Below are 57185 nucleotides of genomic sequence, written 5' to 3'. Positions count from 1 at the left end.
CACTCACAAGAGTGAAGGCGTTGGTGATGCTGAAGCGCATCGCAGTGACTGGCGTGAAACAGCGTAGGCGAACACACGGGCGTCTGTCCGCCGAATGAGAACGTAGGCTTCCCTTCATGGCTATGAAGCGTTCGGGCGAGGGCCCCAGCAGGGGCCGGCAGGCCGCCAGGTTCCTCGGTGTCAGCGTGCTCTCCGGAGCCGTTCTTGCGGGCCTGGCCCTGCCCGCCGTCGGCGCCTTCGGCCTCGCGGCGAAGGGCTCGGTGGAGGGGTTCGACGAGATCCCCGCGAGCCTCAAGACCCCTCCGCTCAGTCAGCGCACCACCATCCTCGACGCCCAGGGCGGCGAGATCGCGAAGGTGTACTCCCGTGACCGCACGGTCGTCCCGCTGAACGACATCTCGCCCTACATGCAGAAGGCGATCGTCGCCATCGAGGACGCGCGCTTCTACGAGCACGGCGCGGTCGACCTCAAGGGCGTCCTCCGCGCGCTCAACAAGAACGCGCAGACGGGCGGCGTCTCCGAGGGTGCCTCGACCCTCACCCAGCAGTACGTCAAGAACATCTTCATCGAGGAGGCCGGCGACGACCCCGACAAGGTCGCCGTCGCCACCCAGCAGACCCTCGGCCGCAAGGTCAAGGAGCTGAAGTACGCCATCCAGGTCGAGAAGGAACTCGGCAAGAAGCGGATCCTCAACAACTACCTGAACATCACCTTCTTCGGGCAGCAGTCCTACGGCGTGGAGGCCGCCTCCCAGCGCTACTTCAGCAAGCCCGCCAAGGAACTCTCCCTGGACGAGGCCGCCCTGCTGGCCGGCATCGTGCAGTCGCCGAGCCGCTACGACCCGGTCAACGCCCCCAAGGAGGCGACCAAGCGGCGCAACACCGTCCTCCAGCGGATGGCCGAGCTCAAGGACATCACCCCGGCCGAGGCCGCCGCCGCGCAGGCCAAGCCGCTCCAGCTGAAGGTCACCCGCCCCAAGAGCGGCTGCATCACCGCCGTCGACGGCGCCGGCTTCTTCTGCGACTACGTCCGCGAGACCTTCCTCCAGGACCCCGCCTTCGGCAAGACGAAGGAGGAGCGCGCCAAGCGCTGGAACGAGGGCGGCTTGACGATCCGTACGACGCTGGACCCGCAGACCCAGAAGTCCGTGCAGAAGTCGATCAGCGATCACGTCTACCAGAACGATCAGGTGGCCACCGCGGTATCGATCGTCGAGCCCGGCACCGGCAAGGTGCTCGGCATGGGGCAGTCCCGGCCGTACGGCTTCGGGGAGAACCAGACGCAGATCAACCTCTCCGCCGACCACGCGCAGGGCGGGTCGAACTACGGCTTCCAGACCGGTTCCACCTTCAAGCCGATCCTCGCGGCGGCCGCCCTGGAGGAAGGCATCTCGCCCAACAAGGTCTACTCCGCGCCGTATCAGATGCCCTACCCCGATTCCGTCGAGACCTGTGACGGCACCTGGCGCAACAGCGAGGGCGCGATGGTCAACAACGAGAACCGGAGCGAGGTCGGCCCGTACGGCATGCGGGAGGCGACCGCGAAGTCGGTCAACACCTACTTCATCCAGATGATCGGCGACACCGGCACCTGCGCGGTGACCAAGATGGCGTCGAAGCTGGGCCTCAAGCCCGCCTCCGGCAAGAAGATGGACCAGGTGCCGTCGATCGCGCTGGGCACCCAGGGCATGTCCCCGCTGAAGATGGCCGCCGCCTACGCGGCCTTCGCCAACGGCGGCAAGTACTGCACCCCCGTCCTGATCAACTCGGCCACCGACCCGAACGGCAAGAGCCTCAACGTCCCCAGGACGCAGTGCTCGCGCGCCATGTCCGAGGAGACGGCCAACACCGTCAACACCCTCCTCAAGGGCGTGGTCGAGGACGGCACCGGCAAGCAGGCCGGACTGGACGGGCGTGACAGCGCGGGCAAGACCGGTACGACGGACAGCCGGCACGCCGCCTGGTTCGTCGGCTACACCCCGAACATGGCCGGTGCGGTGTGGGTCGGCGGTCCCGGCAAGGACGTCGAGATGGAGAACATCAGCATCGGCGGCGTCTACCACGACAAGGTCTACGGCGGTGACACCCCGGGCCCGATCTGGCGCGACGCCATGAGCGGCGCCCTGGACGGCAAGCCCGCGCCGACGTTCGACTCCGTGGGCACCATCAGTGACGCCGGTTCCCAGGGCCGCGACAACGCCGACGCCACCGGCAACGGCAGCACCGGCGCGAACGCCGACGCCACCCCGGGCCACGGGCGCGGCAAGCGGACCCCGCCGGGCGGCAAGGGCCACTGAGCCCCGCGCGGAACACACAGGGGCGCCCGGACCGTCATGGTCCGGGCGCCCCTGTCGTGTGCGCGGGCGGTGGCGTACCGGCTCAGCCGGCGAGCAGGCGCTTGACCTCGGCGGCCACGCGACCGCCCTCGGCGCGGCCGGCCACCTTCGGGTTCACGATCTTCATGACGGCACCCATGGCGCGCGGACCCTCCGCGCCGCCGGCCTTGGCCTCCGCCACGGCGTCCGTGACGATCGCGGTCAGCTCCTCGTCCGACAGCTGCTTGGGCAGGTACTCCGCGAGCACCTCGCCCTCCGCGCGCTCGCGCTCCGCGGAGTCGGCGCGGCCGCCCTTGTCGAACGCATCGGCGGCCTCGCGGCGCTTCTTCGCCTCGCGCGCGATCACCTTCTGCACCTCGTCGTCGGAGAGCTCGCGGGCGGTCTTGCCCGCGGTCTCCTCGTAGGCGATCGCGGAGAGGGTGAGGCGGAGCGTGGAGGAGCGCAGTTCGTCACGCGCCTTGATGGCGTTCGTGAGGTCGTCGTGAAGCCTGGACTTGAGCGTGGTCATGCCGCAATCTTCGCACCCGGCCACGGCGGACGCCCCGCATTAACGGCCGGACGGCGGCGACGGGGCGATCCGGGGGCCGGTGCGGGGGCCCGTGCGGGGCCTTACGGAGCTGGCACGGGAGCTTGCGGGGGCCGGTAGCCGGCAGGGGACCTTGTGCGGGACCTCGCGAGGCCCGGTCCGGGCCTGGCACGGGGCCCGGTGCGCGACCCAGTGCACGACCTGGCGCGGGGCCTGGCGTGGGGCCCGGCGCGGGGCAACTCCCGTACGGGGCCGGGAGGTCGGCCTCGCGGGGTTATCCACAGGGGTGGACCGGGCCGAACACAACAGGGGCGGCGTCTGCGACCATGGACCGCATGCGCGCTCGTTATGGAGTACCCCTGGGAATCACCGCCGTCGGCGCGGCGGGCCTCGCCTACGCCGCCGGCTTCGAGGTCCGTTCCTTCCGGCTGCGACGGGTCACCGTGCCCGTGCTGCCGCCGGGGATGCGGCCACTGCGGGTGCTCCAGGTCTCCGACATCCACATGGTCGGCGGCCAGCGCAAGAAGCAGCGCTGGCTCCAGTCGCTGGCCGGCCTCCGCCCCGACTTCGTGATCAACACCGGTGACAACCTCTCCGACCCGGAGGGCGTCCCGGAGACGCTCGACGCGCTCGGCCCGCTGATGGAGTTCCCGGGCGCCTATGTCTTCGGGTCCAACGACTACTACGGCCCGAAGCTCCGCAACCCCGCCCGCTATCTGCTGGAGAAGGCCAGCGGGCGCCACGGGCTGAACGGCAACGCCCCGGCCGTCGGCGCGATCCACAACCCCTGGGAGGAGCTGCGCGACGGCTTCGACTCGGCGGGCTGGGTCAACCTCACCAACACCCGCGGCAGCCTCAAGATCGACGGCTACGACATCGCGCTCACCGGCCTCGACGACCCGCACATCAAGCGCGACCGCTACGCGGAGGTGACCGGCGGCCCCCGCGAGGACGCCGATTTCTCCCTGGCCGTCGTCCACGCCCCCTATCTGCGGGTGCTCGACGCCTTCACCGCCGACCGGTATCCCCTGATCCTCGCCGGGCACACCCACGGCGGCCAGCTCTGCATCCCCTTCTACGGCGCGCTGGTCACCAACTGCGACATCGACACCCAGCGGGTCAAGGGCCTCTCCACCCACCGGGCCGGCGGTCACAACTCCTATCTCCACGTCTCCGCGGGCTGCGGCACCAACCGCTACACCCCGGTCCGCTTCGCCTGCCCCCCCGAGGTCACCCTCCTCACCCTCACCTCCCGCGACCGCGACTGATCCAGGAAGGTTTCCGGAAGCCGCCCGTACCGTGGAGGGATGATCGACCCGACTTCCTCCACCACCCGGCTCGGGCGGCCCGGCGCGGCGGGCGTCCCCGCCTCGGCGGTCGTCCCTACCGGCCGCCGCCCCTTCGCGGCGGCTTTCCGCGCGCTCGTGGCCCTCGCCGCGTTCACAGGCATCGTGCTGGACATGATCGACTCGACGGACCTGGGCCGGCTGTTCAGCTACTTCACGGTCCAGTCCAACCTCCTCGTGGCCGTCGCCTTCGCCTGGTCCGCCCACCGCGCCTGGACCGCCCGCCCGCCCCTCTCCCCACGGCTCACGGGTGGCGCGCTGCTGTACATAGCGATCACCGGCCTCGTCTTCCACTTCGTGTTGTCGAACGACTCCAGCGGCTTCTCCATGACCAGCGAGCGCACGCCCCTCGAATCGGTCGCCAACCAGCTCCTGCACACCGTGACCCCCCTCGCGGCCGCCTTCGACTGGCTCCTGCTCACCGCACCCGGCGGCTTCCTCCTGCGCCACGCCTGGCAGTGGCTGGCCTACCCCTTCCTCTACTTCCCCTTCGCCCTGGCCCGCGGCGCCCTCCTCGACCCCGGCACGGAGGGCCGCTACCCGTACCCCTTCCTGGACGTCGACCTCCACGGCTACGCGGGCGTCCTCGGCAACGCGGTCGTCTTCGGGCTGGCCTTCTACGTCCTGGCCCTCGCCCTCGTCCTCCTCGACCGCATACGCCCCCACCTGCGCACCCCCCGAAACCGGATTTCACCTCTGGGCTCCGGTCCGCTAAAGTAGAGCTCGTTGCGCCGGGGACCTGCGAAAACGGGTTCTGGAGCAGCGATCGGGGTGTAGCGCAGCTTGGCAGCGCGCTTCGTTCGGGACGAAGAGGTCGTGGGTTCAAATCCCGCCACCCCGACAGGTGAAACACCAGGTCAAGGGCCTGATCCACTGAGTGGATCAGGCCCTTGATTCGTTTCCGGAGATCGTTTGGGAGAAATCTGGGAGAAGATCTTGGTCGGCTTCTCCCAGCCCACGATCGTCGGGCAGGTGGGACGGACCCCGCCCGTAGCGGCACGCCTCTGTGCGTTCGTAAACTCCAGCAGCCAACTCAACCCGACTGAGGACAGCTCGTGGACCACACCCTGACCGCCGACGACGCCGACAGCACCAGCTCGGAGCCGTCGGGGCGCCCTTGTGTGATCTGCAGCACGACGATGGAGTACTGGCGCCCGCGCAGCCAGAAGTACTGCTCCGACCCATGCCGCGCTGCCGCTGCCAAGAAGCAGCGGGCTGAGCGTCCGAAGGACGCACCGAAGACACGTTGCCCCAAGCCAGCGCTTACGCCGGGGACCCCGCCCGTGCCCGACCTGGCCAGGACCCGCGAGGTGGCGGGCGATTCGTACTGGAGCCCCATCCTCGCCGCAGCTGAACGCGCCACCGGCGGTGAGCCGTGCCGGGTCTGCGCCGAGCCCATATCCGCCAAGGCGCACTGGTCCTTCCGGGACCGCCATGTCTGTTCCGACCGGTGCAACAGCACGCTCAAGCGCCGTACGAAGACCAGGATCGGACGCGGCGAAATCGACCTCGCCTCCATCCCCGGCATGGGCACCCGCGCCGCGGCGAAGGAAGAACAGCGCGCCCGTTTCGGCCAAGAGCGCCAGCCGAGCGTCTTCCGCACCCGAGCCGCTGACGCAGACTTCCCGTACGAGTTCTACGGGCTGGGCCCCATCCCTGGTGATGTCGTGGAGCGGCACGGCTCGATCACCACGTACGCCACTGCCACCTCCGTGGGCGCAGACTGGCTGGTGGACCTAGTGCGTGCCAATTCCGAAGATGACGTGGAGCCGATCCTCGCCATCCACGAGCAGACCGGCGCGCTCCTCGCTTACACAGGCCGCACGCTGTGGTGGACCAGCGTGCCGGGCCAGGAGCATCCCCTCGTCCAGCAGCAGTCGTTCCAGGGCGACGACGGGCGGCGGTGGGTGTGGCAGAACGAGCTCATCCGCGACGTGGACCAGAACGGTACGACTTACGACTGGGAAGCCTGGGTATGTGTGGCCGAACGCATTCCGCCTCTCTGGACGCCTGCGTACACCGCCCGCTCCGAGAAGCAGCGGCGCTCCACCCGCGCCCGCAACAGCTACCAGGCCCGTATGCGCGGCTACGGCGTACTCAACGCCGACGCAACCCAGGTGGATCCACAGGACATCTACGAGCGCGACCAGTGGACGTGCCAGGTGTGCCGCAAGGCCATCAACCCGGCCGTCGAATGGCCCGATCCGTGGTCGGCGACCCTGGACCACATCAAGCCGGTATCACTGGCCGGCGAGCACGTACCGGAGAACCTCCAGGCCGCCCACTGGGTCTGCAACATCCGCAAGGGAGATGCCTGGGGGCCAGGGGAGGCCCACACCAAAGCCGGTGTCAGGGGGACGTTTTAGGGCCAGGGCTGACGCGACATGAGGTGTATAAGTAACCGGCATGAACCGTTTCTGATCCGCACGCCCAAGAGGGGGGACCCGCATGTTCGGTAGTGGAAGGACCCTGAACGACTTCAAAGTCGGAGACAAGGTCACGGTCAGATCGCCAAGCGACAGGCCCCTGTACCACCATGGGTCACACGGGACCGTCGTCACCATAGGCACCAAACGGGTCCACGTGAAGATGGACAAGGCTGCGTTCGAGAGCCATGACGGAGAGGTGGCTAATTTCCTGCCCGGTGACCTGGACCCTGGCCATGTCGGCACACCTCGAAACTCGGACCGCTTCAACGACGCCTTCACCACCCTGAAGCTGGCGACCGGAACGGATCTCGTGGCCGTGGCGCTGGAGGCTGGCATCATCACTGTCGAGCAAGCCGAGCAGATCAAGGCTGTATGGGCCAGCCACCTGCAGGGCTGACGATCCACGGCTTTGCCAGCCATTTTTCTCGCATCGCACCCCGAGTGGGTGTCTGCCTTCCTGACAACCACAGATGAGCAGTGCGGGACACCCGCAGCCCGCTGAAGCGCTTGGCCATGCGGCCAAAGCGGACCGCGACAACCATGCGGAACCTGCACACAGCCGCGCACGCCCCCCCACCTGCGACCATCGGCAAGGGAGACGTCTGGGGCCCGCGGAGGCGGGGCCCAGGGGAGGCCCGACCCTCCGCAGAGGAGGACCGGGCCTGATGTTTCCTGGCCGGGCAGCGAGGTCAGGCGGCCCTGGCCAGCAGCAGCCGGTCGAGCACGGCGACCGGTGACCTCGGGCTCATCGCGCGGCGGGCGTCGAGGGCTGCCTCCCACTGCTCGGTGAGACCGAGCATGAGGCGTCGGCGCATGCCGGGGGTGACGTGGGCGTAGCGTGCGGAGACCGAGCCGTCGAGGTGGCCCATGCGCTCGTCCATGAGGACCTTCTCCGTGCCCAGGTCCTCCATCATCGTGCGGTGCGTGTGACGGAGGCCATGGGGCGTGAGGCCCTTGGCGATCGGGAGCCAGCAGGCATCCGCGCGATCGGTGGCGCCCCGTCCCCGTGCCGGGACGCCGGGCCACGGCTCGCCGAGGATGGGCACGGGCCGGGCCTCCTGCGGAGCCTTCTTCGGGTAACCAGCCGGAGGCGGCCGGAGTGAACAGCCAGGTCGCAAAACCGTTCCTGCGCCAGTGGGATGCGTGCCCCGACACAGCGCCACCCCGCACGAACCCGAGGTCGGCGACGGCCTTCTCGACCCGCACCCGCGTGGCGTCGGCGACACGGTGGGGGTGATTGAGGACGTTGGACACCGTCCCCGTGGAGACCCCGGCCAGCCGGGCGACGTCGACGAGCTTGGCGCCGTGGTGGCCGCCGGTCCGCGCTGCCCCCTGGCCATGGAAGACGTACGTCTTGCCGTGGCAGGGGCAGGGTGTCGGCTTCGTGTGGGCGATGTGGTCGAAGACCAGGGCTGAGAGCCAGTCCATCGCGTCGATGGTGCGGTAGCTGTCGTCCTTGGGCGGGCAGCGCACCAGCTCGCCGGTGTCCAGCTCGTACAGCTGCCATTCGACGCGGATCGCCCCGGGGCGAACGAACTCCGTTTCCAGGCCGACGATTTCGCCCCAGCGCTTTCCCGTGTATCCCTTGAGGACGACGGCGACGAACTCGTCGTCGCGGCCGGAGAGCAGGGAGGCTCGCTCGGCGGTCAGCAGGATGCCAAGCGCGTCGGTGACGACCTTCTCCGGGCCGCGGTTGCGGGAGCGGCCAGCGCGTTTGCCGCGCCCGCGCCGCCGGGCAGCCGGGTTGGACGTGATCAGGCCCTCGTCGATCGCGTCCTCGAAGATCAGGTGGAGGGTCGAGCGCCAGGTCTTGACGCTGGAGGCCGCGTACACGGCCTTCTCCTTCTTCTCCCAGGCATCGACGTCCGTGCGCAGGATGCCTGCGAGCGCCTTGTCCTCGAACTCGGGGAGCAGGTGCTCCTCGATGTGGCGCTTGTAGTTCTGCATGGTCGAGGCGGCCAGGTCCTGGGCCTCGTACCAGCGGCTGGCGTACTCGCCGAAGGTCTCCTGACCGAGCCCCGGGTCGCGCCACTGGCCACGGCGGACCGTCACCTCTTCCGCGTCTGCGGCCTGCTTGGCCTCGCGCTTGGTGGCGAACTTGATCGCGGCGCCCGTGGAATCGGCGACGGTACCGTACTTGCCGTCCTCGATCTTGTACCGGCCACGCCAGTAGCCGCCGCGCTTCTCTGCGTACCCCACAGGGTTCCCTCCCTTCTGTTGTGTGGGGTGCGTTAAGCGGCGGTTCCGAACTGGGACCTGGTCATCCGGCGAGGCGGCCGGGCCTTGAGGCGGACCGTGGGCACGGCTGTCTCGGTGCGCTCTCGCATCGCAGGCTTTCGGGCCGGCACAGCAGTGGCAGTGGGCCGCTGAGGATTCCGGGCCGGGCGTTCTTCGTGCATGCGCACGATCTCGGCCAGGTGATCGGGCGAGAAGCGGTAGGCCCGGCCGACGCGGGTGAACGGGATGAGTCGCCGGCGGGCGCGGTCCTTGACCCACCAGGCGGAGCAGCCGAGGACGGCGGCGACTTCCTCGGGGAGGTAGAGGCGCGGCAGGGCAGCGTCGGGGTGCGGAGCCGGCGTGGAGGCAGGGGGTATCGCGGGTCGGTTCAAGGGGTGAGTCCTCTTCTGGCGGACGTGGGTGCGGCAACACCGGCCCGCCGGTTGATCGCTAGGGATGAGGGAGAGGTGTCCCGTGCTGGGGGTTTGCGGGCCCAGGACGGGAGAAGGAGCCGAGCTACGTCTCGTCGGCGGAGCCGGCGTCGCGGCTCTCGCCGGGCGGCGGGCCGTACGTCTCCAGCAGGTGCTTGGCGGACGCCTCGGCGATGGCGTTGGACACCATCACATCGGCCTCCTCGCGGACGTCGGGGTGCTCGGCGAGATAGGCGTCGAGGTCATCCCGCGCCTTGATGAAGGCGGCGTTGGCGCGCTGGGTCTCGCGGAACGCGTCCACGACGGCATCGACGAGTTCCATGGCACGGGCCTGGGCGGCCAGCTGCGGGGGGCCGACGAGGTTACGCAGGTCGAGGCCGAAGACCTCGGCGAAGCCGATGGCCTCGTCCAGGTTGATGCGGCGCTTGCCGTTCTCGATGCGCCAGACCGCGGACGGGTTCATCTCGAAGCCGGCCTCGTTCAGGCGGTCGGACAGTGCGTTGGTGCTCCACCCGCGCGCCTCGCGCTCCAGCTTGATGCGCACAGCGACGTTCGCCTCACCGCTGAGCAGCACGCCCTGCGGGGAGTCGTCGTCTGCCACGCCCACCACCTCCTTCCGTTAGTAGCGGTCCACTGCAATTTGCAGCGACCCCTAAACCATACCACGACTACTGCGTGATGCAGAACGCTTCTGCAATCGGCAATCTATGTGGCATAGTGGTGGTCCCACCAGCACAGGCCGAGGAGCACGCCACGAAGCGCAGCAGATAGAAAAAGCCCCCGACTGATGCCGGGGGCCAAGCGCAAACCTCTCAACCGCCATCCCTAGCGATCGACCCGCGAGGCCGGGATTGCCGTCCCATATGGCCCGCGAGCAGAGGAGCTGATGCCCAGTATGACTGATGCCCAGCCGAACACGCCATCCCTTCGCGACGACGCCACCTTGTCGCGGCCGCCAGCCCACATACCTGGCCAACTGGCCATCCCCGCCGCAGCACCTGCGGCCGGCGACCCTGAAAGTGCTGCCTCGCCAGCACCGCTGCCCGAAGGAGGGCGGATCCTGGCCGACCTGCGGGCGCAGATCAAGCGGTACGTGGTGATGCCGAGCGAGGAGGCCCTCACCGCAGTAACGCTGTGGGTGGCGGCCACGCACCTGCAGCCGGCCTGGCAGCACGCGCCCCGCCTGGCGGTGGTGGGCCCGGCGAAACGATGCGGCAAGTCGCGGCTGCTGGACGTGGTGACCGAGACCGTCCACAACCATCTGATCACGGTCAACGCCAGCCCTGCGGCGATCTTCCGCTCGATCACCGACGAGGACCCGCCGACCCTCCTGGTCGACGAGGCCGACACTCTCTTCGGCACCGCGAAGGCCGCGGAGAAGAACGAGGACCTGCGCGGCCTGCTGAACGCCGGACACCAACGTAACCGGCCCACCCTGCGGGTCTCCGGGCCCGAGCACAAGCCGCAGGCGTTCCCCACCTTCGCCATGGCCGCGCTCGCCGGCATCGGCGACCTGCCCGACACGATCATGGACCGGTCGGTGGTCATCCGGATGCGCCGCCGCAGGCCGGGCGAGACGGTCGCCGCCTTCCGCACCGGCCGGGACACTCCCGCCCTGCACGCCATACGGGCACGACTCGCCTCTTGGCTGCGACCGCTGTACGCCCAGGCCATGGACATGGAGCCGGCCCTGCCGGTCGAGGACCGCGCGGCCGACACCTGGGAACCGCTGGTGATCATCGCCGACCTCGCCGGAGGCGAGTGGCCCGCGCTCGCGCGCACCGCCTGCAGCACCATGACCGACTACGAGGCCGGGCAGGACGAGGAGGGCGGCCTGCGCACCCGCATCCTCGTTGACATCCGCCGCGCCTTCGCCGCCGAAAGCGAACCGGCCGTGCTGCGAACGAGCCGCCTGCTGGAGTACCTCAACGCGGACAAGGAAGCGCCGTGGGCCGAGTACGGCGCCAACGGCCTCACCCCGCGCGGCCTGCAGCTGCTACTGAAGGACTACGGCATCAGCTCGGCCAACCGCCGCTTCCCCGACGGCACCCAGGCCAAGGGCTTCGCGCGCAACCAGTTCCTCGACGCCTGGTCCCGCTACTGCCCCGAGCCCGCCCAGGCAGTCGCGGAGACTCTCCCCGGCACCGGAGCCTGACCCGACTCGACTCGTCACACTCGTCCCCGCCCAGGTCAGCGCGGGGACGAGTGCCAAACCCGCAACGAGTCGACCCGACATCACCACGCCACCCGTACCTGCCCTGACCAGGCACGCAACGAGTGGTACGAGACACCGCACCCCACGACGGCCACCCCTCCCCCGCACTCGTGGCCGCCGCCGAGCCCACCCGGAGTGCACCCGCTTGCCTTCCTCCACCGCCGCAGCCACCGCTGCCCTGCCCGGCACCACCGCCATCCGCGCCGGCATCGCCCTCCTCGGCACGACCGGCTTCGCCCTCTCCTACGACGCCCTGCGGCAGATGGCCCTCGCCATCCACATCCGTGGACCGCTCACCTACGCCTTCCCCCTCGTGATCGACGGCTTCATCGCGATCGGCATCGGCGCCTTGCTCATCCTGCGCACCGCCCCGCTGCGCTCGCGCCTGTACGTGTGGACACTCGTCGGACTGGCGACCCTCACGAGCATCTGGGCCAACGCCCTGCACGCCGTCCGCCTCAACCAGCAGACCCGCCCAGGCGGACTGCACCTCGACGACTACACCGTCGGCGCCCTGTCGGCCATCGCCCCGCTCGCCCTGGCCGGCGCGGTCCACCTCTACCTCGTCATCCGGCGCCACCCCACACCCCGCGCCCAGGAGACCGACGCCGCCGAGGAGGCTGACGCCGCAAGGGGCCCCCACGCCACCGGCCACGGCCACAACGGCACCCACCGCACCCAGCCGCCCGCTCCTGTCGAAGGCGACCCCGCCCCGCCGGAAGAGGCACAGACCACGCTCGATGTGGCCGACCGCTCCGGCGACGTGGCGCCGGGCACCGCCAAGGTGCCGCAGGCTCCGGAGCCGCCCTCCGGACCGGAAGGCCAGGAGCCGGGCGCCACATTCGACGAACTTCTCGCCATCGCCCGCACCGCACCGCCGGGACGCAAAGGCCGCGCGTCACGCCGCCACATCGAGGCGGCCATCCGAGCCGCAGGGCACCGCATCGGCAAGGACCGCCTGACCCAGATCAAGGACCGCCTCCAGGCCGAACTCGACCAGGCCGCCCACCAGCTGCAGAGCGAACTCGACAGAGAGCCCGTCGGCGCTCACTGAGCCTGCAGCCCGCGTCCGTCCCCGTGTCGAACGACGCGCTGCACCCGTCCGCGCGCAGGCCGGCGCGGGGACGGACGCCCGGTCACCCCAGCACCACGGCCCGCCAGCAACTCCACGGAGAACCGTTCCATGCACGACCCGCACAACGAACTCGCCACCCACCAGCAGGAGATGACCACCACCGCCACCAGCGCAGCAAGGTATGACGTTGGACCGTCCAAGGGCCGGTCCAACGCGAACACCTCCGCCCCGGGGGTGGCGGAGGGCCTCGGGCACCAGGGGGTGCCCGAGGAGGAGACACCCACCGACGCAGCCGACCAGTCGCCCACCGGCTCCGCCGCCGAAGCCACACTGCGTCGCATCGCTCGCCGCCGCACCCGCAAAGACGTCCAGCGCAAAGAGCGTGTCGACGTCCGCTACAGCGTCGACGAGAAGACCCGGATCGTCACCCGCGCCGATGAAATGGGCATCACCGGCGCCCACCTCGTCGGCGCCGTCATCATGGCCTACCTCGACGGCGACCTCACCGTGGAGCTGGCCGGGCAGCGCACCCAGCTCGACGGCTACCTCGACAAGCTCGACGCCCTGCGAGCCGAGGTCGCCCGCATCGGCAACAACGTCAACCAGATCGCCCACCGCCTCAACGCCGGAGGCGATCCCCACCCTGTGGACACCGCCGTCCTCACCCAGACCGAGCGCACCCTGAACATGGTCCGCACCGCTATCGGCGACATCGCGCAGACCATGAACGACGCCGTCTCCGCGAAGGCGGCCCGGTGATCGCCAAGATCAGCAGCGGCAAGGACACCGCCGGCCTGATCCGGTACCTGTTCGACACCAAGAAGGCCAAGGACCACACAGACCCGCACCTGGTCGCCTCCTGGGACGGCTTCGCACCCGACCCCGGCCGCGCCGACGACTTCGACGCCACAAAGAAACGCCTCGTGGCCGACCTCGACCTGCGGGTCAAGCAAGCCCGCCGACTGGGCCGTGCGCCCGAGCGGCACACATGGCACTGCTCCGTACGTGCCGCCCCGGGCGACCGGCACCTCACCGACGCCGAGTGGGCCGACATCGCGCGCCGCATTGTGGCGGCCACCGGCATCGCACCCGAAGGCGACCCCGACGGGTGCCGGTGGGTCGCCGTCCGCCACGCCGACGACCACATCCACATCGCCGCCACCAAGGTCCGCGGTGACCTGCGCACCGCCCGCCACTGGAACGACTACCTGAAGGCCGACAAGGAACTCGCGGCCATCGAGAAGGAATACGGACTGAAGCAGGTCGTGCGCGGCGACCGCACCGCCGCCAAGCGCCCCACCCGCGCCGAGATGGAAAAGGCCCGCCGCGCCGGCACGACCAAGACCTCCCGTGAGCGCCTGCGCACCACCGTCCGCCAGCTGGTCTCCATCGCCACCACCCCCGAGGAGTTCCTCCACCTGCTCGACGGCATCGAAGGCGTGCTGGTCGATGTCCAGCGCTTCCCCTCCGGCGACGTGCGCGGGTACAAGGTCGCCGTGGAAGGCGACACCAACACCGCCGGCGAGCCGATCTGGTTCTCCGGCGCCAAGCTCGCCCCAGACCTGTCCTTCCCCAAAATCGCCGAGCGCCTCACCGCCATCGACACCACGCCCGCTACCGAGCCGGGCAGCCGGCGCAGGCCCGACCCCTGGCACCAGGCCACCGCCGCAGCCGAGCGCATCCCCCACCGCCTCCACCACGGCGACGACGAAGCCGCCCAGGCCCACATCGCGGCCTTCGGCGAGGCCATCGACGCCCTGCCACTGCTCGCCCCCAACCACCTGCGGCCACACCTACAGCAGGCCGCCACCGCCTTCGAACGCGCCACCCGCTCCCGCATCCGCGCCCAGCAGGATCAGGCCCGCGCCCTGCGCGGCGCCATCCGGGCCCTGCGCACCGCGCCGGTCACCGGGGACGGTTCCGGGCTGGCGATGTTCCTCGACATCGCCGTCCTGGCCGTCGTCGCCACCGCCCGCTGGCACCAGGCCCGCCAGCACGACCAGCAGGTCGCCGCCGCCCACCAGACCCTGCTCCACCTCCAGGCCGCCTACCAACAGGCCGCCGCCGGGCCGCTGGCCGCCTTGGCCCAGCGCACGCCACCGGCCCGCACCAGGGAACGGCACGCCCAGCGCATCCTCGCCACAGTGCCTGACCGTGCCCAGCAGGTCCTCGACGACCCGGCCTGGCCGGCACTGGCCGCTGCCCTGACCGAAGCCGAGAACGCCGGCCACGACCCCGAATAGCTCCTCCAACACGCCGTCCGCCAGCGCACCCTGGACGACGCCCGCTCCACCGCCAGCACCCTCACCTGGCGCATCCAACGCCTCGCCGCCCGGCAAGCCCCAAGCGCCCGAGCACGAGCCGCCCAAGTTCGAACTACCGCCACAGCAGGGCCGACGCGGACCGTCCCTTCCCCGACAGGGCCGTCGCCGCAGCCTGGCCCCACCGCACAACCGACCCGGCGACGCTGAACCCGAGGGGCAAGAGGCGGGGTGCGCGAGGCTCACCACCAGCACGCGTTCGCCACACCGCGTTGATCAACGCCGCCGACTGGTCTCAGGTCTCAGCCTGCACGAGGGAGAGGTGGAGGGCGAAGACGCCGAGCGCTTCCTTCTCGGGCGGGTAGATGTTGCGGATCGCGGTGACGAGCTCGTCGTGGCTCATGTCCGGCCCGCCGATCGCGGCGGTGTCCTCGGCGTCAAGCATCGCGGCGAAAGATCCGTACTCCTTCACCGCGTCGACGCGGGTCGTCAGGCTGTCGTCGCCGCAGGTGAACCGAAGGATGTCGCCGACAGCGATCTTGCGGATTTTGGGGTAACCGACGCGGACCTCGATGGTCTTGCCGCCGGAGGCGACCAGGTCGAAGTACGGCTTGCGGATGGTGAGGGCGTGCTCGCCGGGCTGCGGCTGGGTGGTGGTCATCGCGGCATCCATCACTTTCTGGAAGAGGGAACTGAGGCCAGAGCCGGCCGTGCAGCCGCGTCGACAGCCGCCAGGCGTTCACGGAGACCTTCGACTGCAGCCTGGCGAGGGTAGCGGCGGGTCAGGAAGGTAGTGAGGTCGCCCGCCCGGTGGCGAACGGAGTCGACGACGCGGGCGGAGTCGAGGGCTTGGTGGCCGAGGACGACGGCGTCGTCGGGGTCGCCAAGCTGGGCATGCGCCAGGGCCAGGTCGATACGGGCGATGGCCTCCCGGCTCGGGGACCTCGATGCCTCGGGGGCCGCCTCGTACGTTGCCAGCGCCTGTTCCGCGTGCTGCCGGGCCTGGTCCGCCTGGCCGAGCCAGATGCACGAGGTTGCCGGATACGAGGTGAGGGCATAGTCGGCCAGCGGCAGCACGTCCATGCCGAAGCGCCGGGGTGAGCGGGGTGGCAGGAGCCGATGGGCGTCCTCGGCGGCGTGGAAGGCGGCGGCGAAGCCCTCCGCGTCGCCGTCCGCAGCCGCTGCGCGGGCGGCCTGGGCATGGAGCCGCACGGTCAGCGGATGTCCGGTCGGGGCCTCGGCAAGGCCCTTGAGGGCGGCGTCACGGGCCCTGCCGGGCCGTTGTTCGTACAGGTTGATGGAGGCGGCGGCATCCATTGCCCATGCACACAGCTGGCCGTGCCCGGCCTGCTGGCCGTGGACAAAGGCGTCGGTGGCGAACGCCAGGCCAGTACGGGCGTCCCCGAGGTCGTGGGCGAGCCAGGCCAAGAGCTCGGACAGCCATCCGGCGAACGCCAGCAGTTCGCGTTCCTGGCGGTGTGTGCGCTTGGCGTTCAGCAGGACGTCGACCTTGCGCCGGTAGTCCATCACCGCGTCGAAGACCAGCTTGGGCGGCCTGAGCGAGTAGGCGTGGTTGAACTCGGTGACCGCAAGGTCGAGGTGGTCGAGGGTGCCGGAGCCGAGCGAGGTGGCCTCGGCCTGCCGGGTGAACTCCATGGCTTCGGCGGCGGCTTGTTCCAGGATCTGGGCTGCGGCTGCCGGGGCCGCGAAGGCCAGTCCGGCGAGTTTCACTGCGTCGCGACGCTTCGTCTCCGCCACCTCCGCCCCGTTGACTGGGCTGGTTCCCCTGGCACTTGCCGGTTCCGTCGGGAGTGTCGCATTCACCGTCGCCCCGCTCCAAAGTGGATCAGCTGGAGGGGGCGAGTAGTCACGGGCGAAGCCCAACAGCACGGGGTTAGTGGCGAACAGCCGGCACAGCAGGTCCTGGTAGTCGGGGCTGGGCAGGACGCCGGCCTCCCAGTCCTTCCAGGAGCGTTCGGACAACCCGACCTTGGCCAGGTTCTCGGCTTCGACGAGCCGATGAGCTGCCGCCACAGCTTGGACGACGGTCCAGCCCATCGCCAAGCGACGGCATTTGAGGAGCCGGTGGCCGCAGTGGGCCTCGATCTCTGCGGCAATGGCCGCGACGAGACCCGGTGGCGCGGGATCGGGAGATCCGGCACGGCCGAGGGCCCGTTCGCGCAGGGCCCGGCCGCAGGAGACGTCGTGGACCGGTTGAGATCTCTTCGCCGTCTCGGCTCTCACGGGCCGCCTCCCCGGGGGCACGCGGGCGCGCCGGTTGCGCCGCTGGTGCTGACGAAGATTGCTTGCCTGTCCCACACAGCGGTCAAACCTCTGTTCCAGGGCGGCCCGGCCGCCCGTCATGGGCGACGTCACCGCCCACGCAGGGCGGATGCCTCTCACTACCTGCAAGGACGTCGTCGGACCACTCTGAACCTCGGCGCCGCGTCCGGCCGACGGGACCCATCACCTCCGGCTGGCTCCTTGCTGGTGAACCACGGGCATCCGGCCGGACGTGTCGCGCCTTCCAACCCTGTCCCCACCGCCTCGGCCTGCTCGGGCGGCACATCGAGAGGGAATCCATGGAAGACGAAGCACGACCGACGCACGTCCTGGCGGGGCAGGTCGCCCAGCTGGAGCGGCTGGACGCCTCGCTGATCGAGCGGCTGCGGCACGAGGCCCTGACCGCCCCGGCCTCCTGGAAGGCCGAATACGGCGACTACCAGTCCGGTGGCTGGTGGACGACCTCGCTGATGAACGCCTCCGGCGACGCCGGCGACGTGCGGATCGGCGACTGCACCGCCCGCTCCACCACCCTGCTCCAGCACATGCCGGTCACCGCCGGCCTGCTGGCCGACCTCGGCCTCTCCTACATGTGGGTACGGCTGGCGCGGCTGGAGGCCAACGCGTTCCTCTGGGAACACCGCGACTACGACGAACTCGACCAGGTCGAACGCCACCGCCTCCACATCCCGCTGCACACAAACTCCTCGGCGTTCCTCGTCACCGGCGGGACCAAGGTCCACATGGCCGGCGGACGCATCTGGCGGCTGACCCCGACGTACGCGCACGGGGTCTGCAACCTGCTCGGACCGGACCGGATCCATCTGATCGCCGACGTCTACGCCGACGAGGCGTACGACCGCCTGGCCGGATGTGCCGATGCGCCGGTATCCGCCGAGCGGCTGCCGACTGCGACGGACGCGGTGCTGACGGAGCGGTTCGCCGCGGCCCGGCGCCTGGCCGACCTCGGTTACATCGACGCGGCCGAGCAGCTCCTGCTCCGGCTGTTCTACTGCGTCGCCCTGCCCGAGGGCACCGTCTACGACCTGATCGCCGACCTCCACACCGGCCGAGGCGATGCCGAGTCCTGCCGCCGCTGGACCGTGGCGAAGTCCAAGCTCCTCGCGTTCGCGGCCCCCTGACGCACGCCCCCCTTCAACACGCCAACCCGGCACGGAAGGAATGCGCATGCCCACCGCTCTGCCCACGGCGCCGGCCGAACTGCAACTGGTCGAACTCGCCGAAGCCAACCGTCCCGCCCAGCTGCCGCTGCTGACCCGCATCTGCGAGATGCTGGCCGCTTCACCGGCCGTCACACACCTGCTGGTACGCGGCTCGCTCGCGTCCGGCACCGCCGACCGCCTCTCGGACGTGGACTTCGTAGTCGGGATCCACGACCGCGACCTGCCCCCCTTCACCCAGTCCCTGGACGACCTGATGACGGTCGCGGGCGGAGCCCTGCTGCCCGGCTGGCGCGACACCATCGTCGCGGACCTGGGCGGCATCGGCTTCGTCTTCCTCGTTCAGCACGAGGGCAAGCTGCAGCAGGTCGACCTCTACCTCTGCCCGGCCTCGCAGATCAGCCTCCTGCGGCGGAAGGTCGCCGGGAAACTGCTGCTCGAACGTCCGCCGGCCGAGATCACCACCGCCCAGATCACGCAGGCCCGGACCCACATCACCGAGACGCTGTCCCGCCCGAGGTCGTGCACCGAGCTGCTGATCGAACATCTGGTGCTGGCGGTGCTGTTGCACAAGCGCATCCGGCGCGGGCAGCGGTTCGTCGCCTACGCCGAGTGGCACATGCTGCACACCGCGACGAAGGACCTGATCAAGGCCGCGCTCGCGCCGGCGTCGAGTTTCTGGGGCTGGTACCAGCTGCGGGAGGAGATCGCGATCACCCCGATCGGCCGGTCCTGCCTGGCCGAGCTGGACGCGGCCATCACCTGCCCGGCCGTCCCGACAACCGACGACGTGAACGCCGCCCTGGACCGGGTGATCCAGCTGACCCAGCGGGCCTGCCCGAACGCCCTCGACGGCCTCACGGACGCGATCACCGCCTACCGCACCTACCTGGAGCTGGCGTGAAGCGCCAGGGCCGCCGCCCCGTCCCGGCCACAGGCCGGGACGGGGCCCGCGGCCGGCAGACGACGGCAGTGTTCTTCGGCGGCGTCGTCCCCGCCTCGCCGGACGAGGAACGCCTGGCCGAAGAGGTCGGCATGGCCCTGGCCGGGGCCGGCTTCACCCTCCTGCACGGCGGCTACAACGGTCTGATGGAAGCCGCTGCCCGCGGAGCCGCCTCCAAGGGCGGTGCGGTCACCGCGGTCACCCTGGCGGACAAGCACGGGGAATGGGGCGCCTTCAACCCGTACGTCACCGCCGACGTCCGCCTGCCCGACATCGGCACCCGCCTCAACCACTACCTCGACCACGCGGACCTGGTGGTCGCGATGGGTGGCGGCGTCGGCACCCTGCACGAGCTGACGGCCGCGATCTACTACGCGGGCAACATCCGCCCCGTCCCCATTTGGATCACCGGCCCCACCGCGCTCGGGCTCCTGGCCTACCTCCGACGAGAGAAGTGGCTGTTCGAGACCGAGACCCGCCCCCTGGGCTTCCTCCGCCCCATCGCTTCGGCTGCCGCGTTCGCCGTGCAGCTTCACGACCTGATCCCGCTGGGGAAGGCAGAGGCATGACCACCAGTAGGACCTCCCTGCCGGCCCGGCTCGCCGCCACGGCGTGCGTCGTCGACGCCTTCGCGCTCGAGGACGGGCAGGTGCTGGACTCGTACTTCGACGAGTACCGCCTGGCCGCCGACCCGCAGTTGCTGCACGACGTCGCCGACGCCATGTCCGCTCTCGTTCCCGAAGGCGCCCAGGTACTGGCCGGCGTCGAGCTCGGCGGCGTCCCTCTGGTCGTCGCCTTGTCGGCGGCCACCGGTCTGCCGGCCGCGTTCCTACGGCGGACGCCAAAACGCTACGGCTCCAAGCAGCAGGTCGAAGGCGCCGCTGTCGTCGGACGGCGTGTCGTCCTGGTCGACGACGTGGTTCGCTCCGGCGGCCAGCTCCTGGCCATGGCCCGGATGCTGAGGGTCACCGGAGCGCACGTCGCCGACGCACTGTGCGTGCTTGAGCGCCCGCTGGGCGGACGGCTGCTCCTGAACGAGCACGGCGTCACCCTCGGTTCGCTTCTGGGCGAGAGCGACCTGACCACAAGTGCCGGGGCAGCCTCATGAAGCCGGCGGTGCTGTTCGACATGGACGGAGTGCTCCTGGACAGCAAGGCCGCGATGCTGGCCACGCTGGCAGGTGTCGCGACCGCCGCCCTTGGCCGCCGCATCACGATTGCCGACCTGCCGCCGGACGCAGTGACGACCCCGCGCGTCGAAGTGCTGGCCAGGCTCGGAGTCCCCAACCCGGACGAGCTCTGCGAGGTCTGGTGGAACCCGGCCCTGGCCACTGCCGCCGGTACCGCTCTGTTCCCCGGCGTCGTCGAGGGAATCACCGCGCTACGGGACGCCGGCGCCGCCACCGGCCTGGTCACCCTCCAGACCCGGGACCGGCTGCCCTGGCTGCTGCCACCAGACGTCCTCGCGCTGCTGGACACCGCCGTCTGCCAGGAGGACGCCGAACCCAAGCCCGCCCCTGACGGCATCCTGCTGGCCCTAGCCCGGCTGGGCTCCAGCCCGAAGGCGGCCCTGTTCGTCGGCGACACCCTCACCGACCACACTGCGGCCTTCGAAGCCGGTGTCGCCTTCGCGGGCGCCGGCTGGGGATACGCCGGTGCCCGTGCACTCACCGCCACCGGCGCCCGGGTCGTCCTGACCCACCCCTCGCAGATCGGCGCCACCCTGCTGGACCTGATCCCCGGCAGCCGGCCCCCACGACAAGTGACCATGACATCGCATTAAGCGATCTTGACGTCCGACCCGCTACAGTCGGTGGTGCAGCAGACCATGCCTTCTGTCATGGCGGTCTACTGCACCACCTGCATGATCAACGGATCTGGAGTCATGGTTTACACCGTGGGGGCGCGAGCTATCTGCGTCGAGCTGGAGAACTGAGAACCCTCTCAGTCCCTGTTCTCGGCCCGGCTCGGCGTGTGATCTTCCCCCACCTTTCATGACTCTCCCGTGAGGCCAAGCCGCCATGCGCTCGACGCAGATCCGCAAGACCTTCACCGACTTCTTCACCTCCCGCGGCCACCAGCTCGTCCCGTCCAGCCCGCTGGTCCCGGACGATCCCACCCTGTTGCTGGCCAACGCCGGGATGAACCAGTTCAAGCCGTACTTCCTCGGCGAGACCACCCCGCCCTTCCCGCGCGCCACCAGCATCCAGAAATGCGCGCGGACCTCGGACATCGACAACGTCGGCCGCACCAACCGGCACGCCACGTTCTTCGAGATGATGGGCAACTTCTCCTTCGGCGACTACTTCAAGGAAGACGCCATCGCCTTCGCCTGGGAACTCCTCACCCAGGGTTACGGGCTGGAGAAGGACAAGCTCTGGATCACCGTCTACGAGGACGACGACGAGGCCGAGCACATCTGGCGCCGCATCGGCGTCCCCGCCAGTCGCATCCAACGGCTCGGCATGGAGGACAACTACTGGTCCATGGGCGTCCCCGGACCCTGCGGGCCCTGCTCTGAGGTCAACTACGACCGCGGCCCCACCTTCGGCAAGGAAGGCGGCCCCGCCATCGACGGCGAACGCTACGTCGAGATCTGGAACCTGGTCTTCATGCAGTTCCAGCGCGGCGAGGGCGACAAGAAGGGCAACTTCCCCATCCTCGGCGAGCTCGCCCGCAAGGGCGTCGACACCGGCCTCGGCTTGGACCGGCTCGCCGCGATCCTTCAGGACGCGCAGAACGTCTGCACCACCGACCTGCTGTTGCCTACCATGCACACCGTCCAGGACCTCGCCGGCCACGCAATGCCCGACGAGGGCGAGGAGAAGGTGTCCTTCCAGGTCGTCACCGAGCACGCCCGCTCCATCGCCTTCCTCATCGCCGACGGCGTCCTGCCCGCGAAGGACGGCCGCGGCTACATCCTGCGGCGCCTGATGCGCCGAGCGATCCGCCACGCCCGCCGCCTCGGCATCGACGGCCCCGTCCTGCCCGCCACGACCGCCAGCGTCATCGGCAACCTCGGGACCGTCTGGCCCGAGTTGACGAGCCAGGCCGCACTGATCGAGCAGGTCGTCACCGCCGAGGAGGAGTCCTTCACCCGTACCCTCGCCCAGGGCACCCGCCTGCTGGACGCCGCGATCTCCCACACCCAGGGAAGTGGCTCGGCCGCCCTGCCCGGCGAGACCGCCTTCGAGCTCGCCGACGCCTACGGCTTTCCGCTCGAGCTGACCGTCGAGGCCGCCCGCGAGGCCGGCCTGACCGTCGACGAGGAGCGGTTCGCCGCGCTGCTGGACGAGCAGAAGAAGCGTGCGAAGGCTGGCGGCAAGGCCAAGACCGCCGAAGCCCTGCGCAAGATGGACACCTACCGCGAACTGGCTGCCAGCCTGCCGCGCACCGAGTTCCTCGGCTACGAGCACCTCACCGCCGAAGCCACCGTCACCGGCTTGATCTCCGGCGGCACCGTCGTCCCGGCCGCCGGAGCCGGCAGCGAGGTGGAACTGGTGCTGGACCGCTCACCTTTCTACGCCCAGGCCGGCGGGCAGATCGGCGACACCGGCACCCTGATCATGGCCGACGGCACCGTTCTGGAGATCACGGACACCCGCTACGGGCTGGAAGGCTTCCGCGTCCACGCCGCCCGCGTCCTAGAGGGTGAGCTCCGTACCGGCACGAGCGGCGAAGCGGTCGTGGATGCCGAACGCCGGGCCGGCCTCATGCGCTCGCACTCGGCCACCCACATTCTGCACGCCGTCGTCATGACCACCCTCGGCGATCACGCCCGCCAGCAAGGCTCCCTCGTCGAGCCCGACCGGCTCCGCTTCGACTTCGCCCACTTCGCCGCCCTCGCCCCCGAGCAGCTCACCGCCATCGAAGCGGCCGTCAACGGGCACGTCCTCGACGACCCGGAAGTGCGGGCCTGGCACGCCGACCGGGCCGAGGCCGAAGCCGCCGGGGCCATCGCGCTGTTCGGAGAGAAGTACGGCGAGCGCGTCCGCATCGTCGACATCGGCGACTTCTCCCGCGAGCTGTGCGGCGGCACCCACGTCGCCCACGGCTCCCAGGTCGGCACCTTCCGCCTGCTCTCCGAGTCCTCGATCGGCTCCAACCTCCGCCGCGTCGAAGCCCTCACCGGCCACGGCACCCTCCGCCACCTCGACACCGAACGGCGGCTGCTGAACGAGCTCGCCGGCCTGCTCGGCACCCGCCCCACCGAGGCCCCCGCGGCTCTGCGCAAGCGACTGGACGTTCTTGCCGCCGCCCAGGAGAAGCTGTCCCAGCTCCGGGCCGAAGAACTGCGGCACCAGGCCGGGCACCTCGCTGACCAGGCCCAGCCGACCGGTCATGGGCAGTTGGTCGTCCAGCGCGTCACCGGCGTCGTCCCGGAGGAACTCCGTGGTCTGGTCGCCGACACCCTCGCCCGGCTCGGCCAGAGCCCGGCCACCGTGATCCTGGGCACCGAACACGAGGGCAAGGCCCTCCTCGCCGCCGCGATCTCGCCGGACCTCCACCAGGCCGGCACCCACGCCAGCCAGCTCCTCGCCGAGGCCGCACACAGCGTCGGCGGCGGCTCCGGCGGCAGCGGCCCGCTGGCCAGCGCCGGAGGACGCCGCCCGCAGGCTCTCCCCCAGGCGCTGGACATCGCCGCCCAAGCAGCGACCCGCCTGCTCGACGACCAGTGAGCGCAGAGTGGTGGGGGACCTGCTGACAAGTCCCCCACCAACAACGCCATCCGCAACAGGTCCGAAAATCGTCCGCTACCGGGGTTCACGACTCTCGACAATGCCTCTCGCTCGACGTACCTCTGTGGTGGCGAGAGGCGATCGCCCTCCACGAGAATGCACGGCAGATCGTTCCCGCATCGAAGGATGCCCGCCCATGACCACCAGCCGCTGCGATCACTGCGACCTGATCATCGGAGCCGGCTGCGCGTGTTCGCCGCAACCGCCACAGCGCAAGATCGCCGCCCATCCCGACTGGGGGAACTGGGACCCGAACACCATCCTGATCTCGCCGACCCAGTACGCCCACATCCCCGGCTGCACGCATCTGTCCGAGAGCGAGATCAAAGCCCCGAGATGGGGCTGGACCACCGTTGCCACAGGCACGTGGTCAAGGATCTCCTCCAGCCAGCCCGTGCGAGCCACCGCGGGCAACACGGACCGCGTGGCAACCCGCCGCTGCCAGACGTGCAACGAATCCGCCTGACGCGCTCCGCCTATCCCGGCATCGGAGCGCCGTGCGGGCGGGTGGCTGTGATGCACAGCACACTGCACCCTCCGGGCGGCGCCTATCGGCGGTACCGCAGCGCCTGCGACTCGCAACCGCCCCTCGCTGTCGGCGGCGGCCGGTACCTTTGCAGTGAGTGTTGTGGTCCGCGTTTGACATCGCGGACCGATCGAGCTGTATGGGAGTGGTCGCGGGTGACGAGTGGGCGTCTGACCCTGTCGTGGGTCGGCAGGGACGAGGCCCTGCGGAACACGGCGGACGGCGGATACGAGTGGGTTTCGCGGCAAGACCCGCGGGTCACCGAAGTCCGGCTATTGCAGGAAACCGGAAAGGCCGGCGATGTCACCGGCACGGCAGCGGACAACCTCCTCATTCACGGCGACAGCTATGACGCCTTGCACGCCCTGATCCGTAATCCGGAGTACGCTGATCACTACCGCGGCAAGGTGAAGCTCGTCTACATCGATCCGCCGTTCAACACGGGCCAAGCTTTCCAGCACTACGACGACGCGCTCGAGCATTCTGTCTGGCTCACGATGATGCGTGACCGACTTTTGCTTATCCGTGACCTTCTTGCCCCTGGCGGATCGGTCTGGGTACATCTGGACGATGCTGAGATGGCGTACTGCCGCGTTCTCATGGACGAGGTCTTCGGACGTGGCAACTTCGTCGGGACTGTCGTCTGGCAGAAGATCCACGCTCGCAACAACTCGGCCCAGCATCTCTCCTCGGTGCATGACTACCTCCTCGTCTACGCCCGCTCCAAGGGCGATCTTGTGCTCAACAAGATCGATCGCACCGAGCTGAGCGATCAGGAGTTCTGGAATCCGGACAACGACCCTCGTGGCCCCTGGCGTAGGTCGGACCTCACGGCTTCCCACGCATACGAGGACGGCCGCTATGAGGTGGTCGGTCCACACGGTGATGTGTTTTCCCCGCGAGGCAACCGTTGGTGGTCGTGCTCAAGGGAAACATTCGACGCACTGCGTAAGGACAACCGGCTCTGGTGGGGGAAGACGGGGCGCACCTTCCCGTTCCGAAAGAGGTTCCAGTCGGAACTGGGTGGCCTCGTGCCTACCACCTTCTGGACGCACGACGAGGTCGGCGATAACCGTCAGGCGAAGGCCGAGGTGACCAAGCTCTTCGACCGGTCGCGGATCTTCTCGACCCCGAAGCCTGAGGCTCTCTTGAAGCGCGTGATCCAGATCGCCACTGACCCGGGCGACGTTGTCGTCGACGTGTTCGCCGGCTCGGGCACCACCGCTGCCGTAGCGCACAAGATGGAACGCCGTTGGGTGACTGCCGAGATCCTCGAAGAGACGGCTGAGACCTTCACCCGTCCCCGTTTGGAGAAGGTCGTCGCCGGCGATGACCCGGGGGGCATCACGAAGACCGTTGGATGGGAAGGCGGAGGCGGCTTCAGGATCCTCAAGGCATCGCCGTCCGCGTTCGAGATCGCCGATGGCCGAGTCTTCCTCGCGGATTGGGTCAAGGGCGAAGACTTTGCTGCCGTCGTCGCAGCCCAGTTGGGCTTCATGTACGACAGCGCGGACGGTGGACCGTTCTGCGGAACGAAGGGACGTGCTCGGCTGGCCGTTGTCGACGGCGTCGTGGACGAGGTCGTGGCCCGAGGCGTTATTGGGCATTTGGACGAGGGAGAACGAGCAGTGATCGTCGGCAGGGGCGTCACGCCCGAAGCTGAGAGTCTCGTTGCGGAGCTGAGCCGGGGGTCCAAGGTGCTTAAGGCGCCTCGCGACCTGGTGCGTCGCGGGAAGGCTGTGCGATGACCTGGATTGACTACGACGCCTCGCTCGTGGACGACATCGCGGCGAGGTTGGACCTTCGGGCACCCAATGCGTCGGCCGTTCGTGCGGTTGCCGAAGCCATCGCGGACGGGGACGGCCGCGAAGTGGTGTGCGACCTGGCGACCGGCGTCGGTAAGACGTACATCCTTGCCGGCCTGGTGGACTACCTGGCTGCGCAGGGAGTTCGGAATATCCTGGTCGTCACGCCCGGCACGACGATCCAAGACAAGACGGTCGCCAACTTCACTCCTGGGCATGCGAAGTTCGTGAACGGTAGTGACGCAGAGCCGCTGGTGATCACCTCGGAGAACTTCTCCCGAGGGCAGGTGGGTGACGCCCTGCACGACGACACGGTCACGAAGCTGTTCGTCTTCAACGTGCAGCAGTTGATCCGACCCAGCGACAAGACGTCCAGGCGGGTCCGGGCCCGAGACGAGTTCATCGGCACGGGTCTCTACCAGCACCTTCAGCAGGTAGAGGACCTCGTCGTCATTGCGGACGAGCACCACGTCTACAGCTCAAGAGCCAAGTCGTTCAACCAGGCCATCGAGGACCTGGGCGCGCGGGCAGTCGTCGGACTTACCGCAACACCTGCTCCAGGTGTCGAGCCGATCTTCCAGTACTCCCTCGCCGAGGCCATTGCCGACGGCTTCGTGAAGATCCCTGTGATCGTCTACCGCCCGGATGGCCGGAAGGACGAGAGCACGGTCCTCGCCGACGCTTGCCACCTGCTGCGGATAAAGGACGCCGCATGGACTGCCTGGGCAGAAGCACAGGGCAGGACCCCCGTGCACCCTGTGCTGTTCGTGGTATGCCGTGACATCCCTGACGCCGAGCGTGTCGCGAACAGGCTGACAGCCGACGACATGTTTCCCGACGAGGGACAGGTGCTCACCATCACCTCGCAGTCGAGCGACACCGCACTGCGGGCCCTGGCTGAGGTGGAAGAGGCCGACTCGCCGGTGCGCGTCGTGGTCTCGGTGAACAAGCTGAAGGAAGGCTGGGACGTCAAGAACATTGGGGTCATCGTCGGCCTGCGCGCTCTCGCGTCGGAGACCCTGACGGAACAGGTCCTCGGCCGAGGGCTGCGGTTGCCTTACGGGCGCCGGGTTGGTACCCCCATGGTGGACACGGTTGACCTCGTTGCCCACGAGTCCTACCGGCAGTTGCTGGCCAACAAGGACGCGCTGCTGCAACAGGTTTTGCCCGCTGATGGCGGTGACCTGGACAAGGACCGTCCGCAGCCGGCCCCTGTTGCGAACCAGCCGAGCAGCGGCGACGAGCAGCAGATCCTTACCTTTACGTCCCGTCCGCGTGTCATCGGTGACGACTTGGTGGACGGATCTCCGTTGCTGCATGTCGAGTCGTTTGACGCTGTCATGGCCCAAGGCAAGCGTGACACGAAGGCCGTCGCAACGCTTCGCGCCAAGGTCCCCGGTGCGCCGACGATCCGCTTCCCCAGGCGTGAGCGGGAGATTCTTCCTGTTCGTTTCTCCTTCAGCTACATCGACAACACGGCCGCGCGGTCTGAGGGCGCCGCGTACAAGCATGAGTTCAAGGTCCCGTTGGTGCGGCAGGCGGTCGACGCCCAGCGTGGCATGGACAGCAAGGTGGACACGTTCGTGACGGCAGCCGAATCGGTTGACGCCACCCAGAAGTTCATTTCAATCTCCGAGCTCCGCAACGATCTCTTTGGGCGGATCTGGAACAGCGGTTACGTGGAGGAGACGCTTGCCGAATCCCGAGCGGCCGAACGCGTTGTCCGCGAGTTCCTGGCGGGAGCCGGCGTCACTGCGGAAGACCAGGAGCACGAGTGGGGTGAACTGCGTGCCGCCCAGGCAGCCACCGCCCTCGGTAAGTTGGTCAAGACTGCCTACGACACCCGTAAGCTCCAGCCCTCTTACGCCTTCCGACCGGTAGACGTCCCGACTGTGCCCCCGCCGCCCATGCCCTCGAACGTCGTCAGTAAGTGGGCGGATTTCCGTAAGGACCTTTGGTACGAGGGCTGGGAGCACTCGGTCGAACCGGTTGCCTCCTTCGACGCCGGCAGCACCGAGTACGCCCTGGCGCACCTGTTCGACGCGAGCCCCAGCGTCCAGTGGTGGCTGCGCAACTACGACCCGGGCCCCATCTGGATCGAGCGGGACAACGGGAAGAAGTACTATCCGGACTTCATCGTCCTCGACGCCGAGGGAACGTACTGGGTCGTGGAGGGCAAGGCCAACGACCGAGCGAATGATCCCGAGGTGCTGGAGAAGCGGCGAGCCGCTGAGGATTGGGCGCGTTTCGTCCGGGACTATGGCGAGTTCGGCACGTGGCGGTACGTCTTCGCGACCGAGAAGATCATCAAGGATGCCAAGGGGTCGTGGGAGTCCCTGATTGCACTTGCCAAGCCGGAATGATCAACCGTGTTGCGGCGATCAAGGTCAGGCACCTCCGGTTTGGGGAAGCGGAATTCTGCGACCCCATCCGGCACCATCCAGGATGATCTTATGGGGGCCGTCGTAACGCGCATATCTCGGGTTCGAATTCCGGCGGCTACTCCGAAAGATGCCAGGTCGCGCAGTCCGTGACTTGGCCCTTTCTCTACTCCTTCGCCCTGTCCGAGGGCCGGGTCTACGACCTGTTCGCTGGCCTCCACACCGCGCTCGGTGACAGCGAGGTGAGCAAGCGCTGGACTGCCACGAAGACCGGGCTTCTCGCCCTCGCCTCCTGACGCCGCTCGCCCCTGCCTGCACTCCCGGAAGGGCTGGAGGGAAGGCCGACAGTGCCGGAGGTGAGCGAGCGGCGGGCCACCAGGTGGGTGGCCCGCGGTGGAAGCGGACAACAGCTCGCAGATGCGGTCAGCAGAGGCAACTGGGTGCCGCCAGTTGGCGTCGGCCAGTTCCACGACGGCAGATCGCTCGGAGCCGGAAACAGAACGGTGGAGACATGCTGTCCTCGCCTTAACTTCGTCGTCAGGTCCACAACGCACGCCTGCCCGCCACCCCGCAGGTCACCGGCCTCACGCAGGACGAGCTACGGCAGCTGGCCTCCGAGACCCTCGCCCAGTTGCCCGCCGCTCCCTCGATCGTGGTTCTGGCCCTGGAGCACTCCGGCAAGGCCCTGCTCGTCGCGTCCGTCTCGCCTCATCTGCTCAGCCGCGGCGTCCAAGCCGCACAGGTCATCACCCGCGCCGCGCGGACGGTCGACGGAGGAGGCGGCGGCACAGAGCCCTCGCAAGCGCAGGCGGACGCCGCCCCGAACACCTCAACCAGGCCCTCACTACCCTGTCGAGGACGCCAGCGCCCTGCTCGGTGGCCGATAACGTCAGGCGATGCCGACCCGCTCAGCCCCTACTGGCAAGCCGGCGATCCCCGATAGAGACACGAGGAGGGAACGTGGATCATCTCTTTGCCGTTGCAGGTCAGCTGGCAACACCGATTTCACCGACCGGGCTGGCCACGGAAGGGCTCCTGGAACGGCAGCACCTACAGGAGTGGGTGATCGACAACCCTCATGTCCTTGGTGAGTCGGTACTCGTGATCACCGCGGAGTTCGACCGGTGGGCCGACACGGAGGGAGTGCCGGCACGGGACCGTCTGGACGTCCTGGGGCTCGACGCCACCGGTCGCCTCGTGGTGGTTGAGCTGAAGCGGGGAACGGCCGACCGGGACGTACATCTCCAGTCGATCACCTACGCTGCCTTGGTGTCCCGGTTTGACCTTGACACCTTGGCGCAGGCGCACCGCGACTTCCTGGCGGGCAGGGGGCAGGCCGTCGAACTCGAAATGTGCAGGCAACGCCTCCTCGACCATGTGGACGGGGACTGGAGTCCGGAGCTGCTCCAGCGTCCCCGGCAGGTGATCATCGCCGCTGACTTCCCCAAGCAAGTGACCCACACCGTTGTGTGGTTGTCGGAGATGAACCTCGACATCGACCTGGTTCAGGTGGGCCTGTGGAAGGTGGAAGGCCACCTCGTCGTGGGCTTCACCAAGATCTATCCGACGCCGGAAGTGGAGGAGTTCACACTCGCTCCGGCCCGGGTCGAGGCCAAGGTCGCTGCCCAGAAGCTGGAGGAGCGCTCCCGGGCCCGCAAGGCCGCGCACGTCCTGGTCGCCGCTGGCCTTCTGCCGGATGGGACCCGACTGCGGCTGACGCCGAGGCACGGCGCGCCGCAGTCCATTCGCGAGGCCATCCTTGCCTGGGCAGGTGAGGATGCGCGTCGCGCAACGGCCGTCTGGAACAACAACACCGCCAAACCGCTGACCTGGGGCGCCGACGGCAAGCCGTACACGCCGACCGGGCTGGCCAACCACATCTTCAAGAGTGTTACCGGCCGTACACCCGACGGGATACGGGGCACGACCTGGTGGGACGTCGACACCGCTGACACCCCAAGCACAGTTGATCCCGTGGAATGGGAAGCGTTGGCAGGCGCCAGCCTCGCGGACCTGGCCAAGCAGTTCAGCGGAGCCCGCAAGGACTGGACGAGTCTCCACACCCTGCTTAGCGCCATCCCGTCCGGGCGGTGGACCACCTACGGCGACGTAGCGTCTGTCATAGGCAGTCACGCCGTGCCGGTCGGCACCCATCTGGCCACTTGCGGGCAGTGCCCCAACGCGTGGCGAGTCCTCACCGCCGCTGGGCGCGTCAGCAAGGGCTTCCAGTGGACCGACCAGAGGCGCACGGACACACCCGCGGATATCCTCGCGGCCGAAGGGATCCAATTCAACGGCGGAGTCGCCGCTTCGGAAGCCCGCCTGCCGCTGCAGACACTTCAGCGTCTGCTCGACGGCTGACTGTGGCGCTTCCTCCGAGACGGAACAGCGCCGGAGAGGGGCCACCGCCCGGCTGGCAGCCTCAGACAGGGACTCTTGATACGAGGGGGACATGAACCAGTTCGAACTGCGCCGCGTGGAGCAGCAGCTCCGCGAAGCACTGCGAGACACCGCGCTGAGTTGGGTGCTCGATGACGTCGACGCGGCAATCGCCGCTGGAGTGCCTGAGGAGAAGATCCTCCGACGCCGTGCTCAGCGCCGCGGTGACGACACATATGCCGCTAGCCCGATCTCGGTGGCGGCCCGATACGAGGTCGTGGACCGCAGCGAACTTGGCCACGTCGAGTTCGAGGCATCGCGCAAGCGAGGGACGCTGGTCATCGCCACGCGAGCCATGACTGACGAAGAACGTGTCCAGCTCCTCCTGGATGCCGTGAGGCGAGTGCTCGTCGAGCTGCCCGAGATAGAGCTGGAGTCGCTGAAGACACTCCGAGCCGAGTCCGAGGGCGACGCCGGCAGCCGGAGCATCGCCGAGGCAGTCGTATTCGAACCAGACGAAAGCGCTCGATCGCGCCGTAGCCGAACGGAGTTCCGGGCTGATCGGATGCCTGCACAGCGGCGTGCGCGCGTTAGCCAGCTGCTGGCCGATGTGGCGAGGGATGTGCGCAGTTGAATACTGTCGATCACCTGGTCAGCGAGATCAAAAGCCTTCTTGCTGCAGGGGCCGTCTCGTACGACTCCGCTTCAAAACCGAACGACGTCTACGAGGGCTTCATCTTCTCGTTGATCGTCGCCACTGCGAGTCGGCATGGCGCAACTGTCACCTACGAAGATGTCTACGGGGCGAAGGCCAGCAGTCTGGTCTTCCGGACAGGACCTGGTCACCTGTATAGCGACAGCCAGCCTTTTACCCATGCCGTAATCGAATTCGACGGTGCTCCTGCCCTTGAAGTCCACCTCGGTGTGTACGTGACCGGTGCGTCGGGCGTTCTGCATGAGTGCGACGTGCTGGTCCTGCCGGCCGAGGAAGCCGCCTTGAGCCGGGCACAGGGCATCGCACCACGAGGGAGTCAGTGCGTCCTCATCGTTGAGTGCAAGTACTACACCTCCAACCTCGGCATCGGTCTCGCGCGGAACTTCGAGGGACTGCGCGCCGATATCCGCACCCAGAACGAGCTCTTCGTCTCCAACACCAGATCATCGAGCATCGTGCGGTACCTCGATGCCCGAAAGAGGGGATTCGAGCCCGATGTGGTCCCCAACTCACCACAGGCGGGCTACCTCCAGGCGGAAGTCAGGAAGACCTTCAAGAGCTACCTGAGCAAACACACACCCTCAACGGTGATCTGACACCGCTGGCCAAACGCCGCAGCGACAAGAACTCTGCACGAGTGGGCAGTGTCACACCGGACACCCGGCGACCGGGCCGACCCCACGTCGTGCAAATTCGCCTACGCAAGGCGGTGCGGAAGTGCGCCTGCCTTGCCACCGCACCGCCGCTTGGGAGAATTCCGGGAGATGATCTTCCCCCAGAGGCACCGCGACACCACCCGAGACCAACCGCCACCAACGCCTTGACCTGCACGGATACCTTCCACAACAGGCGGCAGGCATGATCGAACCTCATTCGGGACGAAGAGGTCGTGGGTTCAAATCCCGCCACCCCGACAGCCGAAACAGCACTTCAGGCCCGGTTTCCGTTTCAACGGAGACCGGGCCTGAAGTGTTTTTGGGCGCCTGGAGGGCCGGCGGGGAGTGAGCGGGGACCGATCAAGGACGTCGGCTCTCCCGCCAAGCCGAGCCGCTACCGGCCAGCCCTCAGCAGCCCATCGAGAACCCCGGCAGGTGATCTGGGCCACCTTACGGCTCGCACGTCCAACGCCTCCTTCGCGTAGGCACGTCAGGCACCAGCGGTGGCTCAGCCCTCGGGGAGCAGCTCGGGCATCCCATCCACCAGTACGACGACCCCGACCACCTCTCCGGCCTCCGAACGGCCGACCCAGACGGGATGGGTGCCGTCCCCCGTCGTCGCGAAGGCCGCCAGCTCGGCGCCGGAGGCCTGGTCCCGGGTACGCAGCAGGTACGTGGAGTCGGTGATGTCCTCGTACGCGTCCGGGTCTCCCTGGACCAGCCCTCTTTCGAAGAGCGTGAGGAGCGGCTCCCAGGCACCGGCGTCAGCGAAGCACCCCGTGGCACCGTCGGTGTCGAAGCCGAAGATCCCGTTCTCCCGGAGCAGGCGGGGGTCGTCGCCGGGCCGGCGGGCCATCTCCCAGGTCGCAGCGGGAGCGTCGCTGACGAGCACGCGGACGGCCGTGGTGTCCGTGCGTGTGACTTCGCTCTGCTCCCACTCGCAGTGGTAGGTGTGGCGGGCCTGCGCCTCCTCCAGTACGTACTCCCCCGGCGGGACGGGGACCGTGATGTGCGGCCCGTCGCCGTTGTCGCTGTCCGGACCGGATACGGCCAGCAGTCCACTGGGCACACGCAGGGTTCCGATCCGGCGGGGCTCCACGACCGTCATCTCGGGGTGATGTCCGTCGCTCACGCGCGCCCCGGGCCGGAACAGCTCACCGATCGGTCCGGGCTGCGCGGGACGGGGCGGACGCCAGCAGGTGGCGGGCGCGAGACCGGTACCGCCGTCGGCTACCACGGCCGCCTCGGTGATCTCGAACACCGGCGGCTCCGTCAGCCCGTGGAACCGGGCCGAGAACAGCGGCCATTCCCCGAAGACGGGCCGGTCCGTCCAGCGGTCGTGGCGAACCCCAGGCACGGTGACGCGGGAGCCCCCGCGCTTGCCCTGGGGCTCCTCCGTGCGCCGGCCCCTCCCGTCCGGGAAGAGCTCCACGGTGACACGCGGGCACGCCTCGTCGAATTCCGCCATCTCCGGGCCGGTGTAGTGCCAGCCGACGGTGCAGCGGTGCAGTAGCCGCGCCGGGTCGTCCAGCAACCGCATGTCGAGGTGGTGGGTAGCGCGGCCCTGGGCGTCGTAGACCCACAGCCCGACATGGTGGTCCCGCCAGGAAACGAGCCGGACCTCCAGAGGAGACTCCCGGCCCGCCATCCGGTAGACCACGACGTACGGAAGCCCGGCGGCATCCCGCTCACGGGCCTCCTCGACGGATATCGGCCACCAGGGCGCGCGTCTCCAGGTCCCACGCCCGCGCGTACCCCACCTCGACCACCATTGCCGCTCCCCGCTCGTGTACGTGCCGAGCTGGAACATAGCCGCTGCCTCTGACAACGGCCTTATCGGGCTGAAGACGTGTCGGAGCGGGGGCCGCGGTCTGAAACTCACCTGCTGTTCCGGTCCTGCGCCGCCATGACCTCATCGCCGTGCTCGAAGGCCCAGGCACCGAACGCGTCGATCGGGCCGAGCAATGTCCTGCCCAGAGCGGTGAGTTCGTACTCGACACGGGGCGGAGCCTCGGCAAAGGCGTGTCGTTCCACCAGACCGTTGAACTCCAGCCGCCGCAGCGTCTCGGTCAAAACCTTGGGACTGATGCCGCCGATGCGCTCGCGGAGCTCGCCTGGGCGCATGGGACCGTCCCGCAGCACCCAGAGCAGTACGGCGTTCCAGGTGTTGGAGAGAAGGTCGAAGGCGAGGCGGGCTCGGCAATCGGCGAGGTAGGCGTCGGTCGTCACGTACCGAATGGTGCCTGACGGGTTTCCTACTGTCGTCACAGAAGCGGTTGAAGCAAGCGCCGAGAGGGTGGAGCGATGAAGATCGGTGTGCTGGGGACGGGGAACATGGCGGATGCGCTGGCCACGCACTGGGTGCGGGCCGGGCATGAGGTGTTCGTCGGAGGCCGCGACGAACGGAAGGCCCAACGGCTCGCGACACGCATCCGGGGCGGTGCGGGGCACGGGAGTCTGCACGCGGCGGCGCGCTTCGGCGAGGTGGTGCTGGCCGCGCTGCCGTACGGCGCGGGGGCGGACGTCGTCAAGGAGCTCCACGCGGCGCTGAGCGGGAAGGCCTTGCTCGACTGTGCCAATCCGGTCGGGCCCGGCTTCCGGCTGCTGACGGAAGGCGGCCCCTCGGCGGCGGCCCGGCTTTCCGCGGCGGCACCGGATGCGCGGGTCGTCAAGGCGTTCAACCTCTGCCACGAGGACGTGTGGCGGATGACCCCGCCGGTCTTCGACGGTCAGCCTCTCGCCGTTCCGGTCTGCGGGGACGACGAGGCCGCGCTCACAAAGGTGTACGAGCTGGTGCGGGATGTGGGCTGCGAGCCGGTGGCCGCAGGCGGGCTGGAACGCGCCGGACTGCTGGAGGCGACCGCCGCGCTGTTCATCGGGCTGTGGGTGGCGGAGCAGGTGGACGTACGGGCGATCGCGCCGCCGTTGGCATATGCGACGGGCCCAAGCGCCGACAGTGTGTGAGACGTACCGGGCATTGCGTCAGGAGTTCCGAGAAGCACCGGCGCCTCTGTTCATCAGGCGCGCTCGGATTCCCCTCCGCCTTGGGGCGATCGTCGTCTGTCCTGGTCCGGTGCCGGGCACCCTGACGGTCTCGTGCGCCCAGCACCGTCACCACGTTGACGAGCCGCCCCGCCTCCCCCTCACCCCCGCCTCCACCCCCCTTCGATCTCCTCCAGAGACCGCCCCGCCGTCTCCGGCACGCTTTTCGCGACGTACCACGCGCCCGTCGCCGAGAGGGCCGCGAAGAGGGGGAAGACCGAGTTGCCCAGGGCGTCCAGGGTGTCCGGGAAGGTCAGGGAGAAGAGGAAGTTGGCGAGGTACTGCGTGAAGGTCACCACGCCCATGCCGAGCGCTCGGGCGCGCAGGGGCAGGGCTTCGGGGCAGTAGAGCCAGAAGACCGGGCCCAGGCCGAAACCGAAGGCGAAGGTGTAGAGGAAGACACACGCCACGGCGAGCATGGTGGCGCTCGGGAAGAGGGCGAGCACGACCATGGGTGGCGCCTGCGCCGCCAGGGAGAGGGTCAACAAGCGGACGCGGCCGACGCGTTCGATGAAGGGCAGCGCGAGAGCGGTCGACAGGACGAGCGCGGCGCCGACGCCGTAGTTCGCCAGCGTGCCGGCCTCGGCTTCGCCGCCCCCGGCGGCGTGGCGGAAGATGACCGGCGCATAGTACACCACCGCGTTGATCCCGGTGAAGACCTGGAAGAAGGTCAGCGTCAGGATGATGCGGAGGGCGGGGCGGTAGGTGGTCAGCAACTCACGTGGGCCCGCGCGCTGTTCGGCCAGCGAGGCGCGGATCTCGGCCACTTCGGCGTCGGCGGCGTCGCCGCTGGGGCGCAGTCGGCGCAGCACGCGCCGGGCCTCGGTCTCGCGGCCGCGCGTCATCAGCCAGCGCGGTCCGGCGGGGCTCACCACCATGCCGGCCAGGAAGACGAGGGCGGGCAGCGCGCCGAGCCCCAGCATCCAGCGCCAGGCGCCGGACGCCGAGAGCACGTCGTCGACGGAGTAGGCGAGCAGGATGCCGATGTTGACGGCGAGCTGGTAGAGGGCGGTGATCCGGCCGCGCAGCTGCTTCGGTGCGAGTTCGCTGAGGTGGATCAGGCCGAACATGTTCGCCAGGCCGACGGCGAAGCCGAGTACGAACCGGGAGGCCATCAGCGTGGCGGCGTCCGGCGCGAGGCCGCAGCCGGCTGAGCCGGCGAGGAAGACGACACCGGCCACGATCAGCAGCTGCCGTCTGTCCCAGCGCCGCGCGGCCAGCGCGCCGCCGACGATTGCCGGCAGCGCGCCGAGCAGGATCAGGCTGGTGACCAGGCCCTGCTCGGTGGAGCTGAGCCCGAAGCGCGCGGCGAGAGGGTCCAGCGCGCCGGAGATCGCCCCGGAGTCGTAGCCGTAGAGCATCCCGGACAGTGCCCCGAGCGCGGCCACCAGGTGCACCCGCCTCGGCATCGCGCCGCCCCGCCCGGCCTCCCGGGCCACCGCTCCCTCACCGAGCCTGATCCGTGCCACGGGACCTCCTCGGTCTCATGGGGACGCGTCCATGGGGCCATTGGGGCAGATCCGGCGGGAATTTCCCAGACGGCGTCAGGTTCCGGCAGCCGGCCCGCCCCGGTGGCTCACCCGCTCCCGTCCAGGTACGGACCACCGGTAACCCGGGGGACTACTGCGAAGGAACTACTCACCTCCCACCCCAGGGTGAGGCCCCCGGCACGGCCCGCGCGAAAGGATTCGAACGTAAGTCGCCGCGGGCCCGGCGGGCAATCGCCGGGGCCGAAAAGGAAGGACGAAGGTCGTTGGCTGTGGACAGCGGGAGAACGGAAGGGGCGGTGAATTCCATGAACGTCATGAAAAACGGGGGATGTTCAAGGGATGCACAAGCCGACACCGTTGTGGTGATCCGCGAGCTGTCCAAGGAGTACGACGGCAAGAGAGTGGTCAGCGACGTCACCCTGGAGATCCACCGGGGTGAGATATTCGGCTTGCTGGGACCGAACGGTGCCGGCAAGACGACGACGCTGGAATGCCTGACGGGCCTTCGCCGCCCGACGTCCGGATCGGTCGAGGTGCTCGGCCAGGATCCGGCGCAGGGGGCGGAGGAACTGCGCCGGCTGGTCTCGGTGCAGCCTCAGGAAGCCAATCTCTTCCCGCAGTTGACCGTGCGGGAGACCGTCGAACTCTGGGCCTCTTTCTATCCTTCCCCCGACGACATCGACGGTGTGCTTGAGCGCGTCGGCCTGACGGAATCAGCCTTCCGCCGGGTCAAGGCGCTGTCCGGGGGACAAGCACGCCGGCTCCTGCTCGCCGTCGCGGTCGTCGGCCGTCCCGACGTCCTCGTGCTGGACGAGCCGGCGGCGGGGCTCGACCCGCAGGCCAAGGAGCTGTTGTGGGCGGTGGTGCGGCAGCACCGGCGTAACGGGGGGACGGTGCTGCTCACCACCCACGACATGAACGAGGCGACCGAGCTGTGCGACCGCGTGGCCGTGCTCGTGGACGGCCGGGTGGCCGCCTGTGACACACCGGCGCGGCTCGTTTCGGAGCTGACGACCACGAGCGCGGTCACCTTCACCACCGACGCCGGGACCGACCTCGACGAGATCCGCGCCGTACCCGGTGTGACCTCGCTGGAGGCGCGTCCCGACGGGGCCGGGAAAGTGGCCGTCCGGGTCCGGACGACCGAGAGCGACGAGACCTTGCGGCGCATCGCCGCGGAGCCGAAGTGGGCGGCGTCGGAACTGGCGATCACCCGGGGCGGCATGGACGAGGTGTTCCGCACGCTCGCCACGAAAAGCCGGCAGGCCGAGGAGAAGAGCGAATGATTCCCACACTCACTCCCGCCTTCAAGCAATTGGTCAAGGCCAACAGCCGGGAGCTCTTCCGGGACGGCAAGACCATCTTCTTCGTCCTGCTCTTCCCGCTGCTCTTCGTCGCCATGTTCATCGGTATCGGCATGCTCAATACGGGCGGCTCGTACAAGATGGCCGTGACGCCGGCGAAGAACCAGCAGGAAATCGTCCGTGAGCTGTCGCACTCCACCGGGTTCAAGGCCGAGCCGTGGCACAGGAAAAGCCTTCCGGAGAACGGTGACCTCGCCGGTTACGACGCGATCGTCTATCCCTCGGGATCGTCGGACGGCCATGCGCTCGTGGTCGTCGACTCCTCCAAGTTCGGTGCGCTGAAAGGCATCCGGTCGGCGCTGGGGCACAGCGGGATCTCCGCCTCGAAGGTGGATTTCCGGACCCCGGACGGCGGAAAGCCCTTCGACCCGATCAAGATTTCCCTGCCGACCGCGCTGCTGATGGCGCTGATGTCGATGGCCTTCTTCGGCACGGCGACCCCGCTGATCGCGCTGCGGGCCCGCGGCACCCTGCGGCTGCTGGGCACCACGCCGCTGCGCAGGCGGACCTTCGTGCTGGCCCAGGCGCCGGTGCGGCTGGCTCTGGTCGCGGTGCAGCTGGTGGTGCTGGGGGCGATCGCGATCGGGCTCGGCTTCCTGTCGGCGGTGGACGCCGTAAGGGTGCTCGGCACGGGTCTCCTCGGCGCGGCGATGCTCTTCGCCTTCGGGTATCTGGTGGCCGCCCGCATGCGCAACGCCGAGGTGGCCAACGGTCTGCTGGCCGTGCTGATGCCGCTGGTCCTCTTCGCCAGCGGGCTTTTCCTCCCCCTGGACCTCCTGCCCTCCGTGGTGCGGGACGCCTCCAAGGCGCTGCCGACCACCTATCTGGTGGATGCGCTGACCCATGACTTGACCGGTGCCCCTTCCACGTACGGCCTCACCCTCGACTGGCTGGTCCTGGTGGCCGGGGCGGTGCTCTTCGGCGGGCTCGCCGCCCGTCTCTTCAGCTGGGACCAGGGAGAAGAACGATGACCACATCCTCGCTACAGTCCGGCCTGGGCCGGCTCACCGACCTGGACGCCCTGGTGGGGCCCTACGGTCTGGTCAACCGCACACAGCGGCTGCCCAACCACCCGGGTGACGCCCGCTTCCCGATCTTCACCGCCTCGCTCGGCGACATCGCCCACGTGTCGGAGAACGTCGCCGTCTCGGTACGGGGACAGGGCGCGCGCGGTGACATGGACGGCGCGGGCGGCGCACCGGCCCCCGAGCGGGCCGCCCGGCTGAGCGTGGCCGAGGCGCTGGAGCGCTACTCCACCTGCGTCGAGCAGCCCGAGTGGACCATCTGGGCCACCGCCGAGGAGCTCGGTGAAGAGGCCCTGGACCTGCGGAAGTTCCCGCGCTGTTCGCCGACGGAGCTCGCGCACCCCAAGGCGCTGACCGTCGACATCGACACCAGGGCGCCGATGCGCTGGGTGCGGGGCTGGTCGCTCACGCGGCGCGTACCGAAGTGGGTGCCCGCGGTCCAGACGTGGATGCACATCTCACCGCTCTCCGCGGGCGAACGCGCCTGGAACCCCATCTCCACCGGCTGCGCCACGCACACGGACCTCGGCCAGGCACTCGTCAACGCGCTGTGCGAGGTGGTGGAGCGGGACGCGATCGCGCTGACCTGGTACCAGAAACTCGCCCTGCCGCGCATCGAGTTCGACCAGGTGCCGGACGCGCTGGCGCCGTTCCTGGAGAAGTCCCGCAGGAGCCTGGTCGACACGGTCTTCTTCGACGCCACCACCGACCTGGGCATCCCGACGGTCTACTCGATCGACCTGTCCCCGGACAACGAGGTGCTGGGGCAGATGGTGATGTGCAACACCAGCCTCGACCCCGCCGATTCGGTCGCGAAGATCGTCCGGGAGTCCGCGTCCTCCCGCATCGCCATGCAGGCGCAGCGGGAGATGCCGGAGTCCGTCGACGACTTCCAGCACGTCTTCCACGGGGCGTCGTACATGGGCCGGCCGGACCGGCGGTCCGACTTCGACTTCCTCCTGGACAGCCCGGCGCGCCGGGCCTTCAGCGAGATGCCGACCATGACCACCGGGGAGAGCGGACGCGACCTCGCGCTGCTCGTCGACCTGCTCGACCGCGCGGGCTACGAGGCGGTCGCCGTGGAGTGCACGACGGACGAGGCGCGCGACGTCGGCTTCCGCGTGGTGCGGGTGCTCGTACCCGAGCTGATGCCGCTCGCCTTCACCCACCGGGCCCGCTATCTGGCCCACCCGCGGCTCTACGACGCGCCGCGCCGGATGGGCTACCCGGTGCGCCAGGAGGCGGAGATCAACCCGCTGCCGCAGCCGTTCGCCTGAGCACGGCCGCCAAGACCTGACACGTTTCGGAGAAATGGACATCCATGACCAAGGTGCATGTGCTCGCAGTCGGTGACTTCGGTGTCGCCGTCGCGGAGCGGCTCCGCCGGGAACACGACGGCGTCGTGGTCACCACGGACCGGGACGGCCATCAGCGGTTCCCCGCCGGCTGGCCGCGCGCGGACGTCCGCGTCCTGGTCTCCTGGCGCGAGGTCCCGCACCTGGCGGACGTGCTCGACGCCCGGTCGGCCGACTGGCGGACCCCGTGGTTCCCCATCGTGGCCGAGCACCCGCGGCTGCGGATCGGCCCGCTGGTCGTGCCGGGCGCCGGTGCCTGCTACCGCTGCTTCGGCAAGCGCCGCAAGCAGCACGAGCGGGACAGCGCGATCACCGCCGCCCTGCACGCGCACTACGACGCCGAGCCGGCCGCCGGGCCGGAGGGCTTCCTCCCGCAGCACGTGGCGCTGGCCGCGGGCTCGGCGCTCGACCTGCTGCACCGCCTGGAGGACGACGGCGGACGGCGGGACGCGGGGACCGTACGCCACTGGCACCTGCTGGAACAGCTCATCACCAGCGCGCGGGTCGTCGGCGTCCACCACTGTGACCGCTGCCGGACCCGCGCGGGGGCGGGCCCGGAGGGTTCCAGCTGGCAGGACCTGGCCGACGACCTGGCGCCGTGGCTGCCCGCCACGGAGCCGTCCGCGCCGGGCGCGGCCACCGAGGTGGCCGCGCCCTCGATCCCCGCCCGTCAGTGAGGTAATGGCATGGCCAACAGCAAACTCATCTCAGCCCAGGACATGCGCCGCGCCGTCGCGACGGATCCGCAGTTCACCGCGCCGGTCCGGCCCGCGCTCTGCCGGGGCCTGGTGCTGCTCCCCATCGAGGGCGGGCTGCTCGTCGAGGGCTCCCCCAGCCGCCAGATCCTGCGGGGCACGGCCACCCGGGACCTCATACCCAAGCTGCTGCCGCTCCTGGACGGCACCCGCGACCAGACGGAGATCGCCGAGGCCGCCGGGGTGCCGGTGGAGCACGTGGCCCAGGTCGTCGCGCTGCTGTACACCTGCGGGCTGCTGGAGGAGGGCGACCTCTCCGGCACCCACCCGGCCGACGGCGCCGAGGCGGGGAGCGGCGCGGCGCACGCCGCCCGCTACTGGTCGCGCAGCCTCGACTCCACGCGCGTCAACCGCAACACCGCCGAGGTGCTGGACCGGCTGCGCGAGACGCGCGTGGTGATCACCGGTGACGCCGACTTCGGCGCCGAGGTGGCCGAACTGCTGGTCGCTGCGGGCATGGAACGGGCGGCGCGGGTGGACGCCTCGCTGCTCCCGCCGGACGACGCCGATCTGGTGATCGCGCTCACCGAGGACTCGTCGACGAGCCTGCACGGCATCGCCGCCTGGTGCGCGGAGCATGACGTTCCGCTGATCCCGGCCCGGTTGACCGACGGGATGCTCGACGTGGGCCCGTACATCGACACGAAGTTCACCGTCTCGTTCGCGGACGCGGAGCGGCAGCGGGTCACGGCACCGGCTCCGGCCGAGCGGTCCTACGTGCCGGCCGTCGCGGTCCGGCGCGCCCTCGCCGCTTCCCTCGTCGCCAACCAGGTGACCACGGTCGTCGGCAGGGTGGGCTCCGCGCCGGTGCTGCGCGGGCTGCTGCGGGCCGATCTGGCCGAGTGGACCCAGACCGTCCATGTCGTCGCCCAGGTGCCGGACGTCACGGACGCGCGATCGACACTGACCGAGGCGGGCGTGCCGCTCGCCCTGGCCTTCGAGGCGTCGGTCGGCTTCCCGCCGCGCAAACTGCTCAACCCGCGTGACCACCAGGCGCATTACAAGCCGGGCAACATCGCGCTCCAGCACGACAGCAAGCGCTGGCCGAGCGCGCGCACGCTGGAGCTGCCCCGCGAAGGCGCCTTCCCGTACACGCCGTTGGGCCTGGACGCCCCGGAACCGGCGGCGGGCGTCGACCTCGCGCGGCTGTCGTCGGTGCTGCTGCGGGGTGCCGGGCTGCGCGACGAGACGGAGCCCACCCGCCAGGTGCAGCGGTGGAACCCCACCGGCGGCAACCTCGGTTCGGTGCAACTGCACGTCGTCACCCAGGGCGTGGCCGGGCTGGAGGACGGCACGTGGGGCTATCTCACGCACTCCCACCGCCTGGCCCGCCTCTCGGCCGCCACGGACGCGGGAACGGGCCACACGGGGCAGCCCGTGGCCGTCGTGCTCACCGGGGCGCTGGCCCGGGTCGCCTCCAAGTACTCGGGGTTCGCCTGGCGCGTCGTCCACCTCGATGCGGGCGTGGCCGTCGCGCAGATGAGCCACGTGGCCCGCTCCCTGGGCCTCGACGCGCGGCCCCTCGACCGCTGGGACGACCTCCACCTGGCCGACCTGCTCGACCTCGACCTCGACGCCGAACCCGTCACCGGTGTCCTGCTGCTGCGGCCCTCCGCCGCGAAGGAGTCCTGATCATGGAGACGACACGCGTCCATGAGCCGAACGGCCGCCGGGTCGCCCTGCTGCCCGACCACGGCGACGTGCTCAGGGAGCTCCAGTCCCGCAGCCGCCTGACCGCCGAGGACCTGCTGGACGCCGCCCCGGCCGCCGACCCCGCGCTCCGCGAGCCGCTGGCTCCGGCGGGCGCGCGGGGGATCGCCGCCGTGAGCGCCCCGCCGGCCCAGGTGGCACTGGAGACCGCGCTGCGCCGCCGCAAGTCCGTACGGGCCTACGACGGCGAGCCGGTGCCGGTCGAGCTGCTCGCCTCGGTCGTGCGGCAGGCGGCGGACTTCGACCGGTCGGCCTGGCCGGACCACGAGGCCGGTGCGGGGCTGGAGTTCCTGGTCGCGGCCCGGTCGGTGGCCGGTCTGCCGCAGGGGCTCTACCTCCACTCCGCCGACCGGGGCGACTTCACCCCGCTCGCCGAACTGCCGGACGGCGAGGCCGCGGCCGATCTCGTCCTCCAGCTCGAGTACGCGGACGCGCCCGCCATCGTGATCGTGTGCGGCCCGCTGGCGGCGTCGCTCGACCGGCACGGTGAGCACGGGCACCGGCTGCTGCTGACCCGGGCCGGTGCGGCCGCTCAGACGGCCTGGCTGGCCGCTCTCTCCCATGGCCTCTCCGGCAGCATTTTCGCCGGGTTCCTGGCGGCGGCGCTCAAGCCGCTCGTTCCGGTGGACGGTTATCGGAACGTGCAGTTGCTGGCGTTCTCGCTGGGGTACGAGGCGCGCTGACGCGCGGTTCCGTGCTCTTCCCCGGCCCCGGCCCTGCCCGCTGCGTCTGATGTGCGGGTCCGTTGGCGCCTGCGGCGCTTTGTTCCCCTACCCCGCCCCTTCCCGAAACTGGGGCTCTGCCCCAGACCCCGAGCTGCGCCCAGGTTCGCCGCCTGCGGCGGGAGCGGCCTGCGGCCGCGTCCTCAACGCCGGACGGGCTGGTTGTTGCCCGGAACAGGCCTTCATGTCGCCCTCCGGCGGGAGGGGGTGGGGCCGGAGGGTGGGGTTCTGGAACGCGGTGCGACTTCACGGCACCCAAAACGCCCAAGGGCGCCCGCACCGCGTTCCAGGTCCCCAGCCCGGAGGCCCCACCCCCGGCACCCACAACCACAGCCCGGCCGGCGATTGAGGCCACGCCCGCAGGGCGTCCCGCCGCAGGCGCACACAACCCGCACCCACCACCCCGAGGCCACCCCGCCGGCCCCAAAGACTCCGTGCGAAACCAACCGCACGGCACACCCGAAGGAGCAACAACATGTCCACCCACAACACCGAGCCCATGACCCTCGACCTCTTCGCCGAGGACACCTCCCTCGTCGTCGACACCCTGCCCAACGAGGCCGCTCTCGCCTCCGTCGCCACGGTCGGCTCCCTGGGCTGCCTGACCTGCCCGGGCTCGACCTTCATGACCAGCGGTACCGCCAGCTCGCAGGGCTGATCCGGACCGCGGGAAACAACCGAGACAACCGACCTCCTGAAAGGAGCACTCCATGCGTGAGATCGACCAGATCGATCTGTTCGCCGAGGACGCCGCCGGCCTGACGGCGGAGGTCCTCGACGACGCGGCCCTGCTGGGGACGTGGGGTTCATTCGGCACGTTCACCAGCTTCGCCTGCCCGGCGTCGAGCGCGGCGACCAGCGCCAGCGCCTCGTCCGCCGGCTGACCCAACGCCCTCAGAGAGAAGTTCAGAGAGAAGGACGTCACGATGAACGACCAGATCCAGGTCGACCTCTTCGCCGAGGACTTCGGCGCCCTCCAGGTCGAGCAGCTGAACGAGACCGTGCTGCTCGGCACGTGGACCTCGACCAGCACCGTCGGCTCGGCGGGTTCGACCGCCTCCACGGCGAGCACCGCTTCCTGCACCAGCTGAGGCCCCGCGCCTTCCGGAAAGGATCTTCACCATGCTCCGCACCGACTCGGTGATCACCGACGCGTTCGCGATCGACCTCAGCGTCGAGGACATGACCGTCGAGCAGCTCGACGACGCGGCCCTGCTGGGCACCGCCGGCAGCTTCGGCACGGGCGCCTGCGCCAGCTGCCCGGCCGCCTGCTTCACCAGCGCCGGTTCGTTCTCCTCGGCGGGCTGATCACTCAGGCCGCCGCACCGCTCATGAGCTGAGGCCATGAGCAACGCCGCCGGGTCGGCAATGTGCAAGATTGCCGACCCGGCGGCGCCACCCGCCAGTATTCCCCAGGAGGTCAGCCGTGCGACTCCCCGCAGCGGCCACCACCCGTACGAAAGCCGCGGCCGGTGACGCGGGTGCGCAGCCGCCCGAGGTGGTCGAGGACCCCAAGGACACAGCCTGGCTCGACACCGCGCCGCTCGCCCTGAAGGATTCCATCGAGCAGATGGACGGCATCGACGGCCGCCCCCTGCTCTTCGACACGGAGACCGGGCAGTACGTCGCCCTGTCCCGCGCCGGAACGGTCATCCTGACCCTCCTCGACGACGCCCCCACCGCCCGTGAGGTGGTCCGCCGGGTGACGGCCTCCTCCTCCGCGGACCCGGAGCGCATCGAGACCTCCGTGGTGCGGTTCCTCGGGGAGCTGCGGCAGGCGGGCGTGCTGACCCTCGCGCCCCAGGGGCAGAACCGCCGGCAGCGGCTGATGAAGCACTCGCTGCGCCAGCGCATGCCCAGGTTCGCGCTCACCCGCTCCGTGCACGTCCTCCTGGAGCCCGTCGCCCGGCTGCTGCGGAGGCTGCCGGTCGCGGCGGTCGTCACCTGCTGGCTGCTGCTGGTGGCCGCGGGCGCGGGCGCGGTCTGCGTGGCCCTCGCGGAGCGCGGTGTCCCGCACCTGTCCTCCTGGGCGTGGCTGGCCATGCTGCTGCTCGCCGCGCAGATCGCCGTCCACGAGCTCGGGCACGCCCTGGTGTGCCAGTACCTCCGGGTGCCCGTGCGCGAAGCGGGCATCACGCTGATGCTCTACGTCATGCCGGTTGCGTACGTCGACCGGACGGACGCCTACCGGGTGCGCAGCCGTGCCCCCCGGGTGCTCATCGCCCTGGCCGGGCCGCTCAGCGACGCCATCTGGGCGGGCGTGACCGCCGTGGTGCTGCTGTCCACGCACGGCGCGGTGGCCGATGTGGCCGGCGCGCTGCTCTACTCCCAGCTCTTCCTGATGATGATCAACCTCAATCCCCTGCTGCCGTCGGACGGTTACCAGGCACTGGAGTCGGCCATGGGTTCCGTCAACCTGCGCGGCCGCTCGTTCGCCTATCTGACGCACCTGGTGACCCGCGTGCCCCTGCCCAGCCACCTGCTCACCGCCTCCCGCGCGAAGCGGGCCGGCTATCTGACCTTCGGCGGACTGTGCCTGGCGTACGGGGTGTTCATGGTGGGCGCGGTGCTGCTCTCCTGGTGGCACATCTTCGAGGCGGTGCGCGGAGCATGACGACCGCCCTCCTCGCCGCGGGCCGGCACGCCCCTGCGGACGACATGGCCCCCTCGCTGTCCCCCTTCACTCTGCACCGGGTCAACGGCCTGCCGGTCGAGGCCCTCGATGTGGCACTGCGGGAGACTTCCTCCTCCCTCGCCGCGGAGACCGCGCTGGAGGAGGAACTCCGCGACGTCGCCGTCCCCTTGGCCGACGCCCTGCACGCGGTGGTCCCCTCTCTGGACGACGCTCCCGGCGTGCGCCGCACCGTCCTGGCACTGCGCCGTGCCGTCCACAACGGCCGCCCGTACGTGCTCGCCGGCGACCAGGCGCGCGAGGTGGACGCCGTCCTGGACCCGGAGACCCGCGAGCTCACGCGCCGCTGGCTGGACCGGATGCACCGGCTCACCGAGGCCCGGACCGAGACGGACGCCGCGTACGCCCGGGAGACCGCCGTCGCCACCGAGCGGCTGCGCGAGCTGCTCACCCACCAGGGCCTGTCCCAAGGGCTCGCGCACGCCGCTCCCGGGCTGCTGCGCCACCTGACAAGCAAGCCGCTGCACCCGCACGGCAAGGCGTCCCGCGCGGTCTTCGGCTACGCGTCCCGTGCCGCGCTCAAGACCTCTCCCTTCTCCCGGCTGACGGCGGTCGCGCTGGACGGCGGCACGGCCGACGGCCGCGCCCTGACCTACGTCTCCCAGCAGCACGTGCGCTCCTGGCTCGACCTGCTCGGCCGGGACGAGCGCCTCGCCGCGGCCTTCGAGGCCGAGCCCAATGACGCCGTCCGGTACGTCGCCGGGCGCCCGTACGTCATGACGCCGTCCTACAACCCGAAGGCCGAACTCGCCTGGCGCTCGGACACCCTGACCGACGCCGGCCTGTACGCGGGGCTCGTGGAGGAGGTGTCCTCCTGGCCGCGCATGCGGGTCACCGAATGCCTCGAAAGGCTCGGCGGGAAGGATCCCTTCGCTGCCTATCTGCGGCTGCTGGACACCGGCCTGCTGCGTCTCGTCACCCCCTGGGTGAACGGCGACGAGCGTCCGCTGGCGGCGCTGGCTGGGGCGCTCGACCGCCTGGACGTCCCGGAGGCCGCCCGGACCGCGGCGCTGCTGCGCGAGGTGGAGGCGGAAACGCACGCCCTCCACGAACTGCCGGGACAGGACAGGCTGTCCGTCATCGACCGCCTGGAGACCGCCACGCGGCCCACCGACGACGCCTCGCTCCCCATGACCCCGTTCGCCGCCTACGAGGACGCGGTGTCCGGCATCCCGGTGGAGCTTCCCGGTGATCACGTCGGGAGCGATCTGGCCGAGCTGGGCCGGACCGTACGCCCCTACATCTTCCGTTCCCACCTCTACGACTGGCTGGTCGAGGAGTTCGTGCGGCGGTACGGCGAGGGCGGCCGCTGCGACGACGTCGTGCGGTTCCTGTGGGAGGTGGCCGCCGATCCCGCGCACGGTCAGCGGCTGTCGCAGGCACTGATGGCGGACTACCGGGCGATCGGCACGCCCTCGGAGCGCGCCTGGCTGCCGGTCGGCCGGAGCAGCGCGCCGCCGAACACGGCCGTGCTGTACCAGCTCGCGGCCGGGTCGGCCGACGAGGTGCGGGCGGGCCAGTACAAGCTGGTCGTCAACCAATACAACCCCGGAATGGGTGGTTTGGTCGCCCGCTTCCGCAGACTGCTGGCCGATGACCGCCCCGGTGCACCGGACCTGACCGAGGGGCTGCGCACCTGGATCGGCGATTCCTTCCCCGAAGCCGAGCCGCTCCAGGTCACGTTGAGCGGTGACGTCAACGGCATGCACTACGCCGCCGACGGCGTCCTGCCGCCCTTCCACTGGCCGGGCGAGCCCGGTGCCGAGGGCGTGGCGCCCGGCGGCCCGCCCGTCGCCCTCCACCACGACGCGGACAACGGCACCCTGGAGATGACAGGAGCGCTCGGGCAGGCCGTCGCTCCCGTGTATCTCGGTGTCGTCCCGTCCCATCTGGTCTCCGGGGTCGCGCGGTTGCTGCTCTGCCTGGCCGATCCGTGGGTCAACGGCTCCCGGCTGTGCTGCACCCGCAGTCCCCTGGACACGGATCCGCCGCTCCCCGAAGGGGCGGTGGAGGAGCTGCCCGGTGACGTACGGGGCCGGCTCGTGCTGGGCCGGCGCACCTGGCGCTTCGCGCCGGCGCAGTTGCCGCGCCCGGAACGCGGGGAGAGCGCCGAGGAGTTCTTCCGCCGGGTACACCGCTGGCGCACCGGGCACGGCATACCGGACGAGGTCTTCCTGTCCCTGAGCGGCTCGGCCTCCGCGGCGTCGGCCGCCGTACGCAAGCCCCTGTGGCTGTCGTTCCGCAGCCCGCACGCCGTATGGGCGGCGGTCCACCACACCCGGGACCTCGACCCGGCCACGAGCGTGCGGCTGGCCGAGGCCCTGCCGGGGCCCGCCGGGCACTGGGTACGGGACGGCGACGGGCTGCGGCACGCCACTGAGCACGTGTCGCTGCTGCGCTGGGACCGGCCGCGCCCGGGACGAGAGAACGACAGCGGGCAGGCCCCCGCTTCCTACGCACGGCTGGAGCAGCGATGACCTTGTCGCCACGACCCGACTCGGCCGTGGACTGCGGTGGTTGGTGGTACGCGCGGCTGTATCCGGGTGGCCTGGAGCGCCTGGACGCGTCCGTCGACCGGCTGCTGCCGCCGCTCGTGGACCTCGCGGAGGAGGCCGGCGCGGACCGGTGGTTCTTCATCCGTTACACCGACTGGGACGGCCCTCATCTGCGGGTGCGCTTCCGCGGCGGCCGCGACCTGCTGGATTCCCTGCACCGCCGCCTTCCGTCCCTGCGGGCCGACTGCGTCCGGCTCGGGCGGGAGAGCGTGGCGGCGTACGACCCGCTGTTCCCGATGGACCTGCGCCCCTTCCAGGGGCGCAGGGACGGGGCGGACGTGGGTCTCTACGAGCCCGAGGACGACAAGTACGGCGGGCCCGTGGGCACCCGGCTCGCCGAGGAGGTCTTCGAGCACTCCAGCGACCTGGCGCGGTGGGCCAACGCCTACCCCAGGCTGCCCGATCGCGCGGCTCTCGCCGTGCTGCTGCTGCGCGGGGCGGGCGAGGCGTTGCTGCTCGCCAGCGCCGTCGGCGAGGCGGGGGCGATCGGCCCGGCGCAGTTCTGGCCGCGGCACCTCCAGTGGTGGACGCAGGACGCCGGGAGCGAGGCCGCCGGCCTGCGCGAGCTGCTCCGGCGCAGCGCGGAACGCGACGACCGGGGGCTGCGGCAGCGGGCCGAGGCCCTCGACGCCGACCCTGTGGTCCGGCAGTGGGCGGATTCCTGGACGGCGGTGCTGACGACGTATTTGAGCCACACCCGACGTCATCAAGTGCCGCGTACGACCGGCCATCTCGTTTTCCACCAGGCACATATGATGCTCAACCGGCTCGGCATCCTGCCTCGTGAAGAGGCGATGCTGGGAATCATCGCGGCGTCGATGCGGAATGAAACGGCCCTCGCCGGGCAGGGCTGACGGTAGCCCGGTGACAAGGAACAGCACCACGGCGTCAGCCGGAGGACGGAGAGCTCACATGGAACAGCAGGCGTCGGCAAACGGGGGTTCCCCGCTGGTCGTCATCGCCGCCCTGGCGGGAATCGCGGCAGCGGTCGGCGCGGTCGTCTTCCAGGACACCGCCCCGCGCGCGGTTCTCATAGCGCTTTCCGTCGTTCTCTTCGCCACGGCGGGGAATGTCTGGCGGAGCCGGAAGAGCCGGGGCGCCGGGGCGTAGTCCGCCGCCGGGCGGAAAGGCCGGGCCGGATGCGGTGCTCCTCGCACGGCACCCGGCCCTTTTCACGCCCTCTTGAAATCGGACCGGAAGCGGACTGGAATCGGAAGCGTCAGGCGCTCAGCGAGAGTTCCTGGGTCAGCAGGGCTATCTCGATCCTGCTCTTCAGTCCAAGCTTGGCCAGGATGCGGCTCACGTGGGTCTTCACGGTGTTCTCCGCGACCTGCATCCGGCGGGCGATCTGCACATTGGACAGGCCCTTGCTGAGATAGCAGGCGACTTCCTGTTCGCGCCGGGTCAGCGATCCCAGGCCGGGCAGTCCGACGGCCGGCGAGGTCTCCGGCGGCGTCATCGCCACGGCGTGCACGAAGGAACGGACCACGGTGGGATCGATGAATCCCTGGCCGCTCGCCACCAGGTGCACGGCCTGCACGAGTTGGGCCGGGGTGGCGTCCTTGAGCATGAATCCGACGGCGCCCGCCTGAAGAGCGCGCCTGACGTGTGCCGCGAGTCCCAGCGCCGTCAGCACCAGGACGTCGCACCCCCGCTCCACGATGCGCCGGGTCGCCTCGATCCCGCCGGCCGTCGCCAGATAGGCGTCCAGCACGACGAGGTCGGGGTTGAGCGCCTCGCTCATTCCCACCGCCTGCTCGCCGGTGCGGGCCTCCCCCAGGACCTCGATGTCCGGATCCCCCTCCAGGACGCTCACGACCCCCGCGCGCATCGCGTCCTGCCCATCGGCGACCACCAGTCGTACCACTACAAATCCCCCCAACGGGGCCCGTTCCCCACCCACCGGCATCCGGCGGGGCGGTACCCCTCTCAGCGGCCACGAGTTCCACGGATCTAGACTCACATGCAAGTGCGCCGATCCACGACATTCACCTCAGTGGAACTCCCGGCGGAGCTTAGCCCGGTGGTCGGGGCGATTCAACTGTGGTGAGAACGGCGGAGTCCATGTACGTTTACACGGGTGGAGAAGAGGGCGATGCCGTGGGAGGCGTCATGAGCGAGCGGGCGAGCCGTAGCCTGGCCGACAAGCTCAATCACCTGTTCGCCAGCGTGAAGCCAAGAGGGGGCCAGGAGTACAGCAACGAGCATGTGGCCGAGGCCATTCGCGCGAGCGGCGTCACGATCTCGCAGAGCTACATCTGGCAGCTCCGCAAGGACAAGAAGCAGAACCCGACCCTCAAGCACGTGCAGGCCCTCGCGGATTTCTTCGGGGTGCCCGCCGCGTATTTCTTCGACGACGAGGTGACGAGCCGCGTCGAGAAGCAGTTGGAGCTCCTCAGGACCGCGCAGGAGCGCCGGGAAGAGGACGTCGCCGGCAAAGACGTGAAACTGATGGCAATGAGGGCCGGTGAGCTGTCCCAGGAACGCCGCCAGCAGGTCATGGATCTGCTGGACGTCGTCTACCGGCTGGAACAAGCGGAACGCCGGGGAGGAATGGACTCCCCCGGCTGAGGAGTGCACGTGAGAGAGCGAGAGCTGCGGCGCCGTTGCAAGCGCGAGCTTCGCGCCCTGGACATCCAGCCGCCCTTGAATGTCGAGGAGTTGTGCCGGCTTCTCGGTGAGCGGCGACGGCGGCCCATTCGGCTGGTGCCCTACTCGCTGCCGATGCCCGGCCCGTTCGGGGTCTGGATAGCCACCGCGTCCGCGGATTACATCCTTTATCAGCAGGAGACCAGCAAGATCCACCAGGATCACATCATCCTGCACGAGGTGGGCCATATTCTCGCCGACCACCACAGCGACGACGCCGACGACGAATTCTGGCGGCAGATGGCTCCGGACATGTGCCTGGGCACCATCAAGCGGGCTCTGCGCCGCACCTCCTACGACGAGCAGCACGAGCGCGAGGCCGAATTGGTCGCCACCATCATCCTGGAATGGGCCTCCGTCCTTGACCGGGTGGCCCCCAGAGCACCGAGCGACCCGTCCCTGCGCCGGGTGCAGTCGGCCCTCGGAGACCGGCAGGGGTGGCTGTGATCGCGTCCCTCGTCGTCGTCGGCACCGTCCTCGTCGTCGCGCTCTGCTGGAAGGCCTTCCAGCTGTCGAAGGCACCGCACGACTACGCCCTGCGCGCCGTCACCCTCTGTCTCGCGTGCGCGACCGTCGCCTTCCCCTTCGGCGTCCCGGCGACCGCCCGCGGCTTCGACGCCGTCACGCTCCCGGGCGCCGCGAAACTCGTGCAGAACGTGCTGCTGCTCAGCACGGTCTACTGCCTGATGTGCTTCTACCTCTACTCGGCGACGGACCGCGACCGGGGCCGCAGGCGCGCCCGGTGGGAGCTGATCCCCCTCTCGGTCACCATCGTCGTGATCACCCTGCTGACCGTGCTCACCCCGGACCACGCGACCGGCCACGTCTACGCCAGCGCGGACATGCGGGTCACGCACGTCGCCCTCTTCTATCTGGTGGCCGGTCTCTATCTGGCCTACGCGCTGGGCTCGGCCTTCGCCTGGACCCTGCGCTACGCCCGCGCCTCGGCGCGGCCCCTGTCCACCGGACTGTGGCTGGCCGCCGGGGCGATGGCCGGCATGGTGCTCTCCAGTGCCGCGCGGGCGGCGTTCATCCTGGTGCGCTGGCTCGACGGGGAGGTACCGCGCCCGCTGTCCCGGAGCGTCGCGCTGCTCCTGGCGCTCTCCATCCCGGTGTTCGTCATCGGTGTGACCTACCCCGGCATCGCCACCCGCCTCGCGGCCTTCCGCGTCTGGTGGCAGCACCGCCGCAACTACCACCGGCTGCAGCCGCTCTGGCTGCTGCTGCACAAGGCGTATCCGCAGGACGCGCTCGGCCGCGTCCCCACCAACCCCTGGAGGGACGCGCTGCGCGTCCGCAGCGTCCACCGGAGCCACTACCGCAGAGTGATCGAGTGCCGCGACGGCCTGGTGCGCATCAGCCCCTATCTCGCCCGCCTCGGCCTCGCCGACGCCGCCCCGGGCAGCGTCTCGCCCCAGGAGCTCGCGGAGAAGCTCCGCCTGGCGCTGCGGGTCTACGACCCGGACGACCAGTCGGCACAGAAGGCCATCCCCGTGGCGATGCCGGACGGCGACGGGCTCGACGCCGACGTCCGGCAGCTGGTGGCCCTGTCGGACGCGCTGAGGGCCGCGTGAACCCGGCCTGACTCCCGCGCCGGCGGACAGAGATGAAGCAAGCGATCCCGTACGGAAATGGTGACGTGATGGACCTCTTGGTCATGGCAGGACGGGTGCTGACGGAGCCCGGCGGCGGGTACGTCGAGGACGGCGCGGTGTTCGTCCAGGGCGACAGGATCGCCGCGGTGGGGCACCGGGCGGAGGTCGAAGCTGCCGCCCCGCAGGACGTGCGGCGGATATCGCTGCCGGACGCCACGGTGCTCCCGGGGCTCATCGACTGCCATGTGCACCTCGCCTTCGACGCGAGCGCCGACCCGGTCGGCGCCCTGAAGGAGAGCGACGACACCGGTCTGCTCCTGGGCATGGCCAAGCGGGCCGGACAGCTCGTGCGCAGCGGTGTCACCACGGCGCGCGACCTCGGCGACCGCGGCGGGCTCGCCATGCGGCTGCGGGACGCGATCGCCCGGGGCGACGTGCCCGGCCCGCGTGTCCTCGCCGCCGGACGGCCGCTGACCGTGCCGGGCGGGCACTGCTGGTTCCTCGGCGGCGAGGTCGAGGGCGAGGAGGCCATCCGCGAGATGGTGCGCCGGAACGCGGCCGAGGGCGCCGACGTCATCAAGGTCATGGCCACGGGCGGCGGGCTGACCAAGGGCGGGCACGCGACCTGGGAGTCGCAGTTCACCGAGGACGAGCTCCGCGTGGTGGTGGCGGAGGCCCGCGCCCTCGGCCTGCCGGTCGCCGCGCACGCGCACGGCACGGAGGGGATCGCCGCGGCGGTGGCCGCCGGGGTGAACACCATCGAGCACTGCACGTGGATGACGGACGGCGGTTTCGACGCCCGGGAGGACGTCGTCGCCGACATCGCCGCCAAGGGGATCCAGGTGTGCCCGGCGGCCAGCCCCAACTGGCGTGCGTTCGCCGAGCGGTTCGGGTACGAGCGGGCGGACGTGCTGTTCGCGCGTGTGCGCTGGATGGCCGAGCAGGGGGTGTCCCTGATCGCCGGTACGGACGCGGGCGTGCCGCGCGCGGACTTCGACAACCTCGTGGGCAGCCTCGAGTTCTTCCGCTACCTGGGCTTCCCGGAGGCGCGGATCATCGACATGGCGACCGTCGACGCCGCGCGCGCCCTGGGCATCGCCGAGGAGACCGGGCGCCTGGCCGCCGGCTACCGCGCCGACCTCCTCGTCGTCGACGGCGACCCGCTGGCCGAACTGGAGGCCCTGCGCGACGTCCGGCTCGTGCTGGCCGGGGGCCGGCCGCACGTCCCGGAGAACGCCCTGACCCGGCTCACGGGAACGGACGCGTAGAACAGGCGCGCAGAACGGAAGAGGGCCGGAGCGGTGTGCCGCTCCGGCCCTTCTCACATGCCGCGTCCCGTCACTTGACCGAGCCGCTCCAGGCGGCTTCCTTGTAGGTCACCACGCCCGGTTCGACGCTGACCTCCATGCGGTCGCCGGCCTTCTTCTCGGGCACCAGATAGAGGTAGGTGCCGGTGACCGACTTGCCTGCGTGCGGGCGGCCGGTGACGCCCTGGCTGAAGCCGATGCCGTTGCCGCTGTCGTAGGTGCGCTCCAGGCCCGCGCCGTCACCGTCGCGCGCCTTGACGGAAGTGAGGTCGAGGTCCACGGTCTTGCCCGTGCCGTTCTCGACGGTCACCTCGACCTTGTAGGCGACGTACCCCTCCTTGACGCTGTACCTGCTGAGTTCGGTCTTCTCCGGCTTCGCGACCGTGATCTTGAGGCCGTTCGAGTAACGGGCCGTCCCGCCGAAGTCGAGGGTCTGGGTGTCCGGCTTCGTCAGGCCGTCGTCCTCGTCCTCCTCCTCGGAGGGCGTGGGCTCCGCGCTGGCGGACGTGTCGCGGTCCTTGGCCTCTTCATCGATCCCCTTCTTGACCTCACCGACGAGGAAGACGGTCAGCACCAGACCGACGACGGACAGGGCGATGCCGACGCCACCGAGCACGGTGCCCACGATCGCCATCGGCTTGTTCGACGCCACGCCGTTGCGCGCACGGTTCACGCCGACGATGCCGAACACGACGGCCATGATGCCCAGGATCGCCGTGAGCCAGAAGAGGAAGAACACGAACCCGGTCGTCACGGCAATGCAGCCGAGCACCAGCGCCGTGATCCCGGCGCCGTTGCTGGGCAGCGCGGGCGGCGGCGGGGGGAAGCCGAGCGGCGGCGCGGGCGGCAGCCCCCAGTGCGGCGGCGGTACGTGCATGCCGGGCGGCGGGGGCGGCGGCGCTCCGAAGGGCGGCGGAGGCTGGATGCCGGGCGGCGGGGGCATCTGCGCGCCGGGGAACGGAGAAGCCGGCGCCGGGGGAGCCTGGGTCGCGGCCGCGGGGGAAGTCCGCTCTCCGGCCGGAGCGTGCTCCGTCGCGGACGTGGCCGGCTCGGCCTTGGACAGCGAGGGCTTCAGCTCAGGCTGGGGCTCCGTCCCGGACGGAACCGGCTCGGCGGCGGGCGAAGGCTCGGTCGCGGGCGTCAGAGGCTCCGCCCCGGACGAAGTCGGCTCCGGCCCGGAGGACAGGGGCTCCATCCCGGAGGACAGAGGCTCCATCCCGGAAGGCAGAGGCTCCGTCCCGAGCGACGGCTCGGTCCCGGGCGGCGGCGGAGGAGTAGGCGGCGGGGTGGTCATGCACGCGGCTTTCTGGGGCAGGGCGGGTAGGTCGAGGTGGTGCGGATGCCTGGGACAGCGCGAATGATCTCGGCGCCTTTGTTAAATTTTTAGGCAAACCTTGACGAAGCGTATCCCGCGCGCCGGGCGCCAAGGGCCCCTGGATGCGACCAGTTGTCCCAGCGGCCGCAATGGTTACGGTTCGGATCCACGTGGGCACCTTGTGTGTCATGAGTGATGCGTGGATGCGGACACCAGTCACGCCGGACGGGTGCCTGGGCACACCGGCGGAGCACCCGGGGCGACGCGACCGGCGGTACCTCGAGCGGCGGGCGGCACTGACGCGACCGGCCCGCGGGCACCGGGTGGGCGATCCCTCGCCGCACGTGGCGTACACCGAGAGCGAGCACGCGACCTGGCGCACGGTCCACGCGGCGCTGGCCGACGCCCACCGCCTGTACGCGCACCGCGCGGTCCTGGAATCCGCCGAGGTCGCCCCCGTCCCCGCCGACCGCATCCCCCAGCACGAGGAAGTGAGCGCCGAGCTGCGGAGGTTGACCGGATTCGCGTTCACGCTCGCCGGGGGCTTCGTGGACAACCGGCGCTTCCTCGGCTCGATGGAGCGCGGCTACTTCCACGCCGTGCAGTTCGTGCGGCACCCGTCGATACCGCTCTACACCCCCGAACCCGACGTGATCCACGATGTGTTCGGGCACGGCATCCACCTGACGTCCCCCCGCTTCGCCGACCTCTACCGCCTCTTCGGGCGCGCGGCCCTGCGGGTGCGCACACGCCAGGCCCTGGACCTGATCAGCCGGGTGTACTGGTTCACGCTGGAATTCGGCGTGATGGCCGACCGCGCGGAGACCAAGGCGTACGGCGCGGCGCTGCTCTCCTCCTCCGGGGAGCTCGCGCAGCTGGGCCGGTGCGAGATCCGCGAGTTGGACCCGTCCGACATGGTGCGGACGCACTACAGCGTCTCGGGGTACCAGCCGGTGCTCTTCCGCGCGCGGTCGCCGGAACATCTCACCGATGTGCTCGCGGCGTTCCTGGAGGAATTCGACGACGAGGAGGGCTCACGACTGGCCGTCCACGCGAGCCGCGGCGACCGCTCGTGACCCGGTGAGCAGGGCCGGAAGCCTGGCCGACGGCTTACCGGAGGCTGAAGTTCCGTACGGATGCGGCACTTCGGAAGGATCACCGGGGCG

Annotated in this window: 52 protein-coding genes, 1 tRNA gene and 2 pseudogenes; 44 read left to right on the top strand and 11 right to left on the bottom strand. The window is 69.9% G+C overall.

The window, feature by feature from the left end:
• Nucleotides 1-116 precede the first annotated feature (116 nt).
• Nucleotides 117-2297 (top strand): transglycosylase domain-containing protein, encoded by a 2181-nt coding sequence (locus tag ACFY1P_RS19325; protein ID WP_361525352.1) that lies wholly within the window; start codon nucleotides 117-119, stop codon nucleotides 2295-2297.
• Nucleotides 2298-2379: 82 nt separating this feature from the next.
• On the opposite strand, the gene ACFY1P_RS19320 is transcribed toward ACFY1P_RS19325, so the two are convergent.
• The gene (locus tag ACFY1P_RS19320; RefSeq protein ID WP_361522212.1) at nucleotides 2380-2844 is read right to left on the bottom strand and encodes a GatB/YqeY domain-containing protein; all 465 of its coding nucleotides are present in this window, start codon (nucleotides 2842-2844) and stop codon (nucleotides 2380-2382) included.
• A 353-nt stretch (nucleotides 2845-3197) separates the two neighbouring features.
• Between ACFY1P_RS19320 and ACFY1P_RS19315 the strand changes: the two genes are divergently transcribed.
• The 5 genes from ACFY1P_RS19315 (at nucleotide 3198) to ACFY1P_RS19295 (ending at nucleotide 7034) form a co-directional block, all read left to right on the top strand.
• A complete protein-coding gene (locus ACFY1P_RS19315) occupies nucleotides 3198-4130 on the top strand; it encodes a metallophosphoesterase (protein ID WP_361522215.1) in 933 nt (310 codons plus the stop codon).
• Nucleotides 4131-4169: 39 nt separating this feature from the next.
• Entirely contained in the window at nucleotides 4170-4928 is a 759-nt protein-coding gene (locus ACFY1P_RS19310) for a Pr6Pr family membrane protein (RefSeq protein WP_361522218.1), read from the top strand.
• 47 nt (nucleotides 4929-4975) lie between these two features.
• Nucleotides 4976-5049 (top strand) — tRNA-Pro (locus ACFY1P_RS19305).
• Nucleotides 5050-5491: 442 nt separating this feature from the next.
• Complete coding sequence (locus ACFY1P_RS19300) at nucleotides 5492-6574, top strand: HNH endonuclease (protein WP_390751228.1); 1083 nt, start codon at nucleotides 5492-5494, stop codon at nucleotides 6572-6574.
• Nucleotides 6575-6791: 217 nt separating this feature from the next.
• On the top strand, nucleotides 6792-7034 hold the full coding sequence (locus ACFY1P_RS19295; RefSeq protein WP_390751227.1) for a hypothetical protein: 243 nt from the start codon (nucleotides 6792-6794) through the stop codon (nucleotides 7032-7034).
• 292 nt (nucleotides 7035-7326) lie between these two features.
• Here ACFY1P_RS19295 and ACFY1P_RS19290 read toward each other — a convergent pair.
• From ACFY1P_RS19290 to ACFY1P_RS19280, 3 genes and pseudogenes are all read right to left on the bottom strand, one after another.
• A pseudogene (locus ACFY1P_RS19290) lies at nucleotides 7327-8836 on the bottom strand (LacI family DNA-binding transcriptional regulator).
• Nucleotides 8837-8868: 32 nt separating this feature from the next.
• Nucleotides 8869-9246: a helix-turn-helix domain-containing protein gene (locus ACFY1P_RS19285; RefSeq protein WP_390751226.1), complete on the bottom strand. Its 378-nt coding sequence runs from the start codon at nucleotides 9244-9246 to the stop codon at nucleotides 8869-8871.
• A 124-nt stretch (nucleotides 9247-9370) separates the two neighbouring features.
• On the bottom strand, nucleotides 9371-9886 hold the full coding sequence (locus ACFY1P_RS19280) for a helix-turn-helix domain-containing protein (RefSeq protein WP_390751225.1): 516 nt from the start codon (nucleotides 9884-9886) through the stop codon (nucleotides 9371-9373).
• A 294-nt stretch (nucleotides 9887-10180) separates the two neighbouring features.
• On the opposite strand from ACFY1P_RS19280, the gene ACFY1P_RS19275 reads away from it, so the two are divergent.
• The 4 genes and pseudogenes from ACFY1P_RS19275 (at nucleotide 10181) to ACFY1P_RS19260 (ending at nucleotide 15046) form a co-directional block, all read left to right on the top strand.
• On the top strand, nucleotides 10181-11440 hold the full coding sequence (locus tag ACFY1P_RS19275) for a DUF3631 domain-containing protein (protein ID WP_390751224.1): 1260 nt from the start codon (nucleotides 10181-10183) through the stop codon (nucleotides 11438-11440).
• A gap of 205 nt (nucleotides 11441-11645) precedes the next feature.
• A complete protein-coding gene (locus tag ACFY1P_RS19270) occupies nucleotides 11646-12554 on the top strand; it encodes a DUF2637 domain-containing protein (RefSeq protein ID WP_390751223.1) in 909 nt (302 codons plus the stop codon).
• Nucleotides 12555-12683: 129 nt separating this feature from the next.
• Complete coding sequence (gene mobC / locus ACFY1P_RS19265; protein WP_390751222.1) at nucleotides 12684-13334, top strand: plasmid mobilization relaxosome protein MobC; 651 nt, start codon at nucleotides 12684-12686, stop codon at nucleotides 13332-13334.
• A pseudogene (locus ACFY1P_RS19260) lies at nucleotides 13331-15046 on the top strand (relaxase/mobilization nuclease domain-containing protein). Before mobC ends, ACFY1P_RS19260 begins: the two are co-directional and overlap by 4 nt.
• 85 nt (nucleotides 15047-15131) lie before the next feature.
• Here ACFY1P_RS19260 and ACFY1P_RS19255 read toward each other — a convergent pair.
• Nucleotides 15132-15497 carry an ASCH domain-containing protein gene (locus tag ACFY1P_RS19255; protein ID WP_390751221.1) on the bottom strand — a complete coding sequence of 122 codons (366 nt, stop codon included), beginning with the start codon at nucleotides 15495-15497 and terminating at the stop codon, nucleotides 15132-15134.
• An 11-nt stretch (nucleotides 15498-15508) separates the two neighbouring features.
• The gene (locus tag ACFY1P_RS19250; protein ID WP_390751220.1) at nucleotides 15509-17080 is read right to left on the bottom strand and encodes a tetratricopeptide repeat protein; all 1572 of its coding nucleotides are present in this window, start codon (nucleotides 17078-17080) and stop codon (nucleotides 15509-15511) included.
• A 338-nt stretch (nucleotides 17081-17418) separates the two neighbouring features.
• On the opposite strand from ACFY1P_RS19250, the gene ACFY1P_RS19245 reads away from it, so the two are divergent.
• The 14 genes from ACFY1P_RS19245 to ACFY1P_RS19180 all read left to right on the top strand — a co-directional run bounded on the left by ACFY1P_RS19245 (nucleotide 17419) and on the right by ACFY1P_RS19180 (nucleotide 32383).
• The gene (locus ACFY1P_RS19245) at nucleotides 17419-18261 is read left to right on the top strand and encodes an aspartyl/asparaginyl beta-hydroxylase domain-containing protein (protein WP_390751219.1); all 843 of its coding nucleotides are present in this window, start codon (nucleotides 17419-17421) and stop codon (nucleotides 18259-18261) included.
• A 46-nt stretch (nucleotides 18262-18307) separates the two neighbouring features.
• Nucleotides 18308-19204: a hypothetical protein gene (locus ACFY1P_RS19240; protein ID WP_390751218.1), complete on the top strand. Its 897-nt coding sequence runs from the start codon at nucleotides 18308-18310 to the stop codon at nucleotides 19202-19204.
• Nucleotides 19201-19812, top strand: a complete 612-nt coding sequence (locus tag ACFY1P_RS19235) for an LOG family protein (RefSeq protein WP_390751217.1) — start codon at nucleotides 19201-19203, stop codon at nucleotides 19810-19812. The genes ACFY1P_RS19240 and ACFY1P_RS19235 overlap by 4 nt, the downstream gene beginning before the upstream one ends.
• Entirely contained in the window at nucleotides 19809-20351 is a 543-nt protein-coding gene (locus ACFY1P_RS19230) for a phosphoribosyltransferase family protein (RefSeq protein ID WP_390751216.1), read from the top strand. The genes ACFY1P_RS19235 and ACFY1P_RS19230 overlap by 4 nt, the downstream gene beginning before the upstream one ends.
• The gene (locus ACFY1P_RS19225; RefSeq protein ID WP_390751215.1) at nucleotides 20348-21025 is read left to right on the top strand and encodes an HAD family hydrolase; all 678 of its coding nucleotides are present in this window, start codon (nucleotides 20348-20350) and stop codon (nucleotides 21023-21025) included. Before ACFY1P_RS19230 ends, ACFY1P_RS19225 begins: the two co-directional genes overlap by 4 nt.
• Before the next feature lie 238 nt (nucleotides 21026-21263).
• Complete coding sequence (alaS, locus tag ACFY1P_RS19220; protein ID WP_390751214.1) at nucleotides 21264-23921, top strand: alanine--tRNA ligase; 2658 nt, start codon at nucleotides 21264-21266, stop codon at nucleotides 23919-23921.
• A 196-nt stretch (nucleotides 23922-24117) separates the two neighbouring features.
• Nucleotides 24118-24447 (top strand): hypothetical protein, encoded by a 330-nt coding sequence (locus tag ACFY1P_RS19215; protein ID WP_390751213.1) that lies wholly within the window; start codon nucleotides 24118-24120, stop codon nucleotides 24445-24447.
• Between the two features lie 215 nt (nucleotides 24448-24662).
• On the top strand, nucleotides 24663-26255 hold the full coding sequence (locus ACFY1P_RS19210; RefSeq protein ID WP_390751212.1) for a site-specific DNA-methyltransferase: 1593 nt from the start codon (nucleotides 24663-24665) through the stop codon (nucleotides 26253-26255).
• Nucleotides 26252-28675: a DEAD/DEAH box helicase family protein gene (locus tag ACFY1P_RS19205; protein ID WP_390751211.1), complete on the top strand. Its 2424-nt coding sequence runs from the start codon at nucleotides 26252-26254 to the stop codon at nucleotides 28673-28675. Before ACFY1P_RS19210 ends, ACFY1P_RS19205 begins: the two co-directional genes overlap by 4 nt.
• Nucleotides 28676-28842: 167 nt before the next feature.
• Nucleotides 28843-28989, top strand: a complete 147-nt coding sequence (locus ACFY1P_RS19200; RefSeq protein ID WP_390751210.1) for a hypothetical protein — start codon at nucleotides 28843-28845, stop codon at nucleotides 28987-28989.
• A gap of 260 nt (nucleotides 28990-29249) precedes the next feature.
• Complete coding sequence (locus tag ACFY1P_RS19195) at nucleotides 29250-29636, top strand: DHHA1 domain-containing protein (RefSeq protein WP_390751297.1); 387 nt, start codon at nucleotides 29250-29252, stop codon at nucleotides 29634-29636.
• 17 nt (nucleotides 29637-29653) lie between these two features.
• Nucleotides 29654-31054 carry a DNA-binding protein gene (locus ACFY1P_RS19190; protein ID WP_390751209.1) on the top strand — a complete coding sequence of 467 codons (1401 nt, stop codon included), beginning with the start codon at nucleotides 29654-29656 and terminating at the stop codon, nucleotides 31052-31054.
• 91 nt (nucleotides 31055-31145) lie between these two features.
• Complete coding sequence (locus ACFY1P_RS19185) at nucleotides 31146-31706, top strand: hypothetical protein (protein WP_390751208.1); 561 nt, start codon at nucleotides 31146-31148, stop codon at nucleotides 31704-31706.
• Nucleotides 31703-32383 (top strand): hypothetical protein, encoded by a 681-nt coding sequence (locus ACFY1P_RS19180; protein WP_390751207.1) that lies wholly within the window; start codon nucleotides 31703-31705, stop codon nucleotides 32381-32383. Before ACFY1P_RS19185 ends, ACFY1P_RS19180 begins: the two co-directional genes overlap by 4 nt.
• 568 nt (nucleotides 32384-32951) lie before the next feature.
• Here ACFY1P_RS19180 and ACFY1P_RS19175 read toward each other — a convergent pair.
• Both ACFY1P_RS19175 and ACFY1P_RS19170 read right to left on the bottom strand, forming a co-directional pair.
• A complete protein-coding gene (locus tag ACFY1P_RS19175) occupies nucleotides 32952-34253 on the bottom strand; it encodes a DUF4241 domain-containing protein (RefSeq protein WP_390751206.1) in 1302 nt (433 codons plus the stop codon).
• Nucleotides 34254-34321: 68 nt separating this feature from the next.
• Nucleotides 34322-34672, bottom strand: coding sequence for a helix-turn-helix domain-containing protein (locus ACFY1P_RS19170; RefSeq protein WP_361522267.1), 351 nt, complete (start codon nucleotides 34670-34672; stop codon nucleotides 34322-34324).
• Nucleotides 34673-34747: 75 nt separating this feature from the next.
• On the opposite strand from ACFY1P_RS19170, the gene ACFY1P_RS19165 reads away from it, so the two are divergent.
• Nucleotides 34748-35407, top strand: a complete 660-nt coding sequence (locus tag ACFY1P_RS19165; protein WP_390751205.1) for an NADPH-dependent F420 reductase — start codon at nucleotides 34748-34750, stop codon at nucleotides 35405-35407.
• A gap of 179 nt (nucleotides 35408-35586) precedes the next feature.
• Here ACFY1P_RS19165 and ACFY1P_RS19160 read toward each other — a convergent pair whose 3' ends face one another.
• Nucleotides 35587-36954, bottom strand: coding sequence for a sugar porter family MFS transporter (locus ACFY1P_RS19160; RefSeq protein ID WP_361522273.1), 1368 nt, complete (start codon nucleotides 36952-36954; stop codon nucleotides 35587-35589).
• 383 nt (nucleotides 36955-37337) lie between these two features.
• On the opposite strand from ACFY1P_RS19160, the gene ACFY1P_RS19155 reads away from it, so the two are divergent.
• The 14 genes from ACFY1P_RS19155 to ACFY1P_RS19090 all read left to right on the top strand — a co-directional run bounded on the left by ACFY1P_RS19155 (nucleotide 37338) and on the right by ACFY1P_RS19090 (nucleotide 50263).
• Nucleotides 37338-38261, top strand: coding sequence for an ABC transporter ATP-binding protein (locus ACFY1P_RS19155; RefSeq protein WP_390751204.1), 924 nt, complete (start codon nucleotides 37338-37340; stop codon nucleotides 38259-38261).
• Nucleotides 38258-39310 (top strand): ABC transporter permease, encoded by a 1053-nt coding sequence (locus tag ACFY1P_RS19150; RefSeq protein WP_361522277.1) that lies wholly within the window; start codon nucleotides 38258-38260, stop codon nucleotides 39308-39310. The genes ACFY1P_RS19155 and ACFY1P_RS19150 overlap by 4 nt, the downstream gene beginning before the upstream one ends.
• A complete protein-coding gene (locus tag ACFY1P_RS19145) occupies nucleotides 39307-40641 on the top strand; it encodes a YcaO-like family protein (protein ID WP_390751203.1) in 1335 nt (444 codons plus the stop codon). The genes ACFY1P_RS19150 and ACFY1P_RS19145 overlap by 4 nt, the downstream gene beginning before the upstream one ends.
• 44 nt (nucleotides 40642-40685) lie before the next feature.
• Nucleotides 40686-41396, top strand: coding sequence for a TOMM precursor leader peptide-binding protein (locus ACFY1P_RS19140; protein ID WP_361522282.1), 711 nt, complete (start codon nucleotides 40686-40688; stop codon nucleotides 41394-41396).
• A gap of 9 nt (nucleotides 41397-41405) precedes the next feature.
• Complete coding sequence (locus tag ACFY1P_RS19135; RefSeq protein ID WP_390751202.1) at nucleotides 41406-43106, top strand: nitroreductase family protein; 1701 nt, start codon at nucleotides 41406-41408, stop codon at nucleotides 43104-43106.
• A gap of 2 nt (nucleotides 43107-43108) precedes the next feature.
• Nucleotides 43109-43867 (top strand): nitroreductase family protein, encoded by a 759-nt coding sequence (locus ACFY1P_RS19130; protein WP_361522286.1) that lies wholly within the window; start codon nucleotides 43109-43111, stop codon nucleotides 43865-43867.
• Between the two features lie 514 nt (nucleotides 43868-44381).
• Nucleotides 44382-44564, top strand: coding sequence for a thiocillin family RiPP (locus ACFY1P_RS19125; RefSeq protein WP_361522289.1), 183 nt, complete (start codon nucleotides 44382-44384; stop codon nucleotides 44562-44564).
• A gap of 52 nt (nucleotides 44565-44616) precedes the next feature.
• Nucleotides 44617-44790, top strand: coding sequence for a thiocillin family RiPP (locus ACFY1P_RS19120; protein ID WP_361522292.1), 174 nt, complete (start codon nucleotides 44617-44619; stop codon nucleotides 44788-44790).
• Between the two features lie 42 nt (nucleotides 44791-44832).
• Nucleotides 44833-44997, top strand: a complete 165-nt coding sequence (locus ACFY1P_RS19115; protein WP_361522295.1) for a thiocillin family RiPP — start codon at nucleotides 44833-44835, stop codon at nucleotides 44995-44997.
• Between the two features lie 31 nt (nucleotides 44998-45028).
• Nucleotides 45029-45214: a thiocillin family RiPP gene (locus ACFY1P_RS19110; protein WP_361522298.1), complete on the top strand. Its 186-nt coding sequence runs from the start codon at nucleotides 45029-45031 to the stop codon at nucleotides 45212-45214.
• Nucleotides 45215-45332: 118 nt separating this feature from the next.
• Nucleotides 45333-46520 carry a PqqD family peptide modification chaperone gene (locus ACFY1P_RS19105; protein ID WP_390751201.1) on the top strand — a complete coding sequence of 396 codons (1188 nt, stop codon included), beginning with the start codon at nucleotides 45333-45335 and terminating at the stop codon, nucleotides 46518-46520.
• Nucleotides 46517-49075 carry a hypothetical protein gene (locus tag ACFY1P_RS19100; protein ID WP_390751200.1) on the top strand — a complete coding sequence of 853 codons (2559 nt, stop codon included), beginning with the start codon at nucleotides 46517-46519 and terminating at the stop codon, nucleotides 49073-49075. Before ACFY1P_RS19105 ends, ACFY1P_RS19100 begins: the two co-directional genes overlap by 4 nt.
• On the top strand, nucleotides 49072-50007 hold the full coding sequence (locus ACFY1P_RS19095) for a lantibiotic dehydratase C-terminal domain-containing protein (RefSeq protein ID WP_390751199.1): 936 nt from the start codon (nucleotides 49072-49074) through the stop codon (nucleotides 50005-50007). The genes ACFY1P_RS19100 and ACFY1P_RS19095 overlap by 4 nt, the downstream gene beginning before the upstream one ends.
• A gap of 58 nt (nucleotides 50008-50065) precedes the next feature.
• A complete protein-coding gene (locus ACFY1P_RS19090) occupies nucleotides 50066-50263 on the top strand; it encodes a hypothetical protein (RefSeq protein WP_361522308.1) in 198 nt (65 codons plus the stop codon).
• Nucleotides 50264-50372: 109 nt separating this feature from the next.
• On the opposite strand, the gene ACFY1P_RS19085 is transcribed toward ACFY1P_RS19090, so the two are convergent.
• Entirely contained in the window at nucleotides 50373-51020 is a 648-nt protein-coding gene (locus ACFY1P_RS19085) for a response regulator transcription factor (RefSeq protein WP_361522310.1), read from the bottom strand.
• Between the two features lie 245 nt (nucleotides 51021-51265).
• On the opposite strand from ACFY1P_RS19085, the gene ACFY1P_RS19080 reads away from it, so the two are divergent.
• The 4 genes from ACFY1P_RS19080 (at nucleotide 51266) to ACFY1P_RS19065 (ending at nucleotide 54665) form a co-directional block, all read left to right on the top strand.
• Entirely contained in the window at nucleotides 51266-51724 is a 459-nt protein-coding gene (locus tag ACFY1P_RS19080) for a helix-turn-helix domain-containing protein (protein ID WP_361522313.1), read from the top strand.
• A 9-nt stretch (nucleotides 51725-51733) separates the two neighbouring features.
• The gene (locus tag ACFY1P_RS19075; protein ID WP_361522316.1) at nucleotides 51734-52249 is read left to right on the top strand and encodes a hypothetical protein; all 516 of its coding nucleotides are present in this window, start codon (nucleotides 51734-51736) and stop codon (nucleotides 52247-52249) included.
• Nucleotides 52246-53376 (top strand): MAB_1171c family putative transporter, encoded by a 1131-nt coding sequence (locus tag ACFY1P_RS19070; RefSeq protein ID WP_390751198.1) that lies wholly within the window; start codon nucleotides 52246-52248, stop codon nucleotides 53374-53376. The genes ACFY1P_RS19075 and ACFY1P_RS19070 overlap by 4 nt, the downstream gene beginning before the upstream one ends.
• Before the next feature lie 68 nt (nucleotides 53377-53444).
• On the top strand, nucleotides 53445-54665 hold the full coding sequence (locus ACFY1P_RS19065) for an amidohydrolase family protein (protein ID WP_390751197.1): 1221 nt from the start codon (nucleotides 53445-53447) through the stop codon (nucleotides 54663-54665).
• A gap of 70 nt (nucleotides 54666-54735) precedes the next feature.
• On the opposite strand, the gene ACFY1P_RS19060 is transcribed toward ACFY1P_RS19065, so the two are convergent.
• Nucleotides 54736-55920 (bottom strand): DUF4352 domain-containing protein, encoded by a 1185-nt coding sequence (locus ACFY1P_RS19060; RefSeq protein ID WP_390751196.1) that lies wholly within the window; start codon nucleotides 55918-55920, stop codon nucleotides 54736-54738.
• A gap of 287 nt (nucleotides 55921-56207) precedes the next feature.
• Between ACFY1P_RS19060 and ACFY1P_RS19055 the strand changes: the two genes are divergently transcribed.
• Complete coding sequence (locus ACFY1P_RS19055; protein ID WP_361522327.1) at nucleotides 56208-57095, top strand: phenylalanine 4-monooxygenase; 888 nt, start codon at nucleotides 56208-56210, stop codon at nucleotides 57093-57095.
• The last annotated feature ends 90 nt before the right edge of the window (nucleotides 57096-57185 follow it).

Source organism: Streptomyces sp. NPDC001407 (assembly GCF_042895325.1).
Lineage (GTDB): Bacteria > Actinomycetota > Actinomycetes > Streptomycetales > Streptomycetaceae > Streptomyces.
The sequence above is the reverse complement of the archived record's forward strand: the minus strand, read 5'-3'. Positions and strand labels throughout refer to the sequence as shown.

Excerpts from the sequence above, each read along its gene's own strand:
- ACFY1P_RS19325 (WP_361525352.1), top strand. The coding sequence starts at position 117 with ATGGCTATGAAGCGTTCGGGCGAGGGCCCCAGCAGGGGCCGGCAGGCC.
- ACFY1P_RS19320 (WP_361522212.1), bottom strand. The coding sequence starts at position 2,844 with ATGACCACGCTCAAGTCCAGGCTTCACGACGACCTCACGAACGCCATC.
- ACFY1P_RS19315 (WP_361522215.1), top strand. The coding sequence starts at position 3,198 with ATGCGCGCTCGTTATGGAGTACCCCTGGGAATCACCGCCGTCGGCGCG.
- ACFY1P_RS19310 (WP_361522218.1), top strand. The coding sequence starts at position 4,170 with ATGATCGACCCGACTTCCTCCACCACCCGGCTCGGGCGGCCCGGCGCG.
- ACFY1P_RS19275 (WP_390751224.1), top strand. The coding sequence starts at position 10,181 with ATGACTGATGCCCAGCCGAACACGCCATCCCTTCGCGACGACGCCACC.
- mobC (WP_390751222.1), top strand. The coding sequence starts at position 12,684 with ATGCACGACCCGCACAACGAACTCGCCACCCACCAGCAGGAGATGACC.
- ACFY1P_RS19255 (WP_390751221.1), bottom strand. The coding sequence starts at position 15,497 with ATGACCACCACCCAGCCGCAGCCCGGCGAGCACGCCCTCACCATCCGC.
- ACFY1P_RS19245 (WP_390751219.1), top strand. The coding sequence starts at position 17,419 with ATGGAAGACGAAGCACGACCGACGCACGTCCTGGCGGGGCAGGTCGCC.
- ACFY1P_RS19240 (WP_390751218.1), top strand. The coding sequence starts at position 18,308 with ATGCCCACCGCTCTGCCCACGGCGCCGGCCGAACTGCAACTGGTCGAA.
- ACFY1P_RS19230 (WP_390751216.1), top strand. The coding sequence starts at position 19,809 with ATGACCACCAGTAGGACCTCCCTGCCGGCCCGGCTCGCCGCCACGGCG.
- ACFY1P_RS19225 (WP_390751215.1), top strand. The coding sequence starts at position 20,348 with ATGAAGCCGGCGGTGCTGTTCGACATGGACGGAGTGCTCCTGGACAGC.
- alaS (WP_390751214.1), top strand. The coding sequence starts at position 21,264 with ATGCGCTCGACGCAGATCCGCAAGACCTTCACCGACTTCTTCACCTCC.
- ACFY1P_RS19215 (WP_390751213.1), top strand. The coding sequence starts at position 24,118 with ATGACCACCAGCCGCTGCGATCACTGCGACCTGATCATCGGAGCCGGC.
- ACFY1P_RS19205 (WP_390751211.1), top strand. The coding sequence starts at position 26,252 with ATGACCTGGATTGACTACGACGCCTCGCTCGTGGACGACATCGCGGCG.
- ACFY1P_RS19185 (WP_390751208.1), top strand. The coding sequence starts at position 31,146 with ATGAACCAGTTCGAACTGCGCCGCGTGGAGCAGCAGCTCCGCGAAGCA.
- ACFY1P_RS19175 (WP_390751206.1), bottom strand. The coding sequence starts at position 34,253 with ATGTTCCAGCTCGGCACGTACACGAGCGGGGAGCGGCAATGGTGGTCG.
- ACFY1P_RS19165 (WP_390751205.1), top strand. The coding sequence starts at position 34,748 with ATGAAGATCGGTGTGCTGGGGACGGGGAACATGGCGGATGCGCTGGCC.
- ACFY1P_RS19150 (WP_361522277.1), top strand. The coding sequence starts at position 38,258 with ATGATTCCCACACTCACTCCCGCCTTCAAGCAATTGGTCAAGGCCAAC.
- ACFY1P_RS19145 (WP_390751203.1), top strand. The coding sequence starts at position 39,307 with ATGACCACATCCTCGCTACAGTCCGGCCTGGGCCGGCTCACCGACCTG.
- ACFY1P_RS19140 (WP_361522282.1), top strand. The coding sequence starts at position 40,686 with ATGACCAAGGTGCATGTGCTCGCAGTCGGTGACTTCGGTGTCGCCGTC.
- ACFY1P_RS19135 (WP_390751202.1), top strand. The coding sequence starts at position 41,406 with ATGGCCAACAGCAAACTCATCTCAGCCCAGGACATGCGCCGCGCCGTC.
- ACFY1P_RS19130 (WP_361522286.1), top strand. The coding sequence starts at position 43,109 with ATGGAGACGACACGCGTCCATGAGCCGAACGGCCGCCGGGTCGCCCTG.
- ACFY1P_RS19125 (WP_361522289.1), top strand. The coding sequence starts at position 44,382 with ATGTCCACCCACAACACCGAGCCCATGACCCTCGACCTCTTCGCCGAG.
- ACFY1P_RS19120 (WP_361522292.1), top strand. The coding sequence starts at position 44,617 with ATGCGTGAGATCGACCAGATCGATCTGTTCGCCGAGGACGCCGCCGGC.
- ACFY1P_RS19115 (WP_361522295.1), top strand. The coding sequence starts at position 44,833 with ATGAACGACCAGATCCAGGTCGACCTCTTCGCCGAGGACTTCGGCGCC.
- ACFY1P_RS19110 (WP_361522298.1), top strand. The coding sequence starts at position 45,029 with ATGCTCCGCACCGACTCGGTGATCACCGACGCGTTCGCGATCGACCTC.
- ACFY1P_RS19100 (WP_390751200.1), top strand. The coding sequence starts at position 46,517 with ATGACGACCGCCCTCCTCGCCGCGGGCCGGCACGCCCCTGCGGACGAC.
- ACFY1P_RS19095 (WP_390751199.1), top strand. The coding sequence starts at position 49,072 with ATGACCTTGTCGCCACGACCCGACTCGGCCGTGGACTGCGGTGGTTGG.
- ACFY1P_RS19090 (WP_361522308.1), top strand. The coding sequence starts at position 50,066 with ATGGAACAGCAGGCGTCGGCAAACGGGGGTTCCCCGCTGGTCGTCATC.
- ACFY1P_RS19080 (WP_361522313.1), top strand. The coding sequence starts at position 51,266 with ATGAGCGAGCGGGCGAGCCGTAGCCTGGCCGACAAGCTCAATCACCTG.
- ACFY1P_RS19065 (WP_390751197.1), top strand. The coding sequence starts at position 53,445 with ATGGACCTCTTGGTCATGGCAGGACGGGTGCTGACGGAGCCCGGCGGC.
- ACFY1P_RS19060 (WP_390751196.1), bottom strand. The coding sequence starts at position 55,920 with ATGGAGCCTCTGTCCTCCGGGATGGAGCCCCTGTCCTCCGGGCCGGAG.
- ACFY1P_RS19055 (WP_361522327.1), top strand. The coding sequence starts at position 56,208 with ATGAGTGATGCGTGGATGCGGACACCAGTCACGCCGGACGGGTGCCTG.